Origin of the sequence: Pseudomonas sp. RIT-PI-S (assembly GCF_025642975.1) — a bacterium.
GTDB lineage: Bacteria > Pseudomonadota > Gammaproteobacteria > Pseudomonadales > Pseudomonadaceae > Aquipseudomonas.
In genome coordinates this window covers 1-57,671 of record NZ_JANZKJ010000007.1, presented here as the reverse complement: position 1 = coordinate 57,671, position 57,671 = coordinate 1, and the positions used below count along the sequence as shown (strand labels likewise).

Annotated in this window: 48 protein-coding genes and 2 pseudogenes (1 of these 50 running past the window's edge); 32 read left to right on the top strand and 18 right to left on the bottom strand. The window is 62.7% G+C overall.

Annotation, left to right across the window (positions count from 1 at the left end; genetic code table 11):
* The 11 genes from OGL93_RS11755 to pdeM form a co-directional block, all read left to right on the top strand.
* Positions 1-281, top strand: the final stretch of a protein-coding gene (locus OGL93_RS11755) for a glutathione binding-like protein (protein WP_263262823.1). It extends 364 nt beyond the left edge of the window; 281 of the gene's 645 nt are visible here — the last part of the coding sequence; its start codon lies beyond the left edge, outside the window; its stop codon occupies positions 279-281.
* Between the two features lie 119 nt (positions 282-400).
* Positions 401-2,935, top strand: coding sequence for a penicillin acylase family protein (locus OGL93_RS11750; RefSeq protein WP_263262822.1), 2,535 nt, complete (start codon positions 401-403; stop codon positions 2,933-2,935).
* 161 nt (positions 2,936-3,096) lie between these two features.
* Positions 3,097-4,113, top strand: coding sequence for a ligase-associated DNA damage response exonuclease (locus OGL93_RS11745; protein ID WP_263262821.1), 1,017 nt, complete (start codon positions 3,097-3,099; stop codon positions 4,111-4,113).
* The gene (locus OGL93_RS11740; protein WP_263262820.1) at positions 4,110-5,777 is read left to right on the top strand and encodes an ATP-dependent DNA ligase; all 1,668 of its coding nucleotides are present in this window, start codon (positions 4,110-4,112) and stop codon (positions 5,775-5,777) included. Before OGL93_RS11745 ends, OGL93_RS11740 begins: the two co-directional genes overlap by 4 nt.
* Positions 5,778-6,012: 235 nt before the next feature.
* Entirely contained in the window at positions 6,013-6,795 is a 783-nt protein-coding gene (locus OGL93_RS11735) for a transporter substrate-binding domain-containing protein (protein ID WP_263262819.1), read from the top strand.
* Positions 6,796-6,892: 97 nt separating this feature from the next.
* Entirely contained in the window at positions 6,893-7,621 is a 729-nt protein-coding gene (locus tag OGL93_RS11730) for an ABC transporter permease (protein WP_263262818.1), read from the top strand.
* Positions 7,618-8,328 carry an ABC transporter permease gene (locus tag OGL93_RS11725; RefSeq protein ID WP_263262817.1) on the top strand — a complete coding sequence of 237 codons (711 nt, stop codon included), beginning with the start codon at positions 7,618-7,620 and terminating at the stop codon, positions 8,326-8,328. The genes OGL93_RS11730 and OGL93_RS11725 overlap by 4 nt, the downstream gene beginning before the upstream one ends.
* Positions 8,329-8,337: 9 nt before the next feature.
* Complete coding sequence (locus OGL93_RS11720; RefSeq protein WP_263262816.1) at positions 8,338-9,453, top strand: succinylglutamate desuccinylase/aspartoacylase family protein; 1,116 nt, start codon at positions 8,338-8,340, stop codon at positions 9,451-9,453.
* Positions 9,454-9,466: 13 nt separating this feature from the next.
* A complete protein-coding gene (locus OGL93_RS11715) occupies positions 9,467-10,231 on the top strand; it encodes an ATP-binding cassette domain-containing protein (protein WP_263262815.1) in 765 nt (254 codons plus the stop codon).
* Between the two features lie 64 nt (positions 10,232-10,295).
* Positions 10,296-12,776, top strand: a complete 2,481-nt coding sequence (locus OGL93_RS11710) for a ligase-associated DNA damage response DEXH box helicase (RefSeq protein ID WP_263262814.1) — start codon at positions 10,296-10,298, stop codon at positions 12,774-12,776.
* Entirely contained in the window at positions 12,773-13,429 is a 657-nt protein-coding gene (gene pdeM / locus OGL93_RS11705) for a ligase-associated DNA damage response endonuclease PdeM (RefSeq protein WP_263262813.1), read from the top strand. Before OGL93_RS11710 ends, pdeM begins: the two co-directional genes overlap by 4 nt.
* A gap of 18 nt (positions 13,430-13,447) precedes the next feature.
* Here the strand turns inward: pdeM and OGL93_RS11700 are convergent, their stop codons facing one another.
* The 3 genes from OGL93_RS11700 to dcd form a co-directional block, all read right to left on the bottom strand.
* Complete coding sequence (locus tag OGL93_RS11700; RefSeq protein WP_263262812.1) at positions 13,448-14,251, bottom strand: transporter substrate-binding domain-containing protein; 804 nt, start codon at positions 14,249-14,251, stop codon at positions 13,448-13,450.
* A 78-nt stretch (positions 14,252-14,329) separates the two neighbouring features.
* Positions 14,330-14,539 (bottom strand): hypothetical protein, encoded by a 210-nt coding sequence (locus OGL93_RS11695; protein ID WP_263262811.1) that lies wholly within the window; start codon positions 14,537-14,539, stop codon positions 14,330-14,332.
* A gap of 110 nt (positions 14,540-14,649) precedes the next feature.
* Positions 14,650-15,216, bottom strand: coding sequence for a dCTP deaminase (gene dcd, locus OGL93_RS11690; protein ID WP_263262810.1), 567 nt, complete (start codon positions 15,214-15,216; stop codon positions 14,650-14,652).
* Positions 15,217-15,505: 289 nt separating this feature from the next.
* Between dcd and OGL93_RS11685 the strand changes: the two genes are divergently transcribed.
* Positions 15,506-15,715 carry a cold-shock protein gene (locus OGL93_RS11685; RefSeq protein WP_002554837.1) on the top strand — a complete coding sequence of 70 codons (210 nt, stop codon included), beginning with the start codon at positions 15,506-15,508 and terminating at the stop codon, positions 15,713-15,715.
* 82 nt (positions 15,716-15,797) lie between these two features.
* Here the strand turns inward: OGL93_RS11685 and apbC are convergent, their stop codons facing one another.
* Positions 15,798-16,892, bottom strand: a complete 1,095-nt coding sequence (gene apbC / locus OGL93_RS11680; RefSeq protein ID WP_263262809.1) for an iron-sulfur cluster carrier protein ApbC — start codon at positions 16,890-16,892, stop codon at positions 15,798-15,800.
* 124 nt (positions 16,893-17,016) lie between these two features.
* Between apbC and metG the strand changes: the two genes are divergently transcribed.
* From metG to OGL93_RS11665, 3 genes are all read left to right on the top strand, one after another.
* Positions 17,017-19,056: a methionine--tRNA ligase gene (gene metG, locus OGL93_RS11675; RefSeq protein WP_263262808.1), complete on the top strand. Its 2,040-nt coding sequence runs from the start codon at positions 17,017-17,019 to the stop codon at positions 19,054-19,056.
* Between the two features lie 136 nt (positions 19,057-19,192).
* A complete protein-coding gene (gene nth / locus OGL93_RS11670; RefSeq protein ID WP_263262807.1) occupies positions 19,193-19,831 on the top strand; it encodes an endonuclease III in 639 nt (212 codons plus the stop codon).
* A 118-nt stretch (positions 19,832-19,949) separates the two neighbouring features.
* Positions 19,950-20,129 (top strand): hypothetical protein, encoded by a 180-nt coding sequence (locus tag OGL93_RS11665; protein WP_263262806.1) that lies wholly within the window; start codon positions 19,950-19,952, stop codon positions 20,127-20,129.
* A gap of 34 nt (positions 20,130-20,163) precedes the next feature.
* On the opposite strand, the gene OGL93_RS11660 is transcribed toward OGL93_RS11665, so the two are convergent.
* A complete protein-coding gene (locus OGL93_RS11660) occupies positions 20,164-20,793 on the bottom strand; it encodes a response regulator transcription factor (RefSeq protein WP_263262805.1) in 630 nt (209 codons plus the stop codon).
* A gap of 385 nt (positions 20,794-21,178) precedes the next feature.
* Here OGL93_RS11660 and OGL93_RS11655 point away from each other — a divergent pair, with 385 nt between their 5' ends.
* Positions 21,179-21,682, top strand: coding sequence for a hypothetical protein (locus tag OGL93_RS11655; RefSeq protein ID WP_263262804.1), 504 nt, complete (start codon positions 21,179-21,181; stop codon positions 21,680-21,682).
* A gap of 44 nt (positions 21,683-21,726) precedes the next feature.
* Here OGL93_RS11655 and OGL93_RS11650 read toward each other — a convergent pair whose 3' ends face one another.
* Both OGL93_RS11650 and OGL93_RS11645 read right to left on the bottom strand, forming a co-directional pair.
* Entirely contained in the window at positions 21,727-22,944 is a 1,218-nt protein-coding gene (locus OGL93_RS11650) for an argininosuccinate synthase (RefSeq protein WP_263262803.1), read from the bottom strand.
* Between the two features lie 124 nt (positions 22,945-23,068).
* Positions 23,069-24,058: an OmpA family protein gene (locus OGL93_RS11645; protein ID WP_346659642.1), complete on the bottom strand. Its 990-nt coding sequence runs from the start codon at positions 24,056-24,058 to the stop codon at positions 23,069-23,071.
* A gap of 228 nt (positions 24,059-24,286) precedes the next feature.
* Here OGL93_RS11645 and pyrC point away from each other — a divergent pair, with 228 nt between their 5' ends.
* The 4 genes from pyrC (at position 24,287) to bfr (ending at position 26,986) form a co-directional block, all read left to right on the top strand.
* Positions 24,287-25,333, top strand: a complete 1,047-nt coding sequence (gene pyrC / locus OGL93_RS11640; protein ID WP_263262802.1) for a dihydroorotase — start codon at positions 24,287-24,289, stop codon at positions 25,331-25,333.
* Complete coding sequence (rnt, locus tag OGL93_RS11635; protein WP_263262801.1) at positions 25,330-26,004, top strand: ribonuclease T; 675 nt, start codon at positions 25,330-25,332, stop codon at positions 26,002-26,004. Before pyrC ends, rnt begins: the two co-directional genes overlap by 4 nt.
* 121 nt (positions 26,005-26,125) lie before the next feature.
* Positions 26,126-26,344, top strand: a complete 219-nt coding sequence (locus tag OGL93_RS11630; protein WP_263262800.1) for a bacterioferritin-associated ferredoxin — start codon at positions 26,126-26,128, stop codon at positions 26,342-26,344.
* A gap of 162 nt (positions 26,345-26,506) precedes the next feature.
* Positions 26,507-26,986 (top strand): bacterioferritin, encoded by a 480-nt coding sequence (gene bfr, locus OGL93_RS11625; RefSeq protein ID WP_263262799.1) that lies wholly within the window; start codon positions 26,507-26,509, stop codon positions 26,984-26,986.
* Positions 26,987-27,071: 85 nt separating this feature from the next.
* Here bfr and grxD read toward each other — a convergent pair whose 3' ends face one another.
* Positions 27,072-27,416 (bottom strand): Grx4 family monothiol glutaredoxin, encoded by a 345-nt coding sequence (grxD, locus tag OGL93_RS11620; RefSeq protein ID WP_263262798.1) that lies wholly within the window; start codon positions 27,414-27,416, stop codon positions 27,072-27,074.
* Between the two features lie 104 nt (positions 27,417-27,520).
* The gene (locus OGL93_RS11615; protein ID WP_263262797.1) at positions 27,521-27,814 is read right to left on the bottom strand and encodes a hypothetical protein; all 294 of its coding nucleotides are present in this window, start codon (positions 27,812-27,814) and stop codon (positions 27,521-27,523) included.
* Positions 27,815-28,152: 338 nt separating this feature from the next.
* Between OGL93_RS11615 and argF the strand changes: the two genes are divergently transcribed.
* Together argF and OGL93_RS11605 are read left to right on the top strand one after the other, a co-directional pair.
* Positions 28,153-29,073 (top strand): ornithine carbamoyltransferase, encoded by a 921-nt coding sequence (gene argF, locus OGL93_RS11610; RefSeq protein WP_263262796.1) that lies wholly within the window; start codon positions 28,153-28,155, stop codon positions 29,071-29,073.
* On the top strand, positions 29,070-30,137 hold the full coding sequence (locus OGL93_RS11605; protein WP_263262795.1) for an ABC transporter ATP-binding protein: 1,068 nt from the start codon (positions 29,070-29,072) through the stop codon (positions 30,135-30,137). The genes argF and OGL93_RS11605 overlap by 4 nt, the downstream gene beginning before the upstream one ends.
* Before the next feature lie 107 nt (positions 30,138-30,244).
* Here the strand turns inward: OGL93_RS11605 and OGL93_RS11600 are convergent.
* Positions 30,245-31,024, bottom strand: a pseudogene (locus tag OGL93_RS11600) (PhzF family phenazine biosynthesis protein); the annotation flags it as partial.
* A 45-nt stretch (positions 31,025-31,069) separates the two neighbouring features.
* Positions 31,070-31,540, bottom strand: a complete 471-nt coding sequence (gene ybaK, locus OGL93_RS11595; protein WP_263262793.1) for a Cys-tRNA(Pro) deacylase — start codon at positions 31,538-31,540, stop codon at positions 31,070-31,072.
* 307 nt (positions 31,541-31,847) lie between these two features.
* Here ybaK and OGL93_RS11590 point away from each other — a divergent pair, with 307 nt between their 5' ends.
* The 9 genes from OGL93_RS11590 to OGL93_RS11550 all read left to right on the top strand — a co-directional run bounded on the left by OGL93_RS11590 (position 31,848) and on the right by OGL93_RS11550 (position 50,130).
* Positions 31,848-32,729 carry an MIP/aquaporin family protein gene (locus OGL93_RS11590; RefSeq protein WP_263263003.1) on the top strand — a complete coding sequence of 294 codons (882 nt, stop codon included), beginning with the start codon at positions 31,848-31,850 and terminating at the stop codon, positions 32,727-32,729.
* A 45-nt stretch (positions 32,730-32,774) separates the two neighbouring features.
* On the top strand, positions 32,775-34,256 hold the full coding sequence (gene glpK, locus OGL93_RS11585) for a glycerol kinase GlpK (RefSeq protein ID WP_263262792.1): 1,482 nt from the start codon (positions 32,775-32,777) through the stop codon (positions 34,254-34,256).
* A gap of 94 nt (positions 34,257-34,350) precedes the next feature.
* Complete coding sequence (locus tag OGL93_RS11580) at positions 34,351-35,109, top strand: DeoR family transcriptional regulator (RefSeq protein ID WP_263262791.1); 759 nt, start codon at positions 34,351-34,353, stop codon at positions 35,107-35,109.
* Between the two features lie 169 nt (positions 35,110-35,278).
* Complete coding sequence (gene glpD, locus OGL93_RS11575; RefSeq protein ID WP_263262790.1) at positions 35,279-36,808, top strand: glycerol-3-phosphate dehydrogenase; 1,530 nt, start codon at positions 35,279-35,281, stop codon at positions 36,806-36,808.
* Positions 36,809-36,966: 158 nt separating this feature from the next.
* Positions 36,967-38,820 carry an ATP-binding protein gene (locus OGL93_RS11570; RefSeq protein WP_263262789.1) on the top strand — a complete coding sequence of 618 codons (1,854 nt, stop codon included), beginning with the start codon at positions 36,967-36,969 and terminating at the stop codon, positions 38,818-38,820.
* Complete coding sequence (locus tag OGL93_RS11565; protein WP_263262788.1) at positions 38,817-40,172, top strand: sigma-54 dependent transcriptional regulator; 1,356 nt, start codon at positions 38,817-38,819, stop codon at positions 40,170-40,172. Before OGL93_RS11570 ends, OGL93_RS11565 begins: the two co-directional genes overlap by 4 nt.
* A 59-nt stretch (positions 40,173-40,231) precedes the next feature.
* Positions 40,232-44,677 carry a DUF6543 domain-containing protein gene (locus OGL93_RS11560; RefSeq protein ID WP_263262787.1) on the top strand — a complete coding sequence of 1,482 codons (4,446 nt, stop codon included), beginning with the start codon at positions 40,232-40,234 and terminating at the stop codon, positions 44,675-44,677.
* A gap of 195 nt (positions 44,678-44,872) precedes the next feature.
* Complete coding sequence (gene metR / locus OGL93_RS11555; RefSeq protein WP_263262786.1) at positions 44,873-45,790, top strand: transcriptional regulator MetR; 918 nt, start codon at positions 44,873-44,875, stop codon at positions 45,788-45,790.
* A 59-nt stretch (positions 45,791-45,849) separates the two neighbouring features.
* Positions 45,850-50,130 (top strand): DEAD/DEAH box helicase, encoded by a 4,281-nt coding sequence (locus OGL93_RS11550; RefSeq protein WP_263262785.1) that lies wholly within the window; start codon positions 45,850-45,852, stop codon positions 50,128-50,130.
* 219 nt (positions 50,131-50,349) lie between these two features.
* On the opposite strand, the gene nadA is transcribed toward OGL93_RS11550, so the two are convergent.
* The 4 genes and pseudogenes from nadA to OGL93_RS11530 form a co-directional block, all read right to left on the bottom strand.
* Positions 50,350-51,408 (bottom strand): quinolinate synthase NadA, encoded by a 1,059-nt coding sequence (gene nadA, locus OGL93_RS11545; protein ID WP_263262784.1) that lies wholly within the window; start codon positions 51,406-51,408, stop codon positions 50,350-50,352.
* 103 nt (positions 51,409-51,511) lie between these two features.
* On the bottom strand, positions 51,512-52,756 hold the full coding sequence (locus OGL93_RS11540; protein ID WP_263262783.1) for an EAL domain-containing protein: 1,245 nt from the start codon (positions 52,754-52,756) through the stop codon (positions 51,512-51,514).
* Positions 52,757-52,926: 170 nt separating this feature from the next.
* Entirely contained in the window at positions 52,927-53,094 is a 168-nt protein-coding gene (locus OGL93_RS11535) for a hypothetical protein (protein WP_263262782.1), read from the bottom strand.
* Positions 53,095-53,369: 275 nt separating this feature from the next.
* A pseudogene (locus OGL93_RS11530) lies at positions 53,370-53,504 on the bottom strand (general stress protein); the annotation flags it as partial.
* A 449-nt stretch (positions 53,505-53,953) separates the two neighbouring features.
* Between OGL93_RS11530 and OGL93_RS11525 the strand changes: the two are divergent.
* Positions 53,954-55,240, top strand: a complete 1,287-nt coding sequence (locus OGL93_RS11525; RefSeq protein WP_263263002.1) for an Nramp family divalent metal transporter — start codon at positions 53,954-53,956, stop codon at positions 55,238-55,240.
* 48 nt (positions 55,241-55,288) lie between these two features.
* On the opposite strand, the gene OGL93_RS11520 is transcribed toward OGL93_RS11525, so the two are convergent.
* From OGL93_RS11520 to OGL93_RS11510, 3 genes are all read right to left on the bottom strand, one after another.
* Positions 55,289-55,795: a DUF4142 domain-containing protein gene (locus OGL93_RS11520; RefSeq protein ID WP_263262781.1), complete on the bottom strand. Its 507-nt coding sequence runs from the start codon at positions 55,793-55,795 to the stop codon at positions 55,289-55,291.
* Between the two features lie 98 nt (positions 55,796-55,893).
* Positions 55,894-56,247 (bottom strand): copper homeostasis periplasmic binding protein CopC, encoded by a 354-nt coding sequence (copC, locus tag OGL93_RS11515; RefSeq protein ID WP_263262780.1) that lies wholly within the window; start codon positions 56,245-56,247, stop codon positions 55,894-55,896.
* A 373-nt stretch (positions 56,248-56,620) separates the two neighbouring features.
* Positions 56,621-57,671, bottom strand: a 1,051-nt coding sequence (locus tag OGL93_RS11510; RefSeq protein ID WP_263262779.1) for a sensor domain-containing diguanylate cyclase, incomplete at its 5' end; no start/stop codon positions are given.

The window sequence follows — 57,671 nt, the reverse complement described above, 5'->3', positions numbered from 1 at the left end:
CCCCGGAGAAAATTCCCTACGCAATCAAGCGCTACACCGATGAAACCGCCCGCCTGTACGGCGTACTGGACAAACGGCTGGCGCAAGCGACGTTCGTGGGCGGGGACCACTACAGCATCGCCGACATGGCGATCTACCCGTGGATCGTGCCGTACGAGATGCAAAACCAGAAACTCGAGGACTTCCCTCACCTCAAGCGCTGGTTCGAAACCATCAAGGCTCGGCCAGCCACGGTGAAGGCTTATGAATGGACCGCCAAGGTCAATCCGCCCAAACCCTGAGTGGTGACCCGGCGCACCCTGGGGGCCCGGGGCAAATAAAGCCGATGGGCTGGCTTGCGAAGGCGTAAAACCCTCACTACCTTAAGCGCCTTTTCCGATGCTTGCCCAGGAGCCCTCCAATGGCGTCGTCTGCAGTCCGCCACTTCCTCCCCCGCGTTGGCCTGGCCGCCGCGATCGCCGGCGCGCTAGGCCTGGCCGGGTGCCAGGCCTGGGTCGACGACCACAACAGCGAAAGCCTGCCACCGAGCGTGGGCGTGCAGCCACTCAAGGGCTTGGGGCAGAACGTTTCGGTACGCCGCAATGACCTGGGCATGCCGCTGATCGAAAGCAACAACTTCCACGACGCGCTGTTCGCGCTGGGCTATGTCCACGCCAGCGACCGCATCAGCCAGATGGTCGGCATGCGCTTGCTGGCTCAAGGCCGGCTGGCCGAGATGGCCGGGCCAGGCGTGCTGGAGGTGGACCGCTTCATGCGCACCGTGGACCTCAAGCGCCGCGCAGCCGGGCTGTATGCCGGAGCCTCCCCCCGCTTGCGCAACTTCTTCGAGATCTATGCCCGCGGCGTGAACGCCTGGCTGTTCCGCTATCGCGACAAGCTACCAGTGGACCTGGCGCAGTCCGGCTATAAGCCCGAGTACTGGAAAGGCGAGGATTCGGCGCTGATCTTCTGCCTGATGAACTTCAGCCTGCAGATGAACCTGCAGGAAGAGATCAACAGCCTGGTGCTGGCGCAGAAAGTCGGTGCGGACAACCTGGCTTGGCTGATCCCGACCTACCCGGACGAACCCCTGCCGTTCGATGAAGCAGCGAAGCTCAAGGGGCTTAACCTTGGCGGGCAGTTCGCCAGCCTCGATGCGCTGAGCGGCCAGCTCGCCGGGCTCGGGCAGATGGGCATCGCCGCCTCCAATAACTGGGCGCTGGCACCAGAGCGCAGCCGCAGCGGCAAGAGCCTGTTCGCCAACGACACTCACCTGCCGATCGGCCTGCCGAGCGCCTGGAATTTCGTACAGATCCGCGCACCGAAATTCCAGGCTGCGGGCGTCTCCCTGGCGGGGGTGCCCGCCGTGGTCGCGGGCTTCAACGGCAAGCTGGCCTGGGGCATGACCATGGTCATGGGCGATAACCAAGACCTGTTCCTCGAGCGCGTAAAGCGCGACAACGGCGTGTTGCTGTATCAAGCCGATGGCAAGTGGCTGCGCGCCTCGGCGCGTAACGAAACCTTCTTTATCAAGGGCCAGAAGCCGGTACGCGAAGTCATCTACGAAACCCGCCACGGCCCCTTGCTCAATACAGCGCTGGGCGAGCGCAAGCTCCCGCTGCAACCGGCGCCGTTCGCCAGCGGCTATGGTTTGGCCTTGCAGATGCCAGACCTCAAGGACGACAAGACCCTCGACGCCTTCTTCGATTTGTCGCGCGCGCAAAACGTGGAGCGTGCCTTCGACACCAGCCGCGAGATCCGCGCCATTGCCTTGAACATGGTGTTCGCCGACGCCAACGACATCGGTTGGCAGGTGACCGGGCGCTACCCTAACCGCAAGGAAGGCAAGGGCCTGGTGCCCTCACCCGGCTGGGACAGCCGCTTCGACTGGGACGGGTACGCCGACTCGATGCTGCACCCCTACGACCAAACGCCTGCCAGCGGCTGGCTCGGCACCGCGAACCAACGCACCGCCCAGCCTGGCTACGGCATGCAGCTGTCCAGCTCCTGGTATTACCCCGAGCGCAGCGAGCGCCTGGCGCAGCTAGCCGCTAACGGCAAGCAGGACGCCCGTAGCATGGTCGCCTGGCAATACGACCAGACCACGCCCTTCGCCGCCAAGCTCAAGCGCATGTTCGAAGCGCCGGGCATGGCCCTGCCGTTGAAAAAAGCCATTGATGCCCTGCCGGACGCCGAGCGCGGCAAAGCCCGCGAGGCGCTCTCTCGACTGATGGCGTTCGACGGCCGGCTGGCTGCGGATTCAGCTGACGCCGCGCTTTATGAGCTGTTCCTGCAAGAAAGCGCGCGGCAAACCTTCCTCGACGAACTCGGCCCGGAGGACAGCCCGACCTGGAAGGCCTTTGTGGCCAACGCCGACCAGTCTTACTCAGCCCAGGCGGATCACCTGCTGGGCCGCGAGGACAGCCCGTTCTGGGATGACATCCGCACCCCGCAGAAAGAAGACAAGCCGACGATCATCGCGCGAAGCCTGGCCGCCGCGGTCAGCAGCGGCGAAACCCTGCTGGGCACGGACCGCAAGGCGTGGCAATGGGGCAAGCTGCATCAATACCGCTGGGCGGCACAAAGCACCCAGTTGGCGCCCTGGCTGGATGCCACCCAGCGTGCCGGCCTAGCCAGCCTGGACAGCTACCTCAACCGCGGCCCGATTCCAGCCGGCGGCGACCACACCACCCTGAACGCGGCCGCCTGGCATTGGGGCAGTGGCAACTTCGACGCCTGGCTGATCCCGGCCATGCGCATCGTGGTGGACTTCGGCCAGCCAGAGCCGATGATGGGGCTCAACAGCACTGGCCAATCCGGCAACCCCGCCAGCCCGCATTACGCCGACGGCATCCAGAACTGGCTCAAAGGGCAATACCTGACGTTCCCGATGCAGCCACAGAACCTGGACAGAGCCTACGGCACGCAGCGGCTGACCCTGGTGCCGGCGAAATAGCGCTTGTTCGCGGGCTTTACCCGCTTCTACAGGTCACACCCTGGAGGAGTGGGTAAAACCCGCGAACCCCCAAGCGCAACCGGGCTGCTACGGTTCTCGGTGCAACTTCCAGCGAAGCCGGCGGCTCTGAACAAGCAAGCCCCTGTCAGCGAAAACGCTCAATGGACCTGGTTATCGCTCGCCCCGAAGGCCTGTATTGCACGGCCGGTGATTTCTATATAGACCCCTGGAAGCCGGTGCCACGCTCGGTCATCACCCACGGCCATGGCGACCATGCCCGCACCGGCAACGGCCATTACCTGGCGACCGACATCGGCGCAGGCATTCTAAGAACCCGGCTGGGCGCGGACATCAACCTGCAAACCCTGGCCTATGGCGAGCGCCTGGTGCACAACGGCGTGACCATCAGCCTGCATCCCGCCGGGCATGTACTGGGTTCGGCGCAAGTGCGGCTGGAATATCAAGGCGAGGTGTGGGTGGCCTCGGGGGACTACAAAGTAGAGCCAGACGGCACCTGCGCGCCCTTCGAACCCGTGCGTTGCCATACCTTTATCACCGAATCGACCTTTGGCTTGCCGATCTACCGCTGGCAGCCGCAGGCGGAAATCTTCGCCGAGGTCAACCAGTGGTGGCGCGGGAACGTGGCCGCGGGCAAGGCCAGCGTGTTGTTCTGCTACGCCTTCGGCAAGGCGCAGCGCCTGCTGCATGGCATCGACGCCAGCATTGGCCCGATCCTCAGCCATGGCTCGGTAGAGCCGCTGAACCGGGTTTATCGCGAAGCCGGCGTGCATATCCCGGAAACCCACTACGCCGGGGACTTCAAGAAAACCGACCCGGCGCTGCGCTCTTCGTTGATCATCGCGCCGCCCTCCGCAGGCGGCAGCACCTGGATGCGCCGCTTCGGCGATTACAGCGACGCCTTCGCCAGCGGCTGGATGCGCTTGCGCGGCACCCGCCGCCGGCGCGGCGTGGACCGCGGCTTTGTGCTCAGCGACCACGCCGACTGGCCTGGCCTGCTTTGGGCCATCGAACAAACGGGCGCGCAGCGGGTGATGGTCACCCACGGCTCGGTGAACGTACTGGTGCGCTACCTGTGCGACCTGGGCCTCGATGCCCAGGGCTTTACCACCGAGTACGGCGACGAAGATGAAGCCGCCGCGCCGGAGCAGCCGCAATGAAAGCCTTTGCCGCGCTCTATGCCGAACTCGACGCCACCACCTCCAGCAATGCCAAGCTGGCGGCGCTGCAGGCGTATTTCGCAGATGCCGCGCCCGCCGACGCGGCCTGGGCCGTGTACTTCCTGTCCGGCGGGCGGCCACGCCAGCTGGTGCCCACGCGGCTGCTGCGCGAGCTTGCGATCAGCCTTTCCGGGTTACCCGAATGGTTGTTCGAAGAAAGCTACCAGGCCGTGGGCGACCTGGCCGAGACGGTGTCGCTGGTGCTGCCAGACTCCACCCACAGCAGCGATGCGGGCCTGGCCTGGTGGATGGAGCACGAGCTGCTGCCGCTGCGCGGCCTGCCCCCGGAAGAGCTGGCGCAGCGCTTGCCACCCTTGTGGCAGCAACTGGACCGGCAAAGCCTGATGGTGTGCCTGAAGCTGATCACCGGCAGTTTCCGCGTTGGCGTCTCCAAGCTGCTGGTCACTCGCGCCCTCGCCCAGCTTGCCGGGCTGGATAGCAAGCGCGTGGCGCAGCGGCTGGTGGGTTATACCGACCTCTCGCACCGGCCCAGTGCCGAGGCCTACCTCAAGTTGGTCGCCGCAGAGAGCGAACACGAACATGCCCAGCGCGGCGGCCAGCCCTACCCGTTCTTTCTCGCTCACGCACTGCAACAGCCGGTGGAACAGTTCGATACCCTGCTCGGCCAGTGCGAACGCTGGCAAATAGAGTGGAAGTGGGACGGCATCCGCGCCCAGGTGGTCAAGCGTGACGGCCGCCTGTGGGTGTGGTCACGCGGCGAAGAGCTGGTTACCGACCGTTTCCCGGAGCTGCAGGCGCTGACCGACCTGCCCGATGGCACCGTGATCGACGGCGAGATCGTGGTGTGGAAGGCCCCGGCCGACGCCGTTCAAGGCGAGCCGCAGGCGCCCTCGGTGCAGCCCTTCGCCCTCCTGCAGCAGCGCATCGGCCGCAAGACCCTGAGCCGCAAGCTGCTCGAAGACATCCCGGTAGTGGTGCTGGCCTATGACCTGCTCGAGTACCTCGGCCAGGATTGGCGCAGCCGCCCGCAGCACGCTCGCCGCGCTCAACTCGAGGCGGTCGCCGAGCAAGCCGCCAGCCCGGTATTGCAGCTGTCGCCGCTGCTGCAAGGCGATAGCTGGGCCACGCTGGCGGAGCAGCGCGAGGCGTCTCGTCGGCTGGGCGTGGAGGGCATGATGCTCAAGGCTCGCGACGCGCTCTATGGAGTGGGCCGCACCAAGGACATGGGCGTGTGGTGGAAATGGAAGGTCGACCCGTTCACCGTGGATGCGGTACTGATCTATGCCCAGGCTGGGCACGGCCGCCGGGCCAGCCTCTACACCGATTACACCTTCGCCGTGTGGGATGGCCCGCCCGGTACCGAGCGCACCCTGGTGCCCTTCGCCAAGGCCTACTCGGGCCTTACCGACGCCGAAATGCGCCAGGTCGATGCAATCATCCGCCGCACCACCGTGGAAAAATTCGGCCCGGTACGTAGTGTTACCCCCACACTTGTGTTCGAACTGGGTTTTGAGGGCATCGCGCTGTCCAAACGCCATAAAAGCGGGATCGCGGTGCGGTTTCCACGCATGTTGCGTTGGCGTCACGATAAGCCCGTAGAGGAAGCAGATAGTCTCGCAACGTTACAAGACTTGTTGAGTTGAACCCCACCTCGCACCACAATAGCGCCGCCGCAACGCGCCGCCTCGTTATGGGGCGGGGTCGAATACCGTCGGTACACCCCGGTTCGGTCAGATCTGCGACGCAAAGGGATTACCATGCGCCTCGCTGGTAACCTGACCAAGGACCATGGTGCGAATTTTGCTATCACGATGATGTCTGGCATCCGCCGGTAACGCTGTACCGCCTGGCAAACCTTCGTCTTTTAAGGACTGCACAATGAAAAAAGCATGGCTGACCCTTTCCGCTCTGGCGCTCTGTCTGTCCGCTGGCGGCGCTATGGCCAAGGAATACAAAGAGCTGCGTTTTGGCGTTGATCCATCCTATGCCCCGTTCGAGTCCAAGGCCGCCGACGGCAGCCTGGTCGGTTTCGATATCGACCTGGGCAACGCGATCTGCAAAGAGCTGAAGGTTACCTGCAAGTGGGTCGAAAGCGATTTCGACGGCATGATCCCGGGCCTTAAGGCCAACAAGTTCGACGGCGTGATCTCGTCCATGACCGTGACCCCAGCGCGTGAAAAGGTCATCGACTTCTCCGACGAACTCTTCTCCGGCCCGACCGCCCTGGTCTTCAAGAAAGGCAGCGGCATCACCGAAGACGTCGCCTCCCTCAAGGGCAAGACCGTGGGCTACGAGCAAGGCACCATTCAGGAAGCCTACGCCAAGGCCGTACTGGACAAGGCTGGGGTCAAAACCCAGGCCTATGCCAACCAGGACCAGGTTTACGCCGACCTGACCTCGGGCCGCCTGGACGCCTCCGTGCAGGACATGCTGCAGGCCGAGCTGGGCTTCCTCAAGTCACCGCAGGGCGCGGACTACGAAGTGAGCAAGCCGATCGACAGCGACCTGCTGCCAGCCAAAACCGCGGTCGGCATCAGCAAAGGCAAGAAAGACCTGCAAGCGCTGCTGAACAAAGGCATCAAGGCGCTGCATGACGACGGTACCTACGCCGAGATCCAGAAGAAGCACTTCGGCGACCTGAACCTGTACAGCGGTAAGTAAGCTCCCCCAAACGGCGCCCGCCCACGCCCGCACCCCGGCTTCTGGCCAGCGGTCCGGCGCGGGGGCGGGCGCCTTTATCGACTGTAAGGGTTGATACATGCTTGAACACCTGTTGCAGAGCCTCGGGCTCTCGGCATTCAGTCTGAAAGGCTTTGGCCCGCTGTTGCTAGAGGGCACCTGGATGACCATCAAACTTTCCTTGCTCTCGCTACTGGTCGCCGTTGTGCTCGGGCTGATCGGGGCGAGCGCCAAGCTTTCCGGGGTCAAGGCGCTGCGCATGCTGGCGCAGCTGTACACCACCCTGATTCGCGGCGTGCCCGACTTGGTGCTGATGCTGCTGATCTTCTACAGCCTACAGATCTGGCTGACCCTGCTCACCGATGCGATGGACTGGGACTACATCGAAATCGACCCCTTCGCCGCAGGCGTGATCACCCTGGGCTTTATCTACGGGGCGTATTTCACCGAAACCTTCCGCGGCGCCATCCTCGCCGTTCCCAGAGGGCAGATGGAAGCGGCCACCGCCTACGGCCTGACCCGCGGCCAACGCTTCCGCTTCGTGGTCTTCCCGCAAATGATGCGCTTCGCCCTGCCCGGGATCGGCAACAACTGGATGGTCATCCTCAAGGCCACCGCACTGGTGTCCATCATCGGCCTGGCCGACCTGGTGAAGGCTGCCCAGGACGCCGGCAAAAGTACCTACCAGCTGTTTTACTTCCTCGCCTTGGCGGGCTTCATCTACCTGCTGATCACCAGCGCCTCGAACCTGGTGCTCAGGTGGCTGGAGCGGCGGTATAGCGCGGGCAGCCGGGAGGCGATGCGATGATCGAGTTACTTCAGGAGTACTGGCGGCCGTTCCTGTATAGCGATGGCGTCAACGTGACCGGCCTGGCCATGACCATGTGGCTGCTCAGCGCCTCCATCGCCATCGGCTTCGTCTGCTCCATCCCGCTGTCCATCGCCCGGGTTTCCCCGCGCTTCTGGATACGCTGGCCGGTGCAGTTCTATACCTACGTGTTCCGCGGCACCCCGCTGTATATCCAGCTGCTGATCTGCTACACGGGCATCTACAGCCTGGAAGGGGTGCGCGACCAGCCGCTGCTCAACGAGTTCTTCCGCAACGCCATGAACTGCACGATCCTGGCGTTCGCCCTGAACACCTGCGCCTACACCACGGAAATCTTCGCCGGTGCCATCCGCAGCATGGCCCACGGCGAGATCGAAGCGGCCAAGGCCTATGGCCTCACCGGGTTCAAGCTGTATGCCTATGTGATCATGCCCTCGGTGCTGCGCCGGTCGCTGCCGTACTACAGCAACGAGGTCATCCTCATGCTGCATTCCACCACTGTGGCCTTTACCGCCACCGTGCCGGATATCCTCAAGGTCGCCCGGGATGCTAACTCGGCCACCTACATGACCTTCGAATCTTTCGGTATTGCCGCGCTTTTGTACCTGGCCGTCACCTTCACCCTGGTAGGGCTGTTCCGCCTCGCCGAACGCCGCTGGCTGGCCTTCCTGGGCCCCGCACGATAAGGAGATCCGATGAAACAGCAACGCCACCCCTTGCTCGCGCCGCTGCCAGGCACCGCGCGCGCCGTGGAAAGCTTTCACTTCGGCCCCCAGGGCGCCGGCAAGATCTACATCCAGGCGTCGCTGCATGCCGATGAGATCCCCGGCATGTTGGTGGCCTGGTACCTCAAGCAGCGCCTGAACGAGCTGGAGCAGGCCGGCCGGCTGCAAAAGGAGATCGTGCTGGTTCCGGTGGCCAACCCGATCGGCCTGGAACAGGTGCTGATGGACACGCCCCTGGGGCGCTATGAGCTGGAAAGCGGCGAGAACTTCAACCGCTGGTTCGTGGACCTCAGCGAACAGGTGGGCGACGAGATCGAAGCCTCGCTTGGCGACGATGCCCAGAGCAACGCCCGGTTGATCCGTGAAGCCCTGAGCCGTGCCCTGCAGGCCCAGCAGCCGACCACCCAGTTGCAGTCGCTACGCCTGACCCTGCAGCGGTTGGCCTGCGAAGCGGAAATGGTGCTGGACCTGCACTGCGACTTCGAAGCGGTGGAGCACCTCTATACCACCCCCGAAGCCTGGCCGCAGGTTGAGCCGTTGGCCCGCTACCTGGGCTCCCAGGCGAACCTGCTGGCTACCGATTCTGGCGGGCAGTCCTTCGATGAGTGCTTCAGCCTGGTGTGGCACAAGCTGAAACTGCGTTTCGGCGAGCGCTTCGCCATTCCCCAGGGAAGCTTCTCGGTCACCATCGAGCTGCGTGGCCAAGTCGACGTCAACCATGCCCTGGCCAGCCGCGACGCCCAGGCTGTGATCAGCTACCTGGAACACTACGGGGCAATCGACAGCACGCCCATGGAGCAGCCAGAGCTGCTCTATCCGGCAACGCCGCTGGCTGGGGTAGAGCCGATCAGCACTCCGGTAGGCGGCATTCTGGTGTTCTGCTGCGTGCCCGGCGAGTACCTGGAAGCCGGCCAATTGGTGGCAGAAATCATCGACCCGCTGACCGACCAGGTCACGCCGGTGCATAACGAAAAGCCGGGTCTGCTCTACGCCCGTTCGCTGCGACGCATGGCCACGGCCGGCATGGTGGTGGCCCGGATCGCCGGTGCGCAAGCCTACCGCAGCGGTTATCTCCTTTCACCTTGAGGGCGCCACGCGCATGTACAAACTGACAATCGACGGCCTGCACAAGCGTTACGGCGAGAACGAAGTGCTCAAGGGCGTTTCGCTCAAGGCCAAGACCGGCGACGTGATCTGCCTGATCGGCGCCAGCGGCTCGGGCAAGAGCACCTTCCTGCGCTGCATCAATTTCCTCGAAACACCCAACGCCGGCGCCATGAGCCTGGACGGCAACACCATCGCCATGCGTGAAAACGCCCACGGCCTCTGCGTGGCCGACCCCGCAGAGCTGCAACGGCTGCGCACTCGCCTGGCCATGGTGTTCCAGCACTTCAACCTGTGGAGCCACATGACCGTGCTGGAGAACGTCACCATGGCGCCCCGGCGCGTGCTGGGGGTGAGCAAGCAGGACGCGGAAACCCGCGCCCGCGCGTATCTGGATAAAGTCGGGTTGCCAGCCCGCGTGGCGGATCAATACCCGGCATTCCTCTCCGGCGGCCAGCAACAGCGCGTGGCCATTGCCCGGGCCCTGGCGATGGAGCCGGAGGTGATGCTGTTCGACGAGCCCACCTCGGCACTGGACCCTGAACTGGTGGGCGAAGTGCTCAAGGTTATCCAGGGCTTGGCCGAGGAAGGCCGCACCATGATCATGGTCACCCACGAAATGGCCTTCGCCCGCCAGGTTTCAAGCCAGGTGATGTTCCTTCACAAAGGCCTGGTGGAGGAAGAAGGGGCCCCCGCCGACGTGCTGGGCTCGCCCAAAAGCGAGCGCCTGCGCCAGTTCCTCAGCGGTAACCTCAAGTAAGATTTAAACCAAGCCGGGCATTGCGTGGTCACTGAAGAAAGCCTTCGGAGCCACGCAGTCCCTTATGCCCCGCCCTCCTGATTACGCCAAAGCCTGGTTTGCCGAACGCGGCTGGAAGCCCTTTCCCTTTCAAAAGGCCTTATGGGCAGCCAGCGCCAAGGGCGAGTCTGGGCTGTTGCATGCCAGCACCGGCGCCGGCAAAACCTACGCAGTGTGGTTCGCCGCGCTACAGGCCTTCGCTGCGGCAGCCCCGCCCCTCACTAGCAAGCGCAAGGTGGCCGCGCCGCTGCGCGTTTTGTGGATTACCCCGATGCGCGCCCTGGCCGCCGACACCCAGCGCGCCTTGCTGGCACCGGTGCAAGCATTGGAGATCAACTGGACGGTAGGCCTGCGCACCGGCGACACCAGCAGCGCCGAGCGCGCCCGCCAGGGCCGCCGGCTGCCCAGCGCGCTGGTGACCACCCCGGAAAGCCTGACCCTGATGCTGGCTCGCGAGCAGGCCCGGGAGGAACTGGGCTCGCTGGGCATGGTGGTGGTGGATGAATGGCATGAACTGCTCGGCAACAAGCGCGGAGTTCAGCTGCAACTGGCCCTCGCACGGCTGCGGCAGTGGCAACCGGGCCTGCGGGTGTGGGGCATCTCCGCCACGCTGGGCAACCTTGAACACGCCCAGCAGGTGCTGATACCCCAGGGCGGTGGCGTGCGCATCGAGGGCGGCACCCAGAAAGTCATCGAAGTGGATACTCTGCTGCCCCCCGCCATCGAACGCTTTCCCTGGGCGGGCCACATGGGGCTGCGCATGCTTGACCAAGTGGTCGAGCAGCTGGCGGCCAGCCAGAGCAGCCTGGTGTTCACTAACACCCGGGCGCAATCGGAGGTCTGGTATCAGGCCATCCTCGACGCTCGGCCAGAGTGGGCCGGGCTGATCGCCCTGCACCACGGGTCGTTGTCCAGGGAGGTTCGCGAGTGGGTCGAGCTGGCGCTCAAGGAAGGCCACCTCAAGGCGGTGGTGTGTACCTCCAGCCTGGACTTGGGGGTGGACTTTCTCCCCGTGGAGCGCGTGTTGCAGATCGGCTCGGCCAAGGGAATCGCCCGCTTGATCCAGCGCGCCGGGCGGTCGGGGCATGCTCCGGGGCGTCCTTCCCGGGTCACCCTGGTACCCACCCACAGCCTGGAGCTGGTCGAAGCCGCCGCGGCCCATGATGCCCTGGCGGCGCGGCAGGTCGAGCCTCGCGAATCTCCGGAAAAACCCCTGGATGTGCTGGTTCAACACTTGGTCACCATCGCCTTGGGCGGCGGTTTCGTGCCGGCCCAACTGCTGGCTGAAGTACGCAGCGCCTGGGCCTATCGCAACCTCACCGATCAAGAGTGGCAATGGGCCCTGGCGTTTGTGCGCCACGGCGGCGCGAGCCTTACTGCCTACCCCGATTACCAACGGGTAGAGCCGGACGCCGAGGGGATCTGGCGCGTGCCCGACGCCCGCATTGGCAGGCGCCACCGCATGAGCATCGGGACCATCGTCAGTGATGCCACGGTGCATTTGAAATACTGGAGCAAGGGCGGCGGCGGCCGCTCCCTGGGGAGCGTGGAGGAAGGCTTTATCGCCCGGTTGAGGCCTGGCGAGGCGTTCCTGTTCGCCGGCAAGGTGCTGGAGCTGGTGCGGGTGGAAAACATGACCGCGTACGTCAAGCGCAGCAGTGGCAAAAAACCCGCCGTACCGCGCTGGAATGGTGGGCGCATGCCGCTCTCCAGCGAGCTGGCCGATGCCTTGGTGGCCAAGCTCGACGATGCCAGCCACGGTGTGTACACCAGCGCACCGATGCGGGCCGTGCGGCCGTTGCTGGAGGTGCAGCAACAGTGGTCTGCGCTACCCACCCGCCACAGCGTATTGGCCGAGAGTTTGAAGTCCCGCGAGGGGTGGCACCTGTTTCTCTATCCCTTCGCAGGGCGCCTGGTGCACCTGGGGCTGGCCAGCCTGCTGGCGTGGCGTTTGGCCCAACAACGGCCTATCAGCTTCTCCATGGCAGTCAACGACTATGGCCTGGAGCTGCTCAGCCCTACCGAGATCGACTGGGCCCAGGCCCTCGCGAGCGGGGTGCTGTCGCCAGAGCGCCTGCTCGAAGACGTGGTAGCCAGCCTGAATGCTGGCGAGCTGGCCCTGCGGCGCTTTCGCGAGATCGCCCGCATCTCGGGGCTGGTGTTCGGTGGCTATCCGGGCGCGCAAAAGAGCATGAAGCAAGTGCAGGCTTCCAGTGGCCTGTTCTTCGAGGTGTTCAAACAGTACGACGCCGGCAACCTGTTGCTCACCCAGGCCCAGCAGGAAGTGCTGCGCCAGGAGCTGGATGTAGCTCGCCTGGAGCAGACCCTGGCGCGCATCGGTGAGCGGCAGTTGGACCTGCGCATAGTCAAGCGCCCTACCCCGCTGGGCTTCCCGCTGTTGGTCGAGCGCATGCGCGAAAGCATGAGTTCGGAAAAACTCGCCGACCGAATTGCCCGCATGGTCAACGACCTGGAAAAAGCCGCTGGGCCTGAGGTGCCTGAATGAACGCCGACTGTGAGCTGAACCTGGCGGGCGAGCGCCTCTGGTTACTGGGCGAAAAGGCCATCTGGTGGCCTGCCCAAGCCGCCTTGTTGATCGCCGACGCGCATTTCGGCAAGGCCGCAGCCTATCGTCGGCTCGGCCAACCGGTGCCACACGGCACCACCAGCGCCAACCTGCAGGTACTGCAGCAGCTGCTTGACCGGCACCCTGCCCGGCAACTGATCTTCCTCGGCGACTTCCTCCACGGGCCCGGCTCCCACGCCCCCGGCACCTTGAATCAACTGCGAGCTTGGCGCCTCCTGCACCCGGAGCTGCGGATCACGCTGATCCGCGGTAACCACGACCACCGCGCGGGCGACCCGCCCGCGGACCTGGGTATCGAAGTGGTCGCCGAACCACTCCTGCTCGGCCCCTATGCCTTGCAGCACGAACCGCATCCGCACCCGGAACGGCACGTGCTGGCAGGGCACGTGCACCCGGTATTCTTCCTGACCGGCAGGGGCCGCCAGCGCTTGCGCCTGCCGTGCTTCCACGTGGGCCAGCAAGTGACCTTGCTCCCGGCCTTCGGTGCCTTTACCGGAGGTTTCGCGGTAGAGCGTAAGCCCGGGGTGCGGCTGTTCGTGGTGGGTGACAGCCAGGTGTGGCCAGTGGGTTAGGGTCGCGGGTCGGCTTCCCTACCAGGGATATTCCAACCAGTGCTGCATGCGTTGATCGAAGCGGCCGCTGGCGATGTCCAGGTGCAGCCATTGATCCACATAGGCCTTGAGGGCGGCGTCCTGAGGCAGCAGCGCGGCTTTTTCCGAGAAATCGAACGGCGCCTCCGGGTGCACGGCGCACAACTCGGGATGCAGCTTCTGTTGCAGGCGCGTTTCCACCGCATCGGTCATCATCAGGTCCGCCTTGCCCTCCACCAACTGCTCGAAGATGGTGACGTTATCCGGGTACACAACGATCCGGGCCTGCTTGAGGTTGGCGCGGGCGAACTTTTCATTGGTGCCGCCCGGATTGACGATAGCCGTCACCTCTGGCTGGTCGATCTGTGCCAGGGTTTGGAAGCGATCCTGGTTCTTGCACAGGGTGATCGGGGTTTTCCCATCACGCTGGTAGGGGATCGAAAAGAAGGCCTTCTTCTGCCGCTCGAGGTTAACCGACACACCGGACAGGGCCAGGTCGTATTTGTCCGCGGCCAGATCGGCCATCAGCGTTGGCCAACTGGTAGGCACTACCTCGAGCTTGACGCCCAGTGACTCGGCTACGCCGCGAGCGATGTCCAGGTCCAGCCCAATGAATTGGCCATCGCCGGCTGCTTTATAGCTGAAGGGTTTGTAGTCGCCGGTGGTGCCGACGCGCAGCACACCCCGGTCCAGCACAGCTTGAAGGCGGTTGGGCACGGGGTCGACGGCATGGGCCGCTGGGCTGAGGCACAGGGCCAGGTAACATGAAGCAAGCAAGCGCTTGGGCGAGAACTGAACACGCATGGCAGGCCTTTATCGTCAGAATGGTCGAAGGGCTTCAGAAACGAAGCCCTCGCAGGTTAGCTGACTGGCCTGGGGTTATCACGCCACGGGCGCGGGAGGCGGTGTGTCGGGGATGGTCGGTTCGCCAGGTTCGCTGGGTTGTTGGAAAGGGGTGTCAGGGCCCGGCTGCCCCGGTACGCCTCCCGCCCGCAGAAGGGATGGGTTGGCGAGAAGCGACCAGGCGAGCATACCGATATGGTTCGGCTGCAGCGCGGCCAGCTTGGCACTGATGGTCGGGTCGATTTTCATAGGCACTCCTGAGCGTTGGCCCGTTTCGAAATACAAAATCGGGGAGTTCACTTAGGTAGAGTGGCAGAACCGGGGCAAATTCCCCCCGGTTCGTCGGCCCCACGCAGATTTCATGTACGCGGCAGCGTGACCCCGCGCTGGCCCTGGTACTTGCCGCCGCGATCCTTATAGGACACTTCGCACTCTTCATCGGATTCCAGGAACAGCATCTGCGCCACACCCTCGTTGGCGTAGATCTTCGCTGGCAAGGTCGTGGTATTGGAGAATTCCAAGGTCACGTGGCCTTCCCATTCCGGTTCCAGGGGCGTTACGTTGACGATGATCCCGCAACGGGCATAGGTGCTTTTGCCCAGGCAGATGGTCAGCACATTGCGCGGAATGCGGAAATATTCAACGGTGCGGGCCAAGGCGAATGAGTTGGGCGGAATGATGCAGACGTCGCTCTTGATATCCACGAAGCTCTTGGCGTCGAAGGCTTTCGGGTCCACGGTGGCCGAGTTGATGTTGGTGAACACCTTGAATTCATCGGCGCAACGCACGTCGTAGCCATAGCTGGAGACCCCGAAGGAAATCACCCGATCGGCACCCTCGCCGCGCACTTGGCGCTCAACGAAGGGTTCGATCATGCCGTGGTCCTGCGCCATGCGGCGGATCCACTTGTCTGATTTGATGCTCATGGGGGATGTCCTGAAAGGAGGGAACACTAGTGCCGCGCATCTTACCGGGCCTGAGGCATTGGTTCAAAGCGGGCCGGTACGCGCGAGCCTGGCGGCTGCGGCCAGCTTCAAATGAAAAGTACGTTGGCAGCTTACTGAAAAAGGTTTAAGGTGGCGCCACTGTGCTGCTTTTGTCACCGAGAATTACTGCAGGATGTTTATCATCAAGAAGAATTTTCATGCTCTTTGCACTCAGTTCCGGCCTGGGCACTTCCAGCGCCGCAGTTAACTTTGTCCAAGGAGACACACCATGTCCAATCGCCAAACCGGTACCGTCAAGTGGTTCAACGACGAGAAAGGCTTCGGCTTCATCACCCCTCAGTCGGGCGATGACCTGTTCGTTCACTTCAAAGCTATCCAATCTGACGGTTTCAAATCCCTGAAAGAAGGCCAGCAGGTTTCTTTCATCGCTACCCGCGGTCAGAAAGGCATGCAGGCTGAAGAAGTGCAAGTCATCTGACTTTCGCTTCAAGCCGGCGCCTCGCTTTGGTGAGGCGCCACTAAAAAACCCCGCCTCGGCGGGGTTTTTTATTGCCTCCGATTCAATCGTCCGAAACGGTGATGGTCGGCAGCGGCTGGGCCTGGGCCTCCTCCCTAGCGATACGCGCCCCTACTCGACGAGCGAGATCCTGATAGACCATGGCGATCTGGCTCTCTGGTTCAGCGATCGCAGTGGGCCGCCCGCTGTCTGCCTGCTCGCGAATCATCATCGACAACGGCAGCGACGCCAGAAGCTCGACCCCGTACTGCGCCGCCAACTTCGCCCCACCGCCCTCGCCGAACAAGTGCTCGGCATGGCCGCAGTTGGAGCAAATATGTACCGCCATATTTTCCACCACCCCAAGCACGGGAATATGGACCTTGCGGAACATTTCCACGCCCTTCTTGGCATCGAGCAAGGCCAGGTCCTGAGGAGTGGTCACGATCACCGAACCAGCCACCGGGATTTTCTGCGCCAGTGTCAGCTGAATGTCCCCCGTGCCCGGAGGCATGTCGATCACCAGGTAGTCCAGGTCATTCCAGGCGGTTTGGGTAATCAGCTGCAACAAGGCGCCGGAGACCATTGGGCCGCGCCAGACCACCGGGGTGTTGTCGTCGGTCAGGAACGCCATGGACATTACTTCGACACCATGCGCCTGCAGCGGCACGAACCACTTTTGCTCGCGCACCTGCGGCCGGGTGCCTTCAGCGATGCCAAACATCACGCCCTGGCTGGGACCGTAGATGTCGGCATCGAGGATACCCACCCGTGCCCCCTCGCGAGCCAGCGCCAGCGCGAGGTTGGCGGCTGTGGTGGACTTGCCCACGCCACCCTTGCCGGAGGCCACGGCGATGATGTTTTTCACGTTGGCCATGGCCGGCACTTGCGCCTGCGCCTTATGGGGCTGGACCTCGCAACGCACGCTCACTTTTGCCCGGCTCACACCGGCTAGGCCTTCCAGTGCGAACTGCAACGTTTGCGCCCAGCCCCCCTGGAACAACCCGGCGGCATACCCCAGGCGCAGATCGACCTCGACCCTGTCGCCGTCGACCCTGACCGCCTCCAGGCAGCCCGCGGTGACCGGGTCCTGTTCGAGGTAGGGGTCTGTGTACTGACGCAGCACGCTTTCAATCGCTGCGCGGGTGACAACGCTCATGGCAACTCCCTGGGCAAAGCTTGGTGATAGGCGCCTATGCTACCTGTTCGGCCCCGCTGATGAAAAAAAAACCGAGGCGCTTTATAGTGGTCGGTCTTCGTTCCACTCCAAGTAGCCGAGCCCCATGTCCGAGCCCCGCAAGATTCTCGTTACCAGCGCCCTGCCCTACGCCAACGGTTCCATTCACCTGGGCCATATGGTCGAGTACATCCAGACCGACGTATGGGTGCGCTACCAGAAGCTGCGCGGCAACCAATGCATCTACGTGTGCGCCGACGACGCCCATGGCTCGGCCATCATGCTGCGCGCCGAAAAAGAAGGCGTTACCAACGAGCAACTGATCGACGCGGTGAAAGCCGAGCACAGCGCTGACTTCGCCGACTTCCTGGTGGACTTCGACAACTTCCATTCCACCCATTCGGAAGAAAACCGCGAGCTGTCCAGCCAGATCTACCTGCGCCTGCGTGATGCCGGGCATATCGCCACGCGCTCCGTCACCCAGTACTTCGACCCGGAAAAGAATATGTTCCTGGCCGACCGCTTCATCAAGGGCACCTGCCCCAAGTGCGGCACGCCGGACCAGTACGGTGACAACTGCGAGAAATGCGGCGCCACCTACGAGCCTACCGACCTGAAGGACCCGAAATCGGCGATCTCCGGGGCGACCCCAGTGCTGCGCGACTCCAAGCACTTCTTCTTCAAGCTGCCGGATTTCCAGGCGATGCTGCAGACCTGGACGCGCAGCGGCACTCTGCAAGAGCCGGTTGCCAACAAACTTGCCGAGTGGCTCGACGCTGGCCTGCAGGAATGGGACATCTCCCGCGACGCGCCTTATTTCGGCTTCGAGATCCCGGACGAACCCGGCAAATACTTCTACGTATGGCTCGATGCACCCATCGGCTACATGGCGAGCTTCAAGAACCTCTGCGCGCGGCGCCCGGACCTGGACTTCGACGCGTTCTGGGCCAAGGACTCCACCGCCGAGCTGTACCACTTCATCGGCAAGGACATCGTCAACTTCCATGCGCTGTTCTGGCCAGCGATGCTCGAAGGTGCGGGCCTACGCAAACCGACCGCGCTCAATGTGCACGGCTACCTCACGGTCAATGGGCAGAAAATGTCCAAGTCCCGAGGTACCTTCATCAAGGCCCGAACCTACCTGGAACACTTGTCGCCGGAATACCTGCGCTATTACTACGCGTCCAAACTGGGCCGTGGCGTGGATGACCTGGACATGAACCTCGAGGACTTCGTGCAAAAGGTCAACTCTGACCTGGTTGGCAAGGTGGTCAACATCGCCAGCCGCTGCGCCGGGTTCATTCATAAGGGGAATGATGGCAGGCTGATAGCTGGCAACGCCGAGCCCGAGCTGACCCAGGCCTTCGTCGCCGCCGCCCCTGCCATTGCCGACGCCTACGAGAACCGCGATTTCGCCCGCGCCATGCGCGAAATCATGGCACTTGCGGACCGCGCCAACGCCTGGATCGCCGACAAGGCGCCGTGGGCACTGGCTAAACAGGAAGGCAAGCAGGATGAAGTGCAGGCCGTTTGCGCCCTGGGCGTGAACCTGTTCCGGTTGCTGGTGGTGTTCCTCAAGCCGGTGCTGCCGAACCTGGCAGCCGATGCCGAGGCCTTCCTCAACGTCGCGCCGCTGACCTGGGACGATCACCTGACCCTGCTCGCCGACCACCCGCTCAACGCTTTCAAGCCACTGATGACTCGGATCGAACCGGCTCGTGTCGAAGCCATGGTAGCGGCCTCGAAAGAGAGCTTGGCCCCAGCCGCTCCCACAGCGCCAGCCGGTAACGGTGAGCTGCAGGCTGACCCGCTGGCGGCAGAGATCGACTTCGATGCCTTCGCCGCGGTTGACCTGCGGGTCGCGCGCATTCTCAAGGCCGAAGCCGTGGAAGGCGCGGACAAGCTGCTGCGCCTGACCCTGGACCTGGGCGACGAACAGCGCAACGTGTTCTCCGGCATCAAGAGCGCCTATCCGGACCCTGCCGCGCTCGAAGGCCGCCTGACCATGATGATCGCCAACCTCAAGCCGCGGAAAATGCGCTTCGGCGTGTCCGAGGGGATGGTCCTGGCGGCCGGCCCTGGCGGCGCGGAGATCTTTCTGCTAAGCCCAGACGCTGGTGCCAAGCCGGGTCAGCGGATCAAGTAACTCCTGGGCCGGGGGCCTGCTCCCGGCCTGCCACCAGGCCCGTGGCGACGCCGCTCATTCAAGTTGATCGCCGCAGCACCGCTGCACGTCCAGCCGGCCCAGCTAGTGTTGACCGCAGCGCACAAGGAAAGCCCGCATGAATGCCGCCAAGCGCCGAGAAATTTTTCGCCGCTTCCACGAGGACAATCCCGAGCCGCGCACGGAACTGGCCTATACCACCGCCTTCGAGCTGCTAATCGCGGTGATTCTTTCCGCTCAATCGACCGACGTCGGCGTCAACAAGGCCACTGCCCGGCTGTTTCCGGTAGCCAATACGCCCGAGGCCATCCTGGCCCTGGGCGTGGAGGGTTTGTCCGAATACATCAAGACGATTGGGCTGTACAACAGCAAAGCCCGCAATGTCATCGAAACCTGCCGGATGTTGATCGAACAGCACGGCGGCGTGGTGCCACAAACCCGGGAGGCATTGGAGGCACTGCCTGGCGTTGGCCGCAAGACCGCTAACGTGGTCCTCAACACTGCCTTCCGCCAGCTCACCATGGCGGTGGATACGCATATCTTCCGGGTTAGCAACCGTACTCGCATCGCCCCTGGCAAGAACGTGGTCGAGGTCGAAATGGGCTTGCTCCGGCATGTTCCCAAGGAGTACCTCCTCGACGCGCACCACTGGCTCATCCTCCATGGCCGTTACGTTTGCCAGGCGCGCAAACCCCGCTGCGGCAGCTGCCGCATCGAAGACCTGTGCGAGTACAACGCGAAAACTTCCGACGATTGAAGAAAGCGTAACGGAGCGAAGCGCTCGATTGAAAAAATCTCTTTTACCCACTCCGAATTTGCCGATATAAGGTGCGCGAACAACACCGCGAAGAGGCCCGCCGGGCCGGAGTGGACGAATGACGACCAAGAAAGAAGAGCTGGATGTGGATGAGGATTTCACCCCGGTCGAGGCCGAAGAGGTCGAGCCCGTGGCTGAGGTCAGCAAGAGCAACCTGAGCAAGCGCAGAACCATCGACAACCTTCTCGAAGAACGTCGCCTGCAGAAGCAACTGGCCGACTACGATTTCGATTTTTGACGGCCAGCGCCCCGCAGGCGGACGCCGGCGTGCTTCAGATGATCCCGTTGCGCTGCGCGACTTCCACGAGATCAACCAGCGACTTGGCATTGAGTTTCATCAATAGCCGGGTTTTGTAGGTGCTGACGGTCTTGTTGCTCAGCAGCATGGCATCGGCAATCTGTTTATTCGAGCGCCCCAGCGCCAGTTGTTGCAGTACCATCATTTCCCGGCTGGACAGCCGCTGTACGAGCTCCTTCTCGCTGACATTGCCCATATTGGTGCGGACCGGGTGCAGCGCCTGATTCGGAAAATAGCTGTAGCCAGACAATACCGCCTTGATCGCACTGAGCAGCTCGGTAAGGTCCTGTTGCTTGCATACGTAACCGGCGGCGCCCGCCTGCATGCAGCGCATGGAGAAATGCCCTGGCGCTTGTGAGGTCAGCACCAGTACACGCATGTGCGCTATTGAGCCCGCGGTAAGCCGAGCGATGACCTCAAGGCCGTCGAGCTTGGGAATGCCGATGTCGAGAATGACGATATCCGGACGCGCTTCGCGGGCTAGCTGCAGGGCGTCGGCGCCGTTGTCGGTTTCGCCGACGACATCGTAACCGTGGCGTTCCATCAACATACGTACTGCCAGGCGTATCACTGGATGATCATCCACGATGAGCACTTTGTTCATGAGCTAATCCGATTGTTGCTGTTTATTGTAGAGCGAGGAACATAGCCCAGTTTCCGGCGGCAGGTGTTACCGAAATGCCAGGTTAGTGCAGTCTGAGATTCTCCTTACATACTGGATTGAAATATCCTACAACTAACGCTGAGGGCGCCCAGCAGATTGGCGTGGGGGCGTGGCTAATGACCGGAACGTTACACGCCCCCTTGCGAGACATCAATTCCGCGTCTCGGAATTAAGCTGTCAACCTGTTACAGACAGCCGCAAGACAGTGGCAAACCCGTTTGATCCGGTGCAATACGGAACCAGCGATATCTAACGCGAAGAGGCGAACGCAGGTCCTAGTCTTGGGGGGAGTCAGTTTAAGTCGCCCCGGCGACGAGGAGTCCCCATGAGCATTCCGGCCCGCTCAATCAATAACCCACTTGCGCTTATCGCCGTATTGGCCGCCACCACAGAGGCATCCGCATTGGCTAGCCTGCCCCTGCTCGACTACCGAAACCAGGGAGTATTCGTTTGGTTCTTGGTAGGCTTCCCGCCCTTCTTGACCGCCCTGTTCTTTATCACCCTGAACTTCAATCGACAGGCGCTTACAGCCGCGCCCATGGATACCTGCCACGAAGAACTCGAAGCGTGGATGCCCTCGGCACAGACAGAGGTTGCCCTGGAGCCCTCTCCCGTGGGGTTAAGCGCCGGGTTGACCACCACGCCCTCCCCCCTGCTGTCTCACAAGGCAATCTCCACCGCCGCGCGGCTGCATATCTTCGAGTACTCGAGCCAGGGCCAGTGGCAGCAGCTGCATCCCCTTGTGCAGGCATGGGCAGACAATGCCCTCGCCGAGCTGCAAGGAAAGGAACCAGGAGTGTTGATGCTGTTGGTACAACCACGGGCATAAAAAAACCGCGGCACTGGCCGCGGTCACTTTCCCAACACCCAGCCCTAGCCGAGGTTGCGACCCTTGTTCGCCGCAATGCGCATGCGCAGCGCGTTAAGCTTGATGAAGCCTGCGGCGTCGGCCTGGTTGTAGGCACCGCCATCTTCCTCGAAGGTCGCGATGTTCGCATCGAACAGTGAGTCGTCTGACTTGCGCCCAACCACGATGACATTGCCCTTGTAGAGCTTGAGGCGGACCACGCCGTTCACATGGGCCTGGGAAGCGTCGATCATCTGTTGCAGCATCAGCCGCTCCGGGCTCCACCAGTAGCCGGTATAGATCAGGCTGGCGTAGCGCGGCATCAGCTCGTCCTTCAGGTGAGCGACTTCACGGTCGAGGGTGATCGACTCAATCGCCCGATGCGCCTTGAGCATGATGGTACCGCCGGGGGTTTCGTAGCAGCCGCGGGACTTCATGCCCACATAACGGTTTTCAACGATATCCAGGCGGCCGATGCCGTTTTCCCCACCAATGCGGTTGAGTTCGGCCAATACCGTGGCAGGGCTCTTCTCCACACCATCGATCGCAACGATGTCGCCGTTACGGTAGGTCAGTTCAAGGTACGTCGGAACATTTGGCGCGGCCTCGGGGGACACGGTCCAGCGCCACATGTCTTCTTCGTGCTCGGTCCAGGTGTCCTCGAGCACGCCGCCTTCATAGGAGATATGCAGCAGGTTCGCGTCCATGGAATACGGGGATTTCTTCTTGCCATGGCGCTCGATCGGGATCGCGTGCTTTTCGGCGTAATCCATCAGTTTCTCGCGCGAGAGCAGGTCCCATTCGCGCCAGGGCGCGATCACTTTGACGCCGGGCTTGAGGGCGTAGGCGCCGAGCTCGAAGCGAACCTGGTCGTTGCCCTTGCCGGTGGCGCCATGGCTGATGGCGTCGGCACCGGTTTCATTGGCGATCTCGATCAGGCGCTTGGCGATCAGCGGGCGGGCGATGGAAGTACCCAGCAGGTACTCGCCTTCATACACCGTGTTGGCACGGAACATAGGGAAGACGAAATCACGCACGAACTCTTCGCGAAGGTCGTCGATGTACACTTCCTTCACGCCCATCGCCTGGGCCTTGGCGCGCGCCGGCTCGACTTCCTCGCCCTGGCCCAGGTCAGCGGTGAAGGTCACCACTTCACAGTTGTAGGTATCCTGCAGCCACTTGAGGATCACCGAGGTGTCCAGGCCGCCGGAATATGCCAGAACGACCTTTTTTACGTCCGCCATGCCATCACTCCACGGGGTTTTGCTGAAAGCCGCCGATTCTACCGCCGACTCGGGCAGAATTACAGTAGCGCGACAGCAACTGTTCGCAAAGCGACAGCCACGGGAGTACGAACGTCCCCTGCTATCAGCCTTTGGCGGGCCCTTTCGCAGGTGCGGCTACGGGAGCCGGCGCAGCGGGTGCTGGTGCCGGCGGCGACGCCGGCGCGGTCTCGGCTGGCGCTTGCACAGCAGCAGGGGCCAGCGCTGTGGCAGGGCGCTTGTCCAGCTGAATGTTCACCCGACGGTTGCGCGCCCGGTTGGCGGGAGAGTTGTTCGGCACCAATGGATACTGCTCGCCATGGAAGCGGATCTCTATCTGCTCTTCAGGAACGCCATGAGCCTTCAGGTAATCAGCCACCGACAGCGCCCGGCGCCGCGACAACTCGCGATTGGTGAGGCGGTTGCCGCTGTTGTCGGAGTGACCGTCCAGTTCTATATGATTGACCGCAGGGTCGACTTTCATAAAGGCGAGGATAGTGTCGAGCCGCGCCTTTGCGGCCGCGTCCAGTTCCACTCCGGTTCCTGGGAACGGAAGCTGGGTCAGCCTTACCTGGTCATAGTTCATGGGCAACAGTTTGGCCGTACACGCTTGGTAGTCGGCCCAGGCCTTGTTGAACTTCACCGGCAGCAAGCGCACTTCCATCGCCTGACCAGTGTCTGCGGACATCGCGCGTACCACCGTGCTACGCCCCTCCATCAAACCGCTGATAAGGCCGCTGGCCTGGCCTTGGCTGGACGTCAGCACCACGGGGCCGCCGCTTAGCCGCACCGCCCCCAGGCTGATGTCCGCGCGCCCCGGCTGCCACGGCGCCGCCGCGGCCAGCAGGGTGGCGCTGCCATTGCCCAGCGCGGCAACGCTGGAACTCAAGCGGAAGACGGCTTTTTCTCCTGCGCGGCGAACGAACTGCCCCTCGCCGAAGTCGGCGACTGGTTGACTCAACCGGCACTCGAAGGCATCGCCTTCGACTTTCCATTCAACCTTCTCTATCCGGGTTTGGAAGGTGAACGCCATCGCCGGCACCGCAGCGAGGCTGCAGGCGATCAGGGATAAACAGGCAAGGTAGCGATGGCCCACGGCAAACTCCGGAGAAGAAAACGGCGTACCCAAGGCGTATCGGTCGATGGCCGGCAAACTTGATAGCGGATGCCGGCGCCAGGCTTTTCCGGTAGGATTCGCACAAGCCCGTCAACAGGCAGTGAGCAGGGTCTTCCAGCGTGGCCAAGGCGTGCGCGAGGGCCGCGGCTCGGCTGTACCCGCTTAGCTGCCGGCGCCCCCCTGAGTTCTACCCGCCTGGTATCCCCCATGTCCGACCGCCTTACCCTGCTACGTCCAGACGACTGGCACATACACCTTCGCGACGGTGCTGCCCTGGCCCAGACCGTCGCCGATGTCGCCCGCACCTTCGCTCGCGCGATCATCATGCCCAACCTGGTGCCGCCAGTACGCGATGCTGCGCAGGCCGGTGCCTACCGCCAGCGCATTCTCGACGCTCGCCCCGCCGGCAGCGCCTTCGAACCGTTGATGGTCCTGTACCTCACCGACCGCACGCAACCTGAAGACATCCGGGCGGCACGGGCCAGCGGCTACGTCCATGCCGCCAAGCTTTACCCCGCCGGAGCCACCACCAACTCCGACTCCGGCGTCACGTCCATCGACAACCTCTTCCCGGTCCTCGAGACCATGGCCGAAGAAGGTATGCCGTTGCTGGTGCATGGCGAAGTCACCCACGCCGATATCGACGTCTTCGACCGCGAGAAGGCGTTCATCGATGAACACATGAGCCGGATCGTCGAGCGCTTTCCCTCGCTCAAGGTGGTGTTCGAACACATCACCACGGCCGATGCAGTGGCCTTCGTCAAGCAAGCCGGAAGCAATGTAGGGGCGACCATCACCGCCCACCACCTGCTGTATAACCGTAACCACATGTTGGTAGGCGGCATCCGCCCGCACTTCTATTGCTTGCCGATCCTCAAGCGCAACACTCACCAGAATGCGCTGATCGAAGCCGCCACCAGTGGCAATGACAAGTTCTTCCTGGGCACGGACTCGGCACCTCACGCCCGCCATGCCAAGGAAGCCGCCTGCGGTTGCGCTGGCTGCTACACCGCCTATGCGGCGATCGAGCTGTACGCCGAAGCGTTCGACCAGGCCGGCGCGCTGCATCAGCTCGAAGGCTTTGCCAGCGTGCACGGGCCTAAGTTCTATGGGCTGCCGGTGAACCAGACGCGCATCACCCTGGTACGTGAGCGCTGGGCCGCCCCCGCCACCCTGGCGTTCGGGGACCATGAAATCGTGCCGCTGCGCGCGGGCGAAACCTTGCAGTGGCGCGTTTTGGAGGCACAAGCGTGAGTGACGACCATTTCGACGATGATCTCGACGGCCTTTCTTCTTCCCCTAGCCGTCACCCGATGGCGGCGCGCTTTCGCGGATATCTTCCGGTGGTAGTTGACGTCGAAACCGGCGGTTTCAACAGCCAGACCGACGCCTTGCTGGAAATTGCCGCGACCACCATCGGCATGGATGAAAAAGGCTTCGTGTTCCCGGACCACACCTTGTTCTTCCGGGTCGAGCCATTCGCTGGCGCGAATATCGAGCCGGCTGCGCTCGAGTTCACCGGCATCAAGCTGGACCACCCGCTACGCATGGCCGTAAGCGAGGAAAGCGCGCTCACCGATATCTTCCGTAGCGTACGCAAGGCGCTGAAGGCCAACGGCTGCAAGCGGGCCATTCTGGTAGGGCACAACAGCAGCTTCGACCTGGGGTTTCTCAACGCCGCGGTTGCTCGCAACGATCTCAAGCGCAACCCGTTCCATCCCTTCTCCAGCTTCGATACCGCTACCCTGGCCGGCCTGGCCTATGGACAGACCGTGCTGGCCAAGGCCTGTCAAAGCGCGGACATCGATTTTGATGGGCGCGAGGCCCACTCGGCGCGCTACGACACCGAGAAGACTGCCGAGCTGTTCTGCGGAATCGTCAATCGCTGGAAAGACCTCGGCGGCTGGCGCGATTTCGACGCCTGATGCAATCGCCGGGCGACCTTTCATCGCCCGGCGCCGTTTCGCCCCGATCCCGTTTTGACAAGCATTCTCATTAACATTAAGATCCCGGCATTCCCAGCCTCACAGCGACGGTGCCAGCGTTATGTATGTCTGCCTCTGCCAGGGTGTTACCGACGGCCAGATCCGAGAAGCCATCTACGAAGGCTGCTGCAGCTATCGGGAAGTCCGCCAGGCCACTGGGGTCGCCAGCCAATGCGGCAAATGCGCCTGCCTCGCCAAGGAAGTTGTTCGAGATACGCTCGCGCAAATGCGCCCCGCCCAAGCGGCTATCTCATTCCCGGTCGAGTTCACCGCGGCTTGAAAAAAGCCGCTTGCGTTTCATTCGCTTTATCATTCGAGCGTTAACGCAAAGTTGAACTATTCCTGTTCACATTCTTGATAGTTTGTGCTGCAAATGCATGTTTGACAGCGCCTTTTCTGGCGCGCACACTTTCGGCATCTGCACTGTTCACAGGCCTATATCATGAAAGGTGACGTCAGCGTCATTCAGCATCTGAACCGCGTTCTCGGCAATGAGCTGATCGCCATCAACCAGTATTTCCTTCATGCGCGCATGTATGAAGACTGGGGCCTTAACAAGCTTGGCAAACACGAGTACGACGAATCCATCGATGAGATGAAGCACGCGGATAAGCTGATCAAGCGTATCCTGTTTCTCGAAGGCATTCCCAATGTTCAGGAGTTGGGAAAACTGCTCATTGGAGAACATACTCGCGAGATGCTCGAGTGTGATTTGAAACTCGAGCAGAAAGGCGTGATGGACCTCCGTGCCGCCATTGCCCATTGCGAAACGGTTGGCGACTATGGCAGCCGCGATTTGCTCGAAGATATTCTCGAGTCCGAAGAAGAGCATATTGACTGGCTGGAAACCCAGCTGGGCCTTATCGATAAGATTGGCGTCGAGAATTACTTGCAATCGAGCATGGGCGAAGAAGACAGCTGATATTTTGATCTGTAAAAAAAGCCCCGCTAATGCGGGGCTTTTTTTCATACAAGGCACTTGAAGCACGGCCGGTAGGCACCGCCAGTTAGGCGCCTGCCTGGGTTTCCGTACCGGCTTTCTCTACCGCACCCTTGATCAGGGTTTGCAATTCACCATTGGCTGCCATTTCGGCAACGATGTCGCTACCGCCAACCAGCTCACCGGCCACCCACAGCTGCGGGAAGGTCGGCCAGTTAGCATACTTGGGCAGGTTGGCGCGGATCTCGGGATTCTGCAGAATATCCACGTAGGCGAATTTCTCGCCGCATCCCATTATCGCCTGCACGGCACGAGCAGAAAAACCGCATTGCGGCGCATTGGGCGAGCCTTTCATGTAGAGCAGAATGGTGTTGTTGGCGATCTGGTCTTTGATGGTTTCAATGATATCCATGGGCACCTCAGGCTTGGCTACTCGACACCTGCGTGTCGATACATAGGGGCATTGTAAAGGAAAGCCGAGTGCCGCGCTCGGCTTCACCCCTTGCAGATCAGGCACTACTGCATGGCGGTGCCGGACGGCGGCCCGAGCATCTCGATTTCAGTAATGGTTTCGACTTCGTCCTGTGGCACATGAACACCGGTCATTTCACCAATGATCTGCCAATGGGCGTCCAGCTCCGAGCTGATGGTCGCCATACGATCGATCATGTGCCGGCCGGCCTCCCGGGCTACCTTGTCTTCGCTGCGTAGCAGCTCGAACGACATGGTGGTGATCGATGCGGTTAGATGGGTCAGCGTACGGGCAGTCAACCCTAGCAGCTCCATCAGCTGTTTTTCCTTCGCTTCCATTCGGGACTCCCTGTGTCGCGTGGAAAACATTATCACCCACGGCAGAGCGTTGTGGAATGCTGTCACTGCAATGCAGCCCATTGCTGTGACACCGTTCAAGAAACGGACTGCGCGTGGCCTCCACGGTTCACCTTGCCAGCGACAAACGGCGCGCCAGAAAACGTTGGTAAAGCAATGGCTGTTCAAAATCTGTGACACCCATTGGTAATAGGCGACATTTTTTTATACCATCGCGTCTTCCTTCACGATTCGCCGCCCCGTGCGGCCTTCGCCATAGGGCCCGCATTCATGCCTATAGCGCAGCGGCCCTTCCGGCACGTTGCAAAAGGTAGTTAAAGATGAACGCCAGGCACTTCCTCTCCCTCATGGACTTCACCCCCGCTGAACTCTCCGGGGTGATCCGCCGAGGGATCGAGCTCAAGGGCCTGCGCAAGCGTGGCGAGTTGCATGAACCCCTGAAAAACCGGGTGCTGGGAATGATTTTCGAAAAATCATCCACACGCACCCGGCTCTCGTTCGAGGCCGGCATGATCCAGCTAGGAGGCCAGGCGATCTTCCTGTCCCCTCGCGACACGCAGTTGGGCCGTGGTGAACCCGTAGAGGATGGCGCCATCGTGATGTCCAGCATGCTGGACGCCGTGATGATCCGGACCTTCGCCCACGCCACCCTGACGACCTTCGCCGCCAAGTCCCGGGTCCCGGTGATCAACGGCCTTTCCGATGACCTGCACCCCTGCCAGTTGCTGGCGGATATGCAGACCTTCCATGAACAGCGCGGCTCGATCCAGGGCAAGACTGTCGCTTGGATAGGCGACGGCAATAACATGTGCAACAGCTATATCGAAGCGGCGATACAGTTCGATTTCCAGCTGCGCGTGGCTTGCCCGGAAGGTTATGAGCCCGCCGAGCGGTTCCTCGCCCAAGCGGGTGATCGAGTCAAGCTTGTGCGCGATCCGCGCGAAGCAGCCCGCGGGGCCCATTTGGTAAGCACCGATGTGTGGACCTCCATGGGGCAGGAGGAGCAAGCCGAACAACGCCTGGCCCGTTTCTCGCCCTACCAGGTCACGCGGGAATTGCTCGATATCGCGGCCCCGGACGTGTTATTCATGCACTGCCTGCCCGCCCACCGGGGCGAGGAAATCAGCCACGATCTGCTCGACGACCCTCGCGCGGTCGCTTGGGAGCAGGCAGAAAATCGCTTGCATGCGCAGAAGGCGCTGCTTGAATACCTCGTTGAACCTGCCTATCGAGCCGAATGAACGCTTCCGCACTGCTGAGCCTGAACGCGCTGGGTTGCGGCTATGCCGCCCAGCGCGTCGTCCACAACCTAGACCTTCACCTTGCCCCTGGCGAAATCGGTTGCCTGCTGGGTGCTTCCGGCTGTGGCAAAACCACGACCCTACGAGCGATCGCTGGTTTCGAACCCGTTTACGAAGGTGAGATTCAGCTCGCCGGCCAAACGATCTCGCGCCCCGGCTATACCCTCGCCCCGGAAAAACGCCGGATCGGCATGGTGTTCCAGGACTACGCACTGTTCCCTCACCTCTCGGTGGCGAGCAACATCGCGTTTGGGCTCGACAAGCGAGCGGATGCTGCCCATGTGGTGGCCGAGATGCTCGAGCTGGTCAAGCTGCAAGGGTTGGCCGAGCGTTTCCCCCATGAGCTCTCCGGGGGCCAGCAGCAGCGCGTCGCGCTCGCTCGGGCGCTCGCCCCGGAACCGCAATTGTTGTTGCTCGACGAGCCGTTCTCCAACCTTGACGTGGACCTACGGCGGCGGCTGAGCCGCGAGGTGCGCGACATTCTCAAGAGCCGCGGTACCAGCGCCATCCTGGTGACCCACGATCAGGAAGAAGCCTTCGCGGTCAGCGACAAGGTCGGGGTGTTCCGCCAGGGTAATCTAGAGCAGTGGGACACCCCCTATAACCTCTACCATCAGCCGCAGACGCCTTTCGTCGCCAGCTTCGTCGGCCAGGGCTATTTCATTCGTGGGGAGCTGACGGGAAAGGCCAGCGTGCGCACCGAACTGGGCGAGCTGCGTGGTACTCGCGAATATCCGTGGCCGCTGGGCGCCGCGGTGGACGTGCTGCTGCGCCCCGATGACATCGTGCTCGCTACGGACAGCGCCATGCGCTCGCGCATCGTGGGCAAGAGCTTTCTCGGTGCCTCCACGCTCTATCAACTGCAGCTACAGACCGGCAGCCACGTTGAAGCGGTATTCCCCAGCCATGCCGATTACCCGGTGGGGCAGGACGTTGGCATCGCCGTCGCCGCCCAGCACCTTGTGCTGTTTCAGGCAGAGGGCAGTGTGGCAGCACACGGCTAGAGATCGTTGCTGCGCTGGGTTCTGGCGAAGACCGCGAAGCGGCTGACTCATGGCCGCTGCCCGCCCCCCACCACTGCCAGGCCAGGCGCGGCAGTGTCGGCATTGAGGCCAGCGAGCAGTCGACCAGACGCCATCAGCGTCAGTTGCCCGCCGATATGAACCCGCTCGCCCGCGAGGCGGCAAGCCAACTGGCCGCCGCGCGGAGAACACTGGTAAGCGCTGAGGCTGGATTTGCCCAACCGCCGCGCCCAGTACGGCACCAGGCTGCAATGGGTGGTGCCGGTCGCGGCATCCTCCGGTACTCCCAAGCGTGGCGCGAAGAATCGAGAAACGAAGTCGTGCCGTTCGCCACGGGCGGTGATCACCACACCGGCCCACATCATTTCGGCCAGTGCCGCCTGGTCCGGGCGACAAGCGCGCACCGCCTGTTCGGACTCCAGCACCACGAACAGCTCATTAGCGCCGAGCACGTCGACGATATCCACCCCTAGCGCCCGTTGCACGTCGATGCTCACGCCCTCTTCGTCTGGGTACTGCGCTGGCAGGTCGAGCCATAGTCGACCGCTGTCACGCCTCACGGACAGCGGCCCGGCACGGCTGATGAAGTCCAGAGTGTCCGCCGCTTCGGCATAAATCAATTGCAATACATGAGCGGCGGCCAAGGTCGCGTGACCACAAACCGGCAGCTCCACCACCGGGGTGAACCCGCGGATACGCCACACAGCCCCCTCGCGTACCACGAACGCCGTTTGCGATAGGTTGTGTTCGGCCGCTATTCGCTGCAACAGTTCATCCGGCAGCCAGCGGTCGAGCCGGTAAACGATCGTAGGGTTACCGCCGAAGGGACGGTCGGCAAAGACGTCGACCTGGTGAAAGTCAAGTTGCATGAACAGCACCCCACTCAAATGACAACGACGTGGCACACAGCCAGCTCAGCCCTTTGCGATCGTGGCGAAATCTGCGGCCGTCAGCCCGGCAAGCGTCGTAGCGGCCAGTTCCACTTCCAACCCTCGCCTGCCTGCACTGACAAACAAGGTTTCGAACCCCTGCGCGCTTTCATCTATGAAAGTTCGCAGGCGCTTTTTCTGGCCCAACGGGCTGATACCTCCTAAGAGATAGCCGGTTGCGCGTTGTGCCGCCACCGGGTCAGCCATTTCACATTTTTTTACCTTGGCTGCATGGGCCAACGCCTTCAAATCGAGCGTGCCTCCAACGGGCACGATCGCCACCAGCAATTCGTGACGCTCACTGGCGGCAAGCAGCGTCTTGAACACTTGTTCGGGCCGCAGGCCCAGCTTTTCAGCGGCCTCCAACCCGTAAGACGCAGCCTTTGGGTCGTGCTCATAAGCATGGACCTGAAAGGTCGCGCCGTGTTTTTTTAGGAGGTCGATAGCGGGGGTCATATGTCCGGTTTCCAACCCAAGCGGATTCGAAACCGAAAGCATATATCCAAACGGCACATCCAGCGTATAAAGCGCGGGCTTTCCGAGGTGGTCGCAGAAATTTCAGGCTTCGCTTCAAGATTCTTCTGAGTGAAAAGGTTCACTATTGAGCTTTACAGACTCATTTTCTGGTTATATTTTTTCGTTTACGAATGCCGGGACCGAACCTTTCTGCATCGTGCTGTCTATTGCGTCCGTAATCCCTGCACGGTTGGCCTCGCCAACAGTTCGGGCGCACGCTGAACAACAACAAAAATCGAGGTACTGGATGTCAAACGGCTTAAGCAAACCTGTTCTGTCCGGCCAATGCATGGCCGAGTTCCTGGGTACCGCGCTCTTCATTTTCTTCGGCACTGGCTGCGTCGCGGCGCTCAAGGTCGCGGGAGCCAGCTTCGGGCTCTGGGAAATCAGCATCATCTGGGGCATCGGCGTTAGCATGGCGATCTACCTCACCGCCGGCGTATCCGGTGCCCACCTCAACCCCGCGGTCAGTATTGCGCTATGGCTATTCGGTGACTTCGAGCGCCGCAAGCTGCCGTTCTACATCGCCTCCCAGGTTGCCGGTGCATTTTGCGGGGCGGCATTGGTCTACACGCTCTACAGCTCGCTGTTTTTCGAATACGAACAAGTGCATCACTTGGTCCGCGGCAGCGCGGCCAGCCTGGAACTGGCCAGTGTTTTCTCTACCTATCCAAACGCCGCGCTCAGCGATGGCCAGGCGTTTCTGGTAGAGGCGGTGATCACGGCGATTCTGATGGGCGTCATCATGGCGCTGACGGACGACAACAACGGCCTGCCCAAAGGGCCGCTGGCGCCGCTGTTGATCGGCTTGCTGATTGCGGTGATTGGCAGCGCGATGGGCCCGCTGACGGGCTTTGCCATGAACCCCGCGCGGGACTTCGGGCCCAAGTTGATGACCTTCCTGACGGGCTGGGGCGATATCGCCTTTACGGGGGGTCGCGAACTTCCCTACTTCCTGATTCCCATCGTCGCGCCAATCCTCGGTGCCTGCTTCGGTGCGGCAAGCTATCGTCTACTGGTGGCCCGCCACCTGCCGATGAGTAATGTGGCCGAGCCTTCCGCGAATATTCCGGCGGCCCATAATACAAATAAAGAAGAAGCCAAAAAGGCCGATGCGCGCGCGTCCTGAACCCGCGTGACAATCGCCCTACCCACTACCTTCAAGGCCACCGCCATGACTGACAAAAATTACATCATCGCCCTTGACCAAGGCACCACCAGCTCCCGCGCGATCATCTTCGACCGGAACGCCAACGTGGTTTGTTCAGCCCAACGCGAATTCGCCCAGCATTACCCGCAACCGGGCTGGGTAGAACACGACCCTATGGAAATCTTCGCCACCCAGAGCGCAACTATGGTCGAGGCCTTGGCCCAGGCCGGCATCAGCCACGCCCAGGTCGCAGCATTGGGCATCACCAACCAGCGCGAAACGGTGGTGGTCTGGGATAAAGAATCCGGCCGGCCTATTCATAACGCGATCGTCTGGCAATGCCGCCGCAGCACCGAGATCTGCGAGCAGCTCAAGCGCGATGGCTTCGAGGACTACGTCCGTGAGACCACGGGCCTGGTCATCGACCCGTACTTCTCCGGCACCAAGGTCAAGTGGATCCTCGACCACGTGGAAGGCAGCCGCGAGCGTGCACGCCGTGGTGAGTTACTGTTCGGCACTATCGACACCTGGCTGATCTGGAAATTTACCGGTGGCAAGGAGCATGTTACCGACTACACCAACGCCTCTCGTACCCTGATGTTCAACATCCACTCTCTGCAGTGGGACAAGCGCATGCTGGAGGTGCTGGACATTCCGGAACAGATGCTCCCGAAGGTGCGCTCGTCATCCGAGGTGTACGGTCACACCAAGAGCGGCATCGCCATTGCCGGTATCGCTGGTGACCAGCAGGCCGCGCTGTTCGGCCAGATGTGCGTGGAACCCGGCCAAGCCAAGAACACCTATGGCACCGGCTGCTTCCTGCTGATGAACACCGGCGACAAGGCGGTTGCATCCAATCACGGCCTTTTGACCACCCTCGCCTGCGGCCCGCATGGGGAAGTGGCCTACGCGCTGGAAGGCGCAGTGTTCAACGGTGGCTCTACCGTGCAGTGGCTGCGAGACGAACTCAAGGTCGTCAATGACGCCCTGGACACCGAATACTTCGCCAACAAGGTCAAGGACAGCAATGGCGTGTACCTGGTACCTGCCTTCACCGGGCTGGGCGCACCTTATTGGGACCCGTACGCCCGTGGCGCCTTGTTCGGCCTAACCCGCGGAGTGAAGGCAGACCATGTGATCCGTGCGGCGCTGGAATCCATCGCTTATCAAACTCGTGACGTACTGGATGCCATGCAGCAAGACGCCGGCGAACGCCTGAGTACCTTGCGCGTGGACGGCGGCGCCGTGGCCAACAACTTCCTCATGCAGTTCCAGGCGGACATCCTCGGCACCCCAGTCGAGCGCCCGCAAATGCGCGAGACCACAGCGTTGGGCGCGGCTTACCTGGCTGGGTTGGCTTCAGGCTTCTGGAGCAGCCTGGACGAGCTGCGCAACAAGGCCGTCATCGAGCGCCAGTTCACTCCATTGGTGGACGAAGCGCAACGCCAGGCCATGTACGCCGGTTGGCAGAAGGCTGTAGAACGTACCCGAGGCTGGGCGCAGTGATCCGCCGCTGGCGGTAATACCCGCCAGCACGCTAGCGAACCGGGGGACGCTGCGGCATCATGGGAAAATTTTTGTACAGCAACAAGGATTTCCCATGAACCTGCCCCCCCGTCAGCAGCAGATCCTGGAACTGGTGCGTGAGCGTGGCTACGTCAGCATCGAAGAGATGGCCCAGCTGTTCGTGGTCACGCCGCAAACCATTCGCCGGGATATCAACCAGCTCGCCGAAGGCGGGCTGCTGCGGCGCTACCACGGTGGCGCGGCATACGATTCGAGCATCGAAAACACCGCCTACGCGATGCGCGCCGACCAGATGCGCGATGAAAAGCAACGCATTGCCGATGCCATCGCCGCGCAAATCCCGGATCACGCTTCGCTCTTCATCAATATCGGCACCACGACCGAGTCCATTGCCCGGGCATTGCTGGGGCATAACCAGCTCAAGATCATCACCAACAACTTGCATGTGGCGTCGATTCTCAGCGGCAAGGAGGACTTCGAAGTGCTGCTCGCCGGCGGTACCGTGCGCCGTGATGGAGGCGTGGTGGGTCAGGCCTGCGTGGACTTCATCAATCAGTTCAAGGTGGATTTCGCCTTGGTAGGGATCAGCGGCATCGATGAAGAAGACGGCAGCCTGCTGGACTTCGACTATCAGGAAGTGCGGGTATCCCAGGCCATTATCGCCAACGCTCGGCAGGTCATCCTGGCCGCCGACTCCAGCAAGTTCGGCCGCAATGCCATGGTTCGCCTGGGCTCGATCGCCTTGATCGACTGCCTGGTGACCGACAGCGCCCCAGCGCCGGCACTGATCCAGCACCTGAACCAGCATAAGGTCCGCCTCGAGGTCGTCTGACCACCGGCACCGCCTAAGGTGCCGTGCATTTTCATAATTGTTCTTTTTAGTTCGCCTGATGAAGAAATTCAATCAAAGGGCGCTGGCGGGTGCGCCCTTCTTGAGCTACCATTTTCGAAAATGAACATTTAGTGTTCGGATCTATTTTCGAATTTGCTCGGAGGCTCCCATGCCGGATAACTCGCACTCGCCCGAAACCCTATACGACGTCGCGGTTATCGGTGGCGGGATCAACGGCGTGGGCATTGCCGCCGATGCAGCGGGGCGCGGGTTGTCGGTGTTCCTTTGTGAAAAGGACGACCTTGCCAGCCATACCTCTTCGGCCAGCAGCAAGCTGATCCACGGTGGCCTGCGTTACTTGGAACATTACGAATTCCGCCTGGTGCGCGAGGCTTTGGCTGAGCGTGAAGTTCTGTTGGCCAAGGCGCCACACATCGTCAAGCCCATGCGCTTCGTTCTGCCGCACCAACCGCACTTGCGCCCCGCCTGGATGATCCGTGCCGGGCTGTTCCTTTACGATCATTTGGGCAAGCGCGAAAAACTCCCGGCGTCCCGCGGGCTCCGCTTTGGCCCGCGTAATCCGTTGAAAGCCGAGCTCAAGCGCGGCTTTGAATACTCAGACTGCTGGGTGGACGATGCCCGCTTGGTGGCACTCAACGCCATCGCGGCGCGTGAGCACGGCGCCCAAGTGCGCACCCGTACCCGCTGCGTCCAGGCGCAACGGGTGGGCGATATCTGGGAAGTGCAGCTGGAAGGCCCAACTGGCGAGCAGTACAACATCCGCGCCAAGGCGCTGGTTAACGCCGCCGGCCCTTGGGTCGCCCGCTTCATACGCGAAGACTTGCAGCTCAAATCGCCCTATGGCATCCGCCTGATCCAAGGCAGCCACCTGATCGTGCCGCGGCTTTACGAAGGTGAACACGCTTATATCCTGCAGAACACAGACCAACGCATCGTGTTCGCCATCCCCTACCTGGATCGCTTCACCATCATCGGCACCACGGACAGGGAATACACCGGCGACCCGGCACAGGTAGCGATCACCGAGGAGGAGACCGACTACATCCTCAAAGTGGTCAATGATCACTTCAAGCATCAGTTGACCCGCGCGGACATCCTTCGCACTTATTCAGGCGTGCGCCCGTTGTGCAACGATGAATCCGACAACCCCTCGGCGATCACCCGCGACTACACCCTCGCCCTGACCGAAGAGCAAGGCAAGGCGCCGCTGTTGTCGGTGTTCGGCGGCAAGCTGACCACTTACCGCAAACTGGCCGAATCTGCCATGGCCCAGCTCAAGCCGTTCTTCCCGGCCATGGGCGCAAGCTGGACGGCTAACCAACCCCTGCCAGGCGGTGAAGGCATGACCACGCCTCAGGCCCTGGCCAGTGAACTGCAGGCCAAGGCACCCTGGCTGCCTGCCGAAATCGCAGCGCGTTGGTCGATCACTTACGGTAGCCGCAGCTGGAAGCTGCTCGAAGGCTGCCAACGCCTGGCAGACCTTGGCCAGCACCTCGGCGCGGGCCTCTATGCGCGTGAGGTCGATTACCTGGTACAAGCCGAATGGGCACGTGGCGCTGATGACATTCTCTGGCGGCGGACCAAGCTCGGGCTGTTCCTCGATGCAGAGGAGCAACAGGCATTGCAACAGTATCTGGCCCAAGCCGCGGTCACAGCAGGCGATACCCAGGCCGCTTGATCGCGTATGGGAACCCGTTCGGGAACCCATTCGGGAACCCATTCGGGAACCCATTCGGGGCCCCGTCGGGCGAGGACAACCGCGCCGGCATTGGCGGGCGCGGGCCGCTGTGATGAAATGACGGCCCTCGCCCGCGCCCAGAGCCCTCCTTCTCCGCCGTGAACAACCCTTCCCTTCGCCAGTGGCTGCTGCTGTCACTGGCCGTTTGCATAACCCTCGGCCTCGGCCTTGCGGGCTATCTGCTTAGTGAAACCATCGGCCTGCGTGTGCAGGCGGACGCCGGCGCGCGGCAACTGGAGCTGCATGCCCGGGCGGTGGAAAGCGAGCTGGACAAATACACCTACCTGCCAAGCCTTCTGGAGCTTGAGCAAAGCGCGCAGGCGTTGCTCGCCGACCCGGCCAGCGCAGCGTCCGGCCCAGTGAACGTTTACCTTGAAGGTTTGCAGAAGCGCAGCGGCAGCCGCGCTATTTTCCTGATGGACCTCAATGGCCGTGTGCTTGCCAGCAGCAACTGGCAAGCGAGCGACAGCTTCGTAGGCGAAGACCTGTCCTTCAGGCCGTATTTCAAGGACGCCGTGCAAGGCCGCCCCGGCCGCTACTACGGCGTGGGCAGCACCACCGGCGAAGCGGGCTACTTCCTCGCCCATGGCATACAGCGAGACGGGCGTATCCTTGGGGTGGCCGTGGTCAAGGTGCGCCTCGATGCACTTGAGGCGCGCTGGCAGAAGGCTCGGCTGGAGGCATTCGTCAGCGACGAGAACGGCATCATCATCCTTTCCAGCGATGCCACCCGGCGGTTGAAGTCCATCGAGCCACTCGATGCCGCGAGCCGCGAGCGGCTGGCGCGCAGCCGGCAATACTACTGGTCGCCCTTGAGCGAACTGCAGCCCTTGGAGCGCGAGCAGCTCGGCGCCGGGGTAGAACGCCTGACCCTGGTGAGGGAGGACGGCGAAAGCCCTCCGCGGCCAGCGCGCTACCTTGCGCAGAGCCTGCCGATCACCGACACGCGCTGGCACATGACCCTGCTGACGCCGCTCAAGGACCAACGCCGCGAAGCGATCATCCATGGCGTATTGGCGGCGATCGCCTTCGCCCTGCTGACCATCGTGCTGATTGCCCGCAACGAACGGCGCAAGGTGATCGCCACACGGCTGGCGGCGCGTGAGGCCTTGGAAGCCGCCAATAACCTGCTGGAAAAGCGCATCGCCGAACGCACCCTGGACCTGCGCAACAGCAACGAACGCCTCAAAGGCCAGATCCGCGAGCGCCGCCAGGCTGAGCAGACCTTGCGCAAGGCCCAGGATGAACTGGTCAGGGCGGGCAAGCTGGCGGCCATCGGTCAGATGTCCACCAGTATCGCCCACGAATTGAATCAGCCACTGGCCGCCCTTCGTACGTTATCGGGCAATACGGTGCGCTTTCTTGAGCGGGGTCGCCTTGACGTTGCCAGCACCAACTTGCGCACCATCAACGACCTGGTGGACCGCATGGGGCGCATCATCGCCAGCCTGCGAGCGTTCGCCCGCGGCGGCGAGCACAGCGGCCGCGCCGAAGCCGGCGTGGCCATCACCGCGGCGCTGGGCGTGCTGGAGCAGCGTTTGCAAACCCGCCCAGTGCAGCTCGATTGCGCGGTTACGCCCGCCACGGTTGCGATCGATCAAACCCGGCTGGAGCAAATCCTCATCAACCTGATAGGCAATGCACTGGATGCGCTCGAAGGCAGCGATGCACCAAGGATCGCGGTGCAAGGGCTGGTTGACGAGGGCCGCTACAAGATGCAGGTAAGCGATAACGGTCCGGGTATCGACGCGCACGGCCGCGGGCATTTGTTCGAGCCGTTTTTCACTACCAAACCCGGTGAGCTGGGCTTGGGCCTGGGCCTTACGTTGTCGGCACAGCTGGCTGCCGCGGCCGGTGGCCAGCTGTACCTGGATGCCGACGCTTCGGCGGGCGCCACCTTTATATTGATCCTGCCCCTATGGGCGCCCAGCGCCGGGAGTCACCTGCCTTGAACCCACCCTTGATTGTGCTGATCGTCGAAGACGACCCTCATGTATTGCTGGGCTGCCAGCAAGCGCTGGGGCTGGAAGACATCGCCGCTGAAGGCGTGGCCAGCGCCGAGCTTGCGCTGGAGCGTGTGAACGCGGGCTTCCCCGGCATCGTCGTCAGCGATATCCGCCTGCCAGGAATGGACGGGCTACAACTGCTCGACCAACTCAAAGCACGTGATCCCGGCTTACCGGTCGTGTTGATCACCGGCCACGGCGACATCGCACTGGCCGTCAGCGCCATGCGAAAAGGCGCCTACGACTTCATGGAAAAACCCTTCTCGCCGGAGCGCCTGGTGGAGGTCGTGCGGCGAGCCTTGGAGCAACGCGCCCTGGCCTTGGAGGTGTTTTCGCTGCGTCGGCAACTGGCCGGGCGTAGTGCGCTGGAACAGCGGCTGGTCGGTGGCTCGCGGCCCATGCAGGCGCTGCGCGAAATGATCGCCAACGTGGCGGACACCAGCGCCAATGTGTTGATCACCGGCGAAACCGGCACCGGGAAGGAATTGGTCGCCCGCTGCCTGCACGACTTCAGCCGCCGCCAGCCGCGGCCGTTCGTGGCGCTCAACTGCGGCGCCCTTCCAGAACCGCTGTTCGAAAGCGAAATGCTCGGCCATGAGGCCAATGCCTTCGGCGGACTTGGGCCACGCCGGATCGGCAAGATCGAGCACGCCCATGGCGGCACGCTGTTCCTCGACGAAGTCGAAAGCATGCCGGACAGCCTTCAAATCAAAATGCTGCGCGTGCTGCAGGAGCGCACCGTCGAGCGGCTGGGGTCCAACGAAGCGGTAGACGTGGACATCCGGGTGATCGCCGCGACCAAGGCGAACCTGGCGCAGGCCAGTCATGAGCAACACCTGCGCAGCGACTTTTTCTATCGGCTCAACGTGGTCACCCTGGAAGTGCCTCCACTGCGGGAGCGCCGCGAGGACATCCCCGAGCTGTTCGAGTACTTTTTGCGCCAGGCCGCGCTGCGCTTCGATCGCGAAGCGCCTGGGCTGGACAGCGCGACCCGAGCGAGGCTGATGACCCATGACTGGCCCGGCAACGTTCGAGAACTGCGCAACGTGGCTGAGCGGTTCTCCCTGGGCTTGCCAGCTTTCAAGGACGGTAGCAGCCAGGCCACGAACCTAACCTTCGCCGAGGCTGTGGAAGCATTCGAGCGCAACCTGCTGCAAGAAGCACTGGAGCGCAACGGCGGCAATCTCAGCCAGGCCAGCCAAGCGCTGGGCATGGCCAAAACCACCTTGTTCGATAAGGTCAAGAAATACCGCCTCACAGATGGCCCGCCCCAAGCGGGCAGCACAAGCGTTAAGTAACGCCGGCCTCGCTCTGGCAGAGGATTCAATGCGCGCCCCTCAACCTGGAGCGCTCAAGCATGCCATCTCCTGCAAACACTGCCGTTTCGCTTGTTGACCCCTTCTTATTCACCGAGGCCCAGCCTGAAGCGAACCCTGGGCCGCTCACTGCCGAACTATGGGGTGCGGTAGACACTTACCAGCGGTCGATCGAGCGCCAGCTCGAACGGCACCTCAGCGGCCGCGATACGTCTGCCTGGCCATCGTTGCTGCTGGCCATGGACTCGCTCCAAGGCTGGCACGAGCAATGCCGAGAGCAGGTGCTAGGGCTGTTGGCAAGGCCCGCCGTTGCCACACCGACGCAAAACGTTCCGGCGGCCTACCGCCAGTCGAACCTTTCTGGTGCACTGGCCGAAGCACAAGTGCAACGCCTGCTGGGGGCGTTGACCGAAAGCGAATTCACGGCCATCGAACGCTCCCTGGAGCGCCTTCTGGACCACCAAGAGCTGCCCCAGGGTTATCAGTTTGGTCAGCTTGCCCTTGCCGATGGGGAAAACCGCACAACCTGGCACGGGGCTTTGGTACTGAGCACGTTCAACGAGCTGGCCAGGTTGCCGACCTCGCCCCGAGTGCTGCTGTACCGCTTCGGCGTTCATGGCGGATGGAGCGCGCATGCTTCTAGCGAAGCGCTGCTCGGCGTCGCGGGAACCGCGCTGGGCGCCCTTGCCTCGCAACAGGTCACCCTGGAAGCGGCCGAGCACACTGCCTTCGATGACACCTTGAACGCCCGGGTGGCGGCGCTGACCGTGCCAGCAGGCAGTGGGCCACGCGATCGCGAGACACGAGAACGGTTTGCGCTTGAGGCCCTCGACGAGTTGACCGTGCCGGTGAACCCCGCACGTTTGCTTGCCTTGGCGCGGGTAGAAGAAACCCGTCGCTCATTGCGCCTAGGGGAGGAAGCGCACACTTGGTTAACGCGCCTGTCGCCGCAAGTGCGCCATCAACTTGCCCGGCTGATTACCGACTACGCCGCCGCGATGGTAGCCAGTGAGCAGTTGCTGCAGCGCGACCTGCCTGCCCGGGATGCCTACACGGCCACCCAGGTAAATGAACTGCTGGTCTCCCGCTTCGGCTTGAGCGAACCCTGCCGGGTGCGGCTCAAGCTGCCGTTGCAGGTCCACTTGGTGAAAGAGCCGGTGGCAGGCTCCGGAGCCCCCGGCACCCCGGTAAAGCAGGTTCCACGCCCCTCCCGTGACACCGAAGTGCTGCCGCTCGAAGCCTTGGCACTGGGCCAGATCGATGACGCCTTGGCCGAGCGGCTGGCGTTTCTCGAGGTACAGGTGTCTCCGCCCCATCATCCCCAGCAGCAAGCACTGGCCGCGGGCATCGATGCTGCCTGGCTACGCAGGGCGATGCCCGAACTGGATGTGGCCGGTACCTATGAGCGGTTGCTGGCCGATGCCTACCTGCGTGCCGGCCAGTTCAGGGGCGCGGCTGACGAAGATGAAGCGGTGTTGGCTCGTCCTTTTGCCTTGATGCTGGAAATGCAATGGGTGATCGCCCGCCAGCAAGGGCGGCTCGACGCACATGGCGTGCTGATGGCCGAGCGTGCTTGCCATGCTACCCGCCAAGACGCCTGGCAGGCCGGCGGCATGGACCTGACGCTGCGGCCGGCGGCCCTCACCCTCTTCGACGAACGCACTCACAGCAGTGGCAGTACCTTGGCCGGCGTGACCTTCGTGCATGACCGCGTCAGTGACAATACCTTGCTCTATCTGCCGGAGGCGCCCGACGGCCGAATGTTTCGCCAGTACCCTACCTTGGCAAAGGCCATCGAGGCGCTGGCGGATTTGTTCGTGGACCAGCGCCTGCGCCGTTATTTGTGTGAGCGGGCGGTAGAAGGCGATCCAGGACGCCTGGAAAACCTTGTAGACCAAGCGCTCATCCGTGGCTACCGCAACCTGGTCAGCGCCCGCGAGCCATGGCCTGCTCATCAGTCGCTAACGCGTAATCAATACCTGGCCAACCTCGGCCTTAGGGTTCGCGCGCACCGCGCGACCTCCACCTCGCGGGCCGATCAGGTGTTCCATAACGCTCGCCAGAGTGGTGTCGAAGCCGTGCGGTGGATTCGTATTGCTCTGGGGTTCATCCCGTTCGTGGGAAGCGCGATCGCGTTGGTGGACGCGGTCGAGGCAGGCATCGAGGCAGGCCATGCCTTCAGCGCTGGCGACAGCGTCCGTGGGTTGGAGGCCACCGAGTCGGTGCTGCTGTCGATTGTCGATGCATTATTCGATTTCGGCCCCGCAGCGCTCGTCAGCGGCGCTGGCACTGCCAGCCTGGTGGCGACGACCCGTGCCCGCCAACTTCGCCACGGCCTGGAAGGTGCCGGCCGCCTGCGCCAGCTGTCGAGCTGGAGCGCAAGACGTGCCGAAGAAGCCTTCAGCGGCTATGAGAGCGGCACCATGCTGACCGTGACACCGGGGACCGAAGGCCGCTGGCGCAACGTTTACCGCGAGCCAGACGGCAACTTCATCGCCCGCGGCAGCCACACCTACGCCGTGCTCTGGGATGAGAACCATCGCACCTGGCGCCTGGCGCCGACCCTTACCCGTGGTTACCGGCAGCCGGTAGCGCTGGACGAAACCGGCCGCTGGCAGACCCATGGTCAGCTCTATGGCAGCCTCGTGAACGGCGGCTTGCGCGGTGGGGGCGGCGTGCAAAGCTATATCGCCGATCGGCTGGACCCTCTATGGCCGGACACCTTGCGCCGGATGCTGCCGCGCTGGTGGACCGACGCCCATTTTCGCCGCCAGCAGCAATTGCTCAGCGAACGCGCCACACGCTGGAATGCCATCGTTGAGCATGAACAGGCAGGCACCCGGACGCTGGAGGCTTACAAACGCGGCGAAGCCACGCTGCAGGAAACGCTGGACGCCACTAACCGGACCATCGCCTCTGCGCTTGCATTGAATGAAACCCTGGAGCAGTACCGTGCCGTTACCCGCGGGCGGCGCTTCACCCAGTCCGGCGTGGACCAAAGCCGCGTTGCAGCAACGATCTGCGCCAAATCTCAATTACAGATCAAATTGTCGTTCGTCGAATCCGAGCGGCTGACAGAGCTGGCGGTGCGACAGCGCGAGGACTTACGCCGGCTGATCCAGGCAGTGAGAGATGACGACACCATCAATAGCCCGTTGATAGAGCCGTTGCTGGTCAAATTCAGAGACATTCGCCAGACCCTCGCCGGGCTGCTTGAGCAGTACGACAGGATGGAACAGAGCCTGGAACGCCTGCGCCTCTGGGAGCGCCGAGTCAGCTCCGCCGAGCATCGGCGCACGCTACATCCGGAGACCCAAAACATTTCCAGGGTCCTGGCTCAAGAGCCGGTGACACTCCTGCGCGTATCGCTGCTGATGGACCTGGCCCCGACCAACGAGCTTGGGCAAGCTTCGTGGGCCTACATGCGACGCCTTTTTTCGCCCGCTCGCAAACGCTTCGATCGGGTTGCCCAATCGGCCTTCACCGGCGAAGCGCTTAACCTGCAGCCACAACAGCGGCAACGGCTGAAAAGCCAGCTCAAGGAACAAAGCCAGGCGTTCATTCGGGTGCTGCGGCGGCTGCTGGCAAGTTATCCCGAGCAGTTCGACCCGGCGCTGAGCGAACGCCTGCTGGAGGAGTTGCGCAAGCTTCACGATGGTTTGCCAGTACAACCGATGAGGCCGGAGGCAGTATCGGGGCGGGTGCGCCCGCGGGTGTTCGAAGGCGACGGCCTGCTGCTGGTCGGCGACCCGATACCCAACGAGCCGGACGTGTTGGTGATCCCCCGCGTGGACAACCGGCCGGAACGCTGGACCCGCGGCATCGACCAGAACTGGATTCCGGCCGAACCCGTCACCACCGCGCCGATTGCAAGCCCTCTGCCGATGTTGGTGCGCCATGCCGAAGACAGGCTGGGGCAATTGCCCGCGCTGCGCCGTCGTCTGCAACGTTATGCGAACCAGCGAACCCTGCCAGCCGACCTGGAAGACCTGTACCTGGGGGAGAGCCAGGAACTGGAATACCGCATCCGCCAATTACGGGAGGCCGACCCCAACAACAATCAGGCGGCATTGATAGAGCGCTTGCAACAGGAAGCCGAACGGCTGCGTGAAGAAGGGCGCCAGGCGCGGATTCAACATTCCAAAACCTCATCCAGCCCCAGCGGAGGGCATCTGGAGTATCTGCTGGAGGCCGGTGAGGTTCGCATCCGCAGGGTCGGCACGCTGCAACGCTCTGGCGCCCGGCCCGCGATCCGAAATTGGTTGCAGGAGTACGAAATCCTCGACCTGCGCAACGGGCAGCCACTGTGCTACGCCCATTTCCACTACGCCGTCGAGCAACCTCGGTTTGGAGACTTCGTGGCGGCCCACCTGAAAACGCCGGCGCAGAGGTTCCAAGCCGCTTCCGCACCAGGCGAACCAGCCATCTGGCGGGGTGAGATCAGCCGCCGGCTTGCAAACAGGGTATTCCAGCCCTTGTTCCAATAACCCTATGCGCCGCCACCTTGGTGGCGGCGCGCTGTTCTCCAACAGGCCCCCTTCCAGATAACGGCCGCCGATAGCCCCTGAACAAACCTACGCCGCGTTCCAGGTTGCAAACAGCAGCGGTGGCTTGTTGCCTAACGCTGCATGAGTCAAACTCAGGCCTAATCAAACTAACCTGAAGATCATTCATGGTGACCCGTGCTTGAGATACGCCATTTAAAAACCCTCCACGCCCTGCGTGACGCCGACAGCCTGGTGGAGGCGGCGGAGCGCTTGCACCTGACCCAGTCCGCGCTGTCGCACCAGTTCAAGGAGCTGGAGGACCGTTTGGGCATGCCGCTGTTCATGCGCAAGACCAAACCGGTACGTTTCACCAGCGCGGGCTTGCGCCTGCTGCAACTGGCCGACGCCGCCCTGCCGCTGATGCGCGGCGCGGAACGCGACATCGCCCGGCTGGCCGGCGGTACAGCCGGGCGGCTGCACATGGCGATCGAATGCCACAGCTGCTTTCAATGGTTGATGCCGACCATTGACCAATTTCGCGACGCCTGGCCGGAAGTCGAACTGGACCTGGCCTCAGGCTTTGCCTTCGCCCCTCTTCCCGCGCTGGCCCGGGGCGACCTGGACCTGGTCGTGACTTCCGACCCGGTCGACCTCGCCGGCATTACCTATGTGCCGCTATTCACCTACGAAGCCATGCTCGCGGTGGGCAACCAGCACCCCTTGGCCAGCAAGCCGTGGATCGAGCCGGAAGACCTGCGCGAGCAAACCTTGATCACCTACCCGGTGGAGCGGGACCGCCTGGACATCTTTACCCGCTTCCTGGAGCCAGCGGAGATCGAGCCGGCAGCGGTACGTACCGCCGAACTGTCGGTGATGATGATGCAGTTGGTCGCCAGCGGTCGGGGCGTGTGCGGCATGCCGCACTGGGCCCTGCATGAATACAGCGCGCGTGGCTACGTCAAGGCGCGGCGGCTGGGTGAAAAAGGCCTGTTCGCAACACTGTATGCGGCTATCCGCGCCGACATGCTCGATGCGCCCTTTATGCGGGACTTCCTGCTGACCGCCAAGGACACGTCCTTCGCCACCCTCGACGGCGTGAGCGCAGTGCGCTAAGGCGCCCGTACCGCCCGGCGGCGCTTGCAAGGCGGCCGCCACAGCCCCATAAAGGACGCATGAACCTGCCTCCTGTGGACCCTATCCTCGACGCCTTTCACCCGGCCGTATGCCGCTGGTTCCGCCAGAGCTTCCCGGCGGTGACACCGGCGCAAGCGGCGGCATGGCCGCTCATCCGCGCCGGCCATTCCATCCTGGTCGCCGCGCCTACCGGTTCTGGCAAAACCCTGACGGCATTCCTGGCGGTGCTGGACGAGCTGGTGCACCAGGCGCTCGGGCCCGGCGGGCTGCCCGAGCAGACACTGGTGGTCTATGTGTCGCCGCTCAAAGCCCTGTCCAATGACATCCAGATCAACCTGCAACGCCCGTTGGCCGGTATCAGCGGCCAACTAGAGGCCATGGGCTTGCCACCGCTACGCCTGCGCACCGCCGTGCGAACCGGCGACACTCCGCAAAAAGAGCGGGCGGCGATGCGCAAGCAACCTCCGCATATCTTGGTGACCACGCCAGAATCGCTGTACGTGTTGCTCGGGTCAGATGGCGGGCGGCAAATGCTCGCTGGGGTGGGCACGGTGATCGTCGATGAAATCCATGCCGTGGCCGACAGCAAGCGCGGCAGCCACATGGCGTTGAGCCTGGAGCGTTTGCAGGCTCTGAGTGGCGCGCCGTTGCGGCGGATCGGCCTGTCTGCGACGCAAAAGCCGATCGAACGGGTGGCCGCCTTTTTGGTGGGCGCTGAGCGTGCCTGCGAGATCGTTGACGTGGGCCATGCCCGCCCTCGCGACCTGGCGCTGGAAGTGCCGCCGGTGCCGCTGGGCGCCGTCATGGCCAACGATGTGTGGGAACTGGTCTACAACCGCCTCGCGGAGCTGGCCCGTGATCACCGCACCAGCCTGATTTTCGTCAACACCCGGCGGCTGGCCGAACGCTTGACCCGCCACCTGAGCGAGCGCCTGGGCCGTGAGCATGTGGCAGCACACCACGGCAGCCTGGCGCGAGAGCAACGGCTCAGCGCCGAGCAGCGCCTGAAGAACGGTGAGCTGCGGGTGCTGGTCGCCACCGCCTCGCTAGAGTTGGGTATCGACATTGGCGAAGTCGAGCTGGTGTGCCAGATTGGTTCGCCCCGCTCCATCGCCGCCTTTCTGCAACGGGTGGGGCGTTCGGGGCACCAGGTCGGCGGCACGCCCAAGGGCCGGCTGTTCGCGACGTCCCGGGACGACCTGATCGAATGCGCCGCCCTGCTCGACTGCGTACGCCGCGGCGAACTGGACGAGCTGAAACTGCCCAGGGCGCCGCTGGATGTGCTGGCCCAGCAGATCGTCGCTGAAGTCAGCTGCCAGGAATGGCACGAAGACGCCCTGCTGGCGTTGTTCCGCAAGGCCCAGCCCTATGCCGGGCTGGCCGAGGCCGACTACCGTGATCTGCTCGCTACGCTGGCCGAGGGCTACAACACTCGCCAAGGCATGCGCAGTGCCTACCTGCACCGCGACGCCGTGAGCGGCACCTTGCGCGGCCGGCGTGGCAGCAAGCTGACGGCCGTCACCAGCGGCGGCACCATCCCCGATAACGCCGACTACAGTGTGGTGCTCGAGCCCCAGGGCCTGAACATCGGCACGGTGAACGAAGACTTCGCTGTGGAAAGCCTGGCCGGTGACGTGTTCCAGCTGGGTAACACCTCGTATCGCATCCTGAGGGTGGAAGGTGGCCGCGTGAGGGTCGAAGACGCCAAGGGCATGCCGCCGAACATTCCGTTCTGGCTAGGGGAGGCGCCCGGCCGCAGCGATGAGCTGTCGCTCTCGGTGGCTCGCCTGCAGGCGTCGATCGACCAGCGCCTGGCCGTCAGCGAGGGCCGCCATGGCCCGCTGCTGGACTGGCTCACCACCGAGTTAGGGCTGGGCCTGGCCAGCGCCGAGCAATTGCTGGATTACCTGGGGCGCACCCGCCAGACGCTGGGGGCGTTGCCGTCTCAGGATACGCTGGTAATGGAGCGTTTCTTCGATGAGTCGGGCGGGACCCAACTGATCATCCACTCCCCCTTTGGCAGCCGGCTCAACCGTGCCTGGGGCCTGGCCCTGCGAAAGCGCTTCTGCCGCACCTTCAACTTCGAGCTACAGGCTGCCGCCAGCGAAGACGCCATCGTACTGTCGCTGTCCACCAGCCATAGCTTCGCCCTCGACGAGGTGTGGCATTACCTGCACAGCAACAGCGCCGAAGCGGTGCTGGTGCAAGCGCTGCTGGACGCGCCACTGTTCGGCGTACGCTGGCGCTGGAACGCGGCCACCGCCCTCGCCCTGCCGCGCTACACCGGCGGGCGCAAGGTGGCGCCGCAGTTGCAGCGCATGAAAAGCGAAGACCTGATCGCCAACGTGTTCCCCGACCAGATCGCCTGCCTCGAGAACATCGTTGGCGAGCGGGAAATTCCCGATCATCCGCTGGTGCGGCAAACCCTGGACGATTGCCTCCATGACGCGCTGGACAGTGACGGCTGGCTGCACCTGCTCAAGCGCATCGAAGCAGGTGATGTGCGGCTGATTGCCCGTGACCTCCCGGCCCCCTCTCCCCTGGCCGCGGCGATTCTCAATGCGCGGCCGTATGCCTTTCTCGATGATGCGCCGCTGGAGGAGCGACGTACCCAGGCCGTTCTCAGCCGCCGCTGGACCGACCCCGAGTCGGCTGACGACCTCGGCGCGCTGGACCCCGAGGCGATCCGCGCGGTCAGTGAGGAAGCCTGGCCCCAGCCGCAAGGCGCCGATGAAATGCATGAAACCTTGATGACCCTCGGCGCGGTGACCGAAGCCGAAGCCCAAACGTGCCCTCACTGGCAGGGTTGGCTGGGCGGGTTGGCCGCAAGTGGTCGCGCTGGGCGGATCACTCCCACAGCAGGCGAACCGCTGTGGTTCGCCCGCGAGCGGCTGACCTGCCTTCAAGCCGCTTACCCCGGCGCCCTGGTTGAACCAACCTTGGCCGCCCTGCCCGGCTTCGGCCAAAGCTGGGCACAGGAGGACGCACAGCTGGAGTTGATCCGCGGCCGCCTGGGCGGCTTTGGCCCCTTGCGCACGGCCGATATCGCCGCGCCGCTAGGCTTGCCCCTCGGCGCGGTGGAACAGGCGCTGGCACGCCTCGAAGGCGAAGGCTATGTGATGCGCGGGCAGTTCCGCCCAGACCTGCCCCAGCCGCAATGGTGTGAGCGACACCTGCTGGCGCGCATCCACCGCTATACGGTCAAGCGGCTGCGCCGAGAAATCGAACCGGTGACCCTGCAAGACTTCGTGCGCTTTCTGTTCGACTGGCAGCACCTCTCCAGCGTAACCCGCATGGAAGGCAGCGCCGCGCTCGCCCAGGTGCTGGCAAAGTTCGAGGGCTACAGCGCGCCGGTCAGTGCCTGGGAAAGCGACCTGCTGCCAGCACGGGTAAAGGGCTACAGCCCGATGTGGCTGGACGAAGCCTGTCGCTCCGGTAAAACCCTATGGCTGCGCCGCGCCAGCGCCGGGAAAAATACCGGTAGCACCTTGCGCGCGACCCCTATCATGCTGCTGCCGCGGGCGCGCCTGGGCCTGTGGCAAGCGCTGGCCAATGAGGAGGGTGCCACGGTGCTGAGCCCGCGGGCGCAAAAGGTGCTCGATGCCCTGCGCGAACAGGGCGCGCTGTTTTTCGACGAGTTGCAAGATGAGGCGCGGCTGCTGCGCACCGAACTGGAAAATGCCTTGGCCGAGCTGGTGGCAGGCGGCTTGGTGAACGCTGACAGTTTCGCCGGGCTACGAGCCTTGGTTACCCCGGCCAGCAGCCGGCAGCAGCGCAGCAGCCGGCGCGGCCTGGGCGCATTCATTGGCGGCATGCAGGACGCGGGCCGCTGGGCCTTGTTGCGTCGCCCAGGCAACCCGCCGGAGCGCACGGACCTGCTCGAACAGGTGGCGATGACCTTACTGCGGCGGTATGGGGTAGTGTTCTGGCGCTTGCTGGAACGCGAAGCGGACTGGCTGCCCAGCTGGCGCGAGCTGCTGCGCACGCTGCACCGGCTGGAAGCACGCGGCGAGATCCGTGGCGGGCGCTTCGTTGCCGGCCTGGCGGGCGAACAGTTCGCCTTGCCGGAAGCCATCCCCCTGCTACGCGAGGTGCGCCGACGGCCGTTGGACGGCAGCCTGGTCACGGTGTCCGCGGTGGACCCGCTGAATTTCTCCGGCACTTTGCTGCCTGGCACCCGAGTACCGGCCTTGGCCGGCAACCGCCTGGTGTACCGTGACGGCGTGCCTGCCGCGGCCCTCATCGCAGGCAAGCCCTGCTATTGGCAAGAGCAGGACCGCGCCCTGCTCGAAGCCCTGACCCGCAAACCACTTTTATAGAACAACCATCGCGTGATGGCTAGGCGATAGCCAGGGAGCCTGGAGCGCCCACGGTTCGCAGGCTAGCGCCAGCTCCTACATGCCGAGGCCGTAGCAGCCGGGCTTGCCCGCGACCAGACGTAGCGCCGGGGTAACGCCCGTCGCCGGTAAGCCGTGCTGCTACGGGTTGGCGAACCAGCAGCGCGAGGGGTTCGCAGCTTCGGCCACTAACCTTGAAAACTACGCATTCCCCGCCAGCCGGAGGCGCGCCGCCTGGGTGAAGTCCAGCATGCGCTTGAGCGGGCGGATGGCCTGGGGGATCAGCGCGGGGTCGACGAAGATTTCGTTGCTGCCTTCGCGCAGGCATTGCAGGGTCCGCTGCAAGGTGTTCATGGCCATCCACGGGCAATGCGCGCAGCTGCGGCAAGCCGCGCCGTTCCCTGCCGTGGGCGCTTCGATAAAGGTTTTGCCCGGGCACAGCTGCTGCATCTTGTAGAAGATGCCGCGGTCGGTGGCCACGATAAAGGTCGGGTTGGGCATGCGCTGCGCCGCGGCGATCAGTTGGCTGGTGGAACCCACGGCATCAGCCAAGGCAATCACCGCCTCAGGGGATTCGGGGTGCACCAGCACCGCCGCGTCGGGGTACAGGGCCTTGAGGTCTTCCAGTTGCCGGGACTTGAACTCCTCGTGAACGATGCAGGCCCCGTCCCACAGCAACATATCGGCACCCGTGTGCTTCTGGATATAGCCACCGAGGTGGCGATCCGGTGCCCAGAGAATCTTCTCGCCGTTATCCATCAGGCTTTCGACGATCTCCACCGCGCAACTGGACGTTACCACCCAGTCGGCGCGCGCCTTAACCGCCGCGGAGGTATTGGCATATACCACTACGGTGCGGTCTGGATGCTGGTCACAAAAGGCCGAGAATGCATCTACCGGGCAGCCCAGATCCAGGGAGCAGGTCGCCTCCAGGGTAGGCATCAGCACGCGCTTTTCCGGGTTGAGGATCTTCGCGGTTTCGCCCATGAAGCGCACCCCGGCCACCAGCACGGTGCTGGCGCTGTGTTGGTTGCCGAAGCGTGCCATTTCCAGTGAATCCGACACGCAGCCGCCGGTTTCTTCCGCCAGCGCCTGGATTACCGGGTCGCAGTAATAGTGCGCCACCAGCACCGCGTCGCGCGCTTTCAGCTCGGCGGCGATAGCGCGGCGATAGTCGGCCTCTTCGGCCGGAGTGAGCGCCACGGGTTGCCTGGCGTCCAGGTGAGCCTGGACCAGCAAGCGTTCGGAAATCTGAGACATGGGCAGAACCTGTAAGCGCTGATGTACAAAGCGCAACTATACACCAGGCCGCCACCCTCAGGCCTGCGCCATGAGGGCCTGGGCCTGCGCACAGGTTCCTGAGCTAGACCGCTGGTGGGTCCGCCAGCTCGGGCATGCGTGGGACCTGCCAATGACTGGCCAGAACCAGCGGCATCGGCCGGCCGGTCAGGTAGCCCTGCACTTTATCGGCGCCCAGCCGGCGCAACGTGACGAGATCGGCCATGCTTTCAACGCCCTCGGCCACCACGCTGCTTCCGGTCTCCCGGGCGAAAGCGATCAGCGCCGAGGCCATGGCCCTGCGCTGGCTGTCACTCTCGATGCCCTTGGTCAAGGCCATGTCCAGTTTGATGATGTCTGGGCGCAGCTGAAGGATGTGCCGCATGCTGGCGTAGCCGGCACCCGCGTCGTCGATGGCCAGGCGCAGCCCGGCCGAGCGTAGCGGGCCGATGGCATCATCCAGCGCACCGTAGTCGGACACCACGCTGTGCTCTGTCAGCTCCAGCACCAGCCGCCTTGGGTCGTAGCCGGCCAGCACCATAGGCAGCCGCCGCGAAAGGAACAACGCTGGCGAGCAATTGACCGACAGGTAATGGTGCGCCGGCAGCTGTTCCAGCCCGTCGAGGGCTTTCTCTACGGCGCGCAGTTCCATTTCCAGCCCAAGGCCCGCTTCCGCAGCCTCCTGGAACCACAGGTCAGGGCTGCGCCGGGGCTCGGTGGTAAAGCGTGACAGGGACTCCCAGCCACAGATCTCCCCTTGGCGCAGATCGACGATGGGTTGGTACACGACGTTAGGTTGGGCGGTTGCGAGGGCCGCGCAGATGATCCGGTGCTTACGCAAGCGTTCATCCTTGAGGCGCTGTTCGTCTTCGATGCGATCCGCGATCAGCTCGGCAAAGACCTTGAGCATGCCCAGGTCGCGCTCGCCGAGGCTGGTATCGGCACGGTTGGAAAAACAACAAAGGGTGCCATAGATGCGCCCACCGGTCAGGCGGACCGGCACACTCAGATGTGCGCCAATGGGCAGGGCTCGGGTTTCGGGGATGGCCATGGCCAAGGGAACCTTGGCGGTATCCGGGATCAGCTCTGGCAACACGCCGTCGACGACTTTCTTGCAGTAGCCCGCTTCCAGCGGCAGCACATCCCCAGGCTTCAAGGGTGCGACGCCACGGGCGTCCACATGGGTGAACACACGGTCTTTTTCGCGGAAACGAGAAACGAAGGCTACATCCATGTTCAGGTGGGTGCGCACGGCTCGCAGCACCTTGTCGATCCCTTCCTCCCCGGCTTCGATCGGGGGTTTGAGGGCCATTACACTGGTCAACTGCATGACTGACCTCCTTGTGACACGGCTATACAAGAAGGTTAGATGCTATAAGGTTGGATCCGCCATGTCCTACCCCCCTCCTGCGCCACTATTGAGCATGCCATTCGTCGCCTGGGCCGCCGCGCTTGCCGTCCTGGTAGCGCGGCGGCGAATGGTGAGGCCGGCCGTTGCGATCAGTTTTCACCGCGCCGGGAGGGGCCGCCGTGACTGTGCTGGCCGCCGATGCGTGCTTTCTCGGCGCGATCGGTCTTGACGTCCGCGTGAGGCGGCAGCTTACGTGCGCCTTGGCTGGATTTTTCCATGTCCGTGGGGCCGTAAGTCGGCTTGTGATGATTGGTCATGACATATTCTCCGCGGGTTACGAGTAACTGACGCCTGGCACGGACCAGGTTCGTCATAACGTGGGATAAATACAGTGCTAACTTATAAGGCGAACTAAAAATTTGGTCTTTCTACTACTATCGCTAAGGGCTTACTTGAATTGCCGGCCTATATAGCGAGCGCAAAGACTTTGGTAAACGCTCGCATGGCCGGCAACTTCAAGCATACCGTCGAAGGCCTGTCAGCTCTGGCCCGTACCCGCGTTACGAGTGTTGCCCTTTCCGGACCGCCGGCTACTGTTTTTCCCGCCGATGGCGCCCGCTTTAGCGGCCCGGGCCGGGTCGTTGGCAAAATTGCCACCGGACACACTACCGCCTTTGCGGCCGGCTTCTGCGGCGCGTTGTGGATTGTTTGCGAAGTTACCAGCATTCTTGCTCTTTACTGCCATGGCGATATCTCCTGGATGTGGGGCACTACTTACTTATGGAAGCAGCTGTATGGAATAAGTTTTTCGCGAACCGGAACGCAGCTGACAAACGGTTCAGCCTCCATCCGTCTATAAGCAGCGCCTTAGAGGAAAGTTCTATAAGGATTAAGAATTTACCCGCGCCAACCGCAAGCGATGGCTGTGGCGCCGGTCTTTTGAGCGGACCGACGGTCGCTGTAGCCTGTACCTGAGCTGAACAGCAAGGCGGCCGAAGGCACGGGTCGGCAGCCTGGAACGCTGAAGGCCACGCGGGTTCATACTCTAGGCTTTGTGCGTTTTCATTTCTTTGTTGGAGCTAGACCGTGGCGGACCCCGAAGACCGACCGAACTTTCGAGCCAATGATGGCGAGCCTGCGCTGCTCGGCCGCTTCGGCGTGGGCGCCCAGCCCAGCATGGGCGACCTGAACGCCAGCGTGCGCGTGCCCAGCGGGGGTGGCTGGCTGCGGCGGTTGCTGGCCTTCGCCGGGCCAGGCTATATGGTCGCCGTCGGTTATATGGACCCCGGCAACTGGGCCACCGACCTCGCCGGCGGATCGCAGTTTGGCTACATGCTGCTTTCAGTGATTTTGCTCTCTAACCTGATGGCCATCGTGCTTCAGGCCTTGGCCGCCCGCCTCGGCATCGCCACAGGGATGGACCTGGCACAGGCGTGCCGGGCGCATTACAGCCGGCCAGTGCGTATTGCTCTGTGGCTTGCGTGCGAACTGGCGATCATCGCCTGCGACCTCGCGGAGGTCATCGGTACGGCCATCGCGCTGAAGCTCTTGTTCGACATTCCCCTGCTGTGGGGCGCAGTGCTGTGCGCCGCTGACGTTTTTCTGATCCTGCTGTTGATGCAGCGTGGTTTCCGCTGGCTCGAAGCATTCGTGGTCGCCTTACTCACGCTGATCTTTGTATGTTTCGCCGCACAGATGGTCATGTCCCAGCCGCCTATTGCCGCAGTGCTGCACGGCTTCGTGCCGCAGAAGGAAATCCTGACCAATCCAGCGGCGCTGTACCTGGCGATCGGGATCATCGGCGCAACGGTGATGCCGCATAACCTTTACTTGCACTCCTCCATCGTGCAAACCCGCGCCTATGAGCGCACGGATGCCGGCAAGCGGCTTGGCCTGCGCTGGGCGGTGACCGACAGCACTATCGCCTTGAGCCTGGCGTTATTTGTCAACGCGGCGATCCTGATCACTGCCGCAGCGGTATTTCATGCGGGCGGGCGTACGGACGTCGTAGATATCGAAAAGGCCCACGAACTCCTGTCGCCGATGCTCGGCATCGGTATTGCCTCCACCCTCTTTGCGATCGCCCTGCTCGCTTCGGGCGTGAACTCTACCGTGACTGCGACGCTTGCTGGGCAGATCATCATGGAGGGCTTCTTGCACATACGGATCCCCGACTGGGCAAGGCGTTTGCTCACCCGCAGCCTGGCGGTCATTCCCGTAGTGATCGTCACGGCGCTGTATGGCGAGCGTGGCACTTCTCAGCTGCTGGTGTTCAGCCAGGTTATCTTGTCGATGCAACTACCCATGGCGGTGATCCCGCTGGTGCGCTTCGTGACGGATCGTTCGAAGATGGGCCCATTGGTCGCAGGGCGCGTGCTGACCGTGCTGGCCTGGGGTATCTCGGGGCTTATCGTGGTGTTGAACGTAAAGCTACTGGCGGGGGCCGTACAGGACTGGCTTTAAGGCGGGAGCGCCATCCGCCCCTAACCCGGGGCGGATGGCAGCTGGGGCTTACTTGGCGTCGCCACCGTGGGCGGCAGCGAGTTTTTTCGCAGCGGCCAGGTGGGCTTCCAGCTTAGGCAGGGTGTCCTTGGCGAACATCTTGAGGTCGGCGTCTTCACCGTCCTTGATTTCTTTCTGGAAGATCTCGATGGTCGCTTCGTGGGCCTTGACCTGGTTATTGGCGTAGGACTTATCGAACGACTCATCACGGATGTCCAAGATCATCTTCTTGGCCTTGTCCATCAGCTCAGCGTCCGAAGCCACTTTCAGCTTCTTGGTAGCGGCAATGCCTTTGAGTTTGTCGTTGGCCATTTGATGATCCTTGATCATCATCTCAGCGAACGTTTTCACGTCGGCTGACTTGCTCTTTTCCAGTGCCAATTTGCCAGCCTCAACTTCCGCGATGCCTTTCGCAGACGCATCGTCGACGAAATCGTCAGCATCATAGGCAAAGGCCGAATGAGCGCCCAGCAGGAGGAATGCACCGCAAATACCGGCTTTCAGCTTCTTGTTCATAGAGATCGTCCTTTCTTCAATGGCAGGCTAAACAACATTTCACCTTCCTTCAGACGGAGCGATTCGCGTGGGGTTCAGCATTTCTTGAAGTTGAAGGGTTACTTAACCGTAAAAGCGTATTGGCCTTCGCTTCGATGAGTATCCACGGACACCACCTTCCACTTCACCTGCCAGGTGCCGGGCGTGAGCGGGGCCAGCGGCTTAGCCAGCAGCACGTTTGGGTCGTGATCAGCCACACGCAGTTGTGTTTTCACGCTTTGCCCGCCTGCATCGATCAAGGTCACTTCACTGAAGGCAGGTTCCACCCCCTCGCTAAACCCCAGGCGCACTTCGGCGGGGGCGATGACGGTGCTGTTTTCGGCGGGGCTGGGTTGGCGCAAGTGGGCATGGGCCCAGGCCATGGAGCTCAGGCAGCTGGCCAGGGCGAAGGCAAGAACGGCAGAGGTTTTCATCGGGCAGTGTGCTCAGGTTGCTAACGCGAAGCCGCGCCGAAGGCGCTGGCCAGGGGCTGCGATAATAGCGCCATGGCTTGGCGCCGGCGACCATTGCCGTATCAACCGCACCGGCCCGAACACTCTGCAATTACCGCTTCGATTAAACGGAACCGCAAGGGGGGTAAGTGCGGTCTACGTCATACATATCGGATAAGGAGCAAGACCATGCTGAAGTTCCTCGGCGGTACCGTGGGGATTATTTTCCTGATCGGCCTGATCGTGGTGATCGCGCTGTTCAAGTTCATCTTCTAGCGAGCCCCCTCGCCGAGGGCTGTGTTCAGGCCCTCCGCGTGCCTCCCGCGCTGTTTGCAAGCTGTGGTTACAGCACCCGTCAAGCGCGTTGCTGAAGGGGTTGCTCGGCGATTCGATAGCCATTTCGACCACACCGCTTGGCCTCGTACATGGCAGCATCCGCTTCGCTCAGCACCGTATTGACGCCAGTGCCGGCCGCACCCGAGTACAAGGCGACGCCTACGCTGGCACCGATCTTCACCGTGCCACCGGGGAGCGCGAATGGCAGCGCCATGGCATGGCAGATGTTCTCCGCGATGCGCCCGGCAATGTTTTCGGCGGTCACCCCTTGCGCGACCACTACGAACTCATCTCCAGCCAAGCGGCACACGAAATCCGCCTTGCGCACCGTCTGTTGCAAGCGCCCCGCGACTTCCTTTAGCAGTTCATCGCCGAAATCATGGCCATAGGCGTCGTTGATGCCTTTGAAGCCGTCCAGGTCGAGAAACAAGACGGCAAACGGCGGAGCGCTGGGCTCGCTGGCCTGGGCCAGCAGCTCATTCAGCGCACGCCGGTTGGGCAAGCCGGTAAGCGAATCGCGCATGGCTTTGTCCCGTAGCGAGCGTTCGACCTGTTTGCGCTCGGTCACGTCCTGAGACATCACGAAAAAGCCATGGACCTCGCCGTCGCGGATGTCTGGAATATAGGTCGCGGACCACACCCGGCCACGGTCGGGCTGGTAATGCACATGGTCATGAACCGCCCGCTCGCCGGCCAGTGCTCGGCGGAAGTAAGGCAGCAGCTCCTCGAACAGCCCAGGCGCCAGCACGTCCTCGATGCGCTTGCCTAGCAAGGTGTGCGTTGGCACTCCGAAGACCTGCCGGTACACATCATTATTGAACAGGTAGCGCAAGTTTCGATCGACGTGAGCGATCAGGATCGGCAGGTTGTCAGCGATCGCCTGCAAGGTACCTCGGCTGCGCATCAATTCCGCGGTCCGCGCTTGCACCCTTTGCTCAAGCTCTACCTGATGGTCCCTGACCAATGCCTCGCTCTGCTTGCGCTGAGAAATGTCGAAAATATCGGTGATGAAATGCAGCGGCTGGCCAAGCTCATCGCGCAGCAGGGCGACACTCAGCTCGACCCATACC

Excerpts from the sequence above, each read along its gene's own strand:
- pdeM (WP_263262813.1), top strand. The coding sequence starts at position 12,773 with ATGAACGCCGACTGTGAGCTGAACCTGGCGGGCGAGCGCCTCTGGTTA.
- OGL93_RS11660 (WP_263262805.1), bottom strand. The coding sequence starts at position 20,793 with ATGAACAAAGTGCTCATCGTGGATGATCATCCAGTGATACGCCTGGCA.
- OGL93_RS11520 (WP_263262781.1), bottom strand. The coding sequence starts at position 55,795 with ATGAACAAGAAGCTGAAAGCCGGTATTTGCGGTGCATTCCTCCTGCTG.
- ybaK (WP_263262793.1), bottom strand. The coding sequence starts at position 31,540 with ATGACCCCCGCTATCGACCTCCTAAAAAAACACGGCGCGACCTTTCAG.
- copC (WP_263262780.1), bottom strand. The coding sequence starts at position 56,247 with ATGAAAACCTCTGCCGTTCTTGCCTTCGCCCTGGCCAGCTGCCTGAGC.
- OGL93_RS11560 (WP_263262787.1), top strand. The coding sequence starts at position 40,232 with ATGCCATCTCCTGCAAACACTGCCGTTTCGCTTGTTGACCCCTTCTTA.
- OGL93_RS11630 (WP_263262800.1), top strand. The coding sequence starts at position 26,126 with ATGTATGTCTGCCTCTGCCAGGGTGTTACCGACGGCCAGATCCGAGAA.
- OGL93_RS11740 (WP_263262820.1), top strand. The coding sequence starts at position 4,110 with ATGAAAGCCTTTGCCGCGCTCTATGCCGAACTCGACGCCACCACCTCC.
- OGL93_RS11590 (WP_263263003.1), top strand. The coding sequence starts at position 31,848 with ATGTCAAACGGCTTAAGCAAACCTGTTCTGTCCGGCCAATGCATGGCC.
- bfr (WP_263262799.1), top strand. The coding sequence starts at position 26,507 with ATGAAAGGTGACGTCAGCGTCATTCAGCATCTGAACCGCGTTCTCGGC.
- pyrC (WP_263262802.1), top strand. The coding sequence starts at position 24,287 with ATGTCCGACCGCCTTACCCTGCTACGTCCAGACGACTGGCACATACAC.
- glpD (WP_263262790.1), top strand. The coding sequence starts at position 35,279 with ATGCCGGATAACTCGCACTCGCCCGAAACCCTATACGACGTCGCGGTT.
- OGL93_RS11715 (WP_263262815.1), top strand. The coding sequence starts at position 9,467 with ATGTACAAACTGACAATCGACGGCCTGCACAAGCGTTACGGCGAGAAC.
- OGL93_RS11685 (WP_002554837.1), top strand. The coding sequence starts at position 15,506 with ATGTCCAATCGCCAAACCGGTACCGTCAAGTGGTTCAACGACGAGAAA.
- OGL93_RS11605 (WP_263262795.1), top strand. The coding sequence starts at position 29,070 with ATGAACGCTTCCGCACTGCTGAGCCTGAACGCGCTGGGTTGCGGCTAT.
- OGL93_RS11525 (WP_263263002.1), top strand. The coding sequence starts at position 53,954 with ATGGGCGACCTGAACGCCAGCGTGCGCGTGCCCAGCGGGGGTGGCTGG.
- OGL93_RS11700 (WP_263262812.1), bottom strand. The coding sequence starts at position 14,251 with ATGCGTGTTCAGTTCTCGCCCAAGCGCTTGCTTGCTTCATGTTACCTG.
- OGL93_RS11720 (WP_263262816.1), top strand. The coding sequence starts at position 8,338 with ATGAAACAGCAACGCCACCCCTTGCTCGCGCCGCTGCCAGGCACCGCG.
- dcd (WP_263262810.1), bottom strand. The coding sequence starts at position 15,216 with ATGAGCATCAAATCAGACAAGTGGATCCGCCGCATGGCGCAGGACCAC.
- OGL93_RS11725 (WP_263262817.1), top strand. The coding sequence starts at position 7,618 with ATGATCGAGTTACTTCAGGAGTACTGGCGGCCGTTCCTGTATAGCGAT.
- OGL93_RS11735 (WP_263262819.1), top strand. The coding sequence starts at position 6,013 with ATGAAAAAAGCATGGCTGACCCTTTCCGCTCTGGCGCTCTGTCTGTCC.
- OGL93_RS11710 (WP_263262814.1), top strand. The coding sequence starts at position 10,296 with ATGCCCCGCCCTCCTGATTACGCCAAAGCCTGGTTTGCCGAACGCGGC.
- OGL93_RS11730 (WP_263262818.1), top strand. The coding sequence starts at position 6,893 with ATGCTTGAACACCTGTTGCAGAGCCTCGGGCTCTCGGCATTCAGTCTG.
- apbC (WP_263262809.1), bottom strand. The coding sequence starts at position 16,892 with ATGAGCGTTGTCACCCGCGCAGCGATTGAAAGCGTGCTGCGTCAGTAC.
- argF (WP_263262796.1), top strand. The coding sequence starts at position 28,153 with ATGAACGCCAGGCACTTCCTCTCCCTCATGGACTTCACCCCCGCTGAA.
- OGL93_RS11650 (WP_263262803.1), bottom strand. The coding sequence starts at position 22,944 with ATGGCGGACGTAAAAAAGGTCGTTCTGGCATATTCCGGCGGCCTGGAC.
- nth (WP_263262807.1), top strand. The coding sequence starts at position 19,193 with ATGAATGCCGCCAAGCGCCGAGAAATTTTTCGCCGCTTCCACGAGGAC.
- OGL93_RS11535 (WP_263262782.1), bottom strand. The coding sequence starts at position 53,094 with ATGACCAATCATCACAAGCCGACTTACGGCCCCACGGACATGGAAAAA.
- OGL93_RS11695 (WP_263262811.1), bottom strand. The coding sequence starts at position 14,539 with ATGAAAATCGACCCGACCATCAGTGCCAAGCTGGCCGCGCTGCAGCCG.
- OGL93_RS11750 (WP_263262822.1), top strand. The coding sequence starts at position 401 with ATGGCGTCGTCTGCAGTCCGCCACTTCCTCCCCCGCGTTGGCCTGGCC.
- glpK (WP_263262792.1), top strand. The coding sequence starts at position 32,775 with ATGACTGACAAAAATTACATCATCGCCCTTGACCAAGGCACCACCAGC.
- OGL93_RS11550 (WP_263262785.1), top strand. The coding sequence starts at position 45,850 with ATGAACCTGCCTCCTGTGGACCCTATCCTCGACGCCTTTCACCCGGCC.
- nadA (WP_263262784.1), bottom strand. The coding sequence starts at position 51,408 with ATGTCTCAGATTTCCGAACGCTTGCTGGTCCAGGCTCACCTGGACGCC.
- OGL93_RS11580 (WP_263262791.1), top strand. The coding sequence starts at position 34,351 with ATGAACCTGCCCCCCCGTCAGCAGCAGATCCTGGAACTGGTGCGTGAG.
- OGL93_RS11540 (WP_263262783.1), bottom strand. The coding sequence starts at position 52,756 with ATGCAGTTGACCAGTGTAATGGCCCTCAAACCCCCGATCGAAGCCGGG.
- OGL93_RS11665 (WP_263262806.1), top strand. The coding sequence starts at position 19,950 with ATGACGACCAAGAAAGAAGAGCTGGATGTGGATGAGGATTTCACCCCG.
- OGL93_RS11745 (WP_263262821.1), top strand. The coding sequence starts at position 3,097 with ATGGACCTGGTTATCGCTCGCCCCGAAGGCCTGTATTGCACGGCCGGT.
- OGL93_RS11615 (WP_263262797.1), bottom strand. The coding sequence starts at position 27,814 with ATGGAAGCGAAGGAAAAACAGCTGATGGAGCTGCTAGGGTTGACTGCC.
- metG (WP_263262808.1), top strand. The coding sequence starts at position 17,017 with ATGTCCGAGCCCCGCAAGATTCTCGTTACCAGCGCCCTGCCCTACGCC.
- grxD (WP_263262798.1), bottom strand. The coding sequence starts at position 27,416 with ATGGATATCATTGAAACCATCAAAGACCAGATCGCCAACAACACCATT.
- OGL93_RS11655 (WP_263262804.1), top strand. The coding sequence starts at position 21,179 with ATGAGCATTCCGGCCCGCTCAATCAATAACCCACTTGCGCTTATCGCC.